Source organism: Variovorax sp. OK605 (assembly GCF_900115445.1).
In the GTDB taxonomy this organism is placed as follows: domain Bacteria; phylum Pseudomonadota; class Gammaproteobacteria; order Burkholderiales; family Burkholderiaceae_C; genus Variovorax.
This window is the reverse complement of record NZ_FOWL01000031.1, coordinates 1-44,231: the sequence shown is the minus strand read 5'-3', so window position 1 is coordinate 44,231 and position 44,231 is coordinate 1. Positions and strand designations below refer to the sequence as shown.

34 protein-coding genes and 1 pseudogene are annotated in these 44,231 nt (G+C 70.7%); 8 read left to right on the top strand and 27 right to left on the bottom strand.

Annotated elements, in window-relative coordinates:
- The 3 genes from BM013_RS39410 to BM013_RS39400 form a co-directional block, all read right to left on the bottom strand.
- The coding region (locus tag BM013_RS39410; RefSeq protein WP_256221892.1) for a DUF1705 domain-containing protein at positions 1-461 on the bottom strand (461 nt) is incomplete at its 3' end.
- 127 nt (positions 462-588) lie between these two features.
- Positions 589-1,206 carry a phosphatase PAP2 family protein gene (locus BM013_RS39405; protein WP_093136042.1) on the bottom strand — a complete coding sequence of 206 codons (618 nt, stop codon included), beginning with the start codon at positions 1,204-1,206 and terminating at the stop codon, positions 589-591.
- A complete protein-coding gene (locus tag BM013_RS39400; RefSeq protein WP_093136033.1) occupies positions 1,193-1,900 on the bottom strand; it encodes a phosphatase PAP2 family protein in 708 nt (235 codons plus the stop codon). The genes BM013_RS39405 and BM013_RS39400 overlap by 14 nt, the downstream gene beginning before the upstream one ends.
- A 142-nt stretch (positions 1,901-2,042) precedes the next feature.
- On the opposite strand from BM013_RS39400, the gene BM013_RS39395 reads away from it, so the two are divergent.
- Positions 2,043-2,717 carry a response regulator transcription factor gene (locus BM013_RS39395; RefSeq protein WP_093136030.1) on the top strand — a complete coding sequence of 225 codons (675 nt, stop codon included), beginning with the start codon at positions 2,043-2,045 and terminating at the stop codon, positions 2,715-2,717.
- Complete coding sequence (locus BM013_RS39390; protein ID WP_093136027.1) at positions 2,714-4,069, top strand: sensor histidine kinase; 1,356 nt, start codon at positions 2,714-2,716, stop codon at positions 4,067-4,069. The genes BM013_RS39395 and BM013_RS39390 overlap by 4 nt, the downstream gene beginning before the upstream one ends.
- Before the next feature lie 3 nt (positions 4,070-4,072).
- Here BM013_RS39390 and BM013_RS39385 read toward each other — a convergent pair whose 3' ends face one another.
- The 4 genes from BM013_RS39385 to BM013_RS39370 are packed head-to-tail and all read right to left on the bottom strand — an operon-like array spanning position 4,073 to position 6,918.
- Entirely contained in the window at positions 4,073-4,792 is a 720-nt protein-coding gene (locus BM013_RS39385) for a M949_RS01915 family surface polysaccharide biosynthesis protein (protein ID WP_093136024.1), read from the bottom strand.
- 10 nt (positions 4,793-4,802) lie between these two features.
- Entirely contained in the window at positions 4,803-5,225 is a 423-nt protein-coding gene (locus BM013_RS39380) for an acyl-CoA thioesterase (protein ID WP_093136021.1), read from the bottom strand.
- Positions 5,222-6,115 carry a DMT family transporter gene (locus tag BM013_RS39375; protein ID WP_093136018.1) on the bottom strand — a complete coding sequence of 298 codons (894 nt, stop codon included), beginning with the start codon at positions 6,113-6,115 and terminating at the stop codon, positions 5,222-5,224. The genes BM013_RS39380 and BM013_RS39375 overlap by 4 nt, the downstream gene beginning before the upstream one ends.
- 20 nt (positions 6,116-6,135) lie before the next feature.
- A complete protein-coding gene (locus BM013_RS39370) occupies positions 6,136-6,918 on the bottom strand; it encodes an SDR family oxidoreductase (protein WP_093136016.1) in 783 nt (260 codons plus the stop codon).
- A gap of 156 nt (positions 6,919-7,074) precedes the next feature.
- Here BM013_RS39370 and BM013_RS39365 point away from each other — a divergent pair, with 156 nt between their 5' ends.
- On the top strand, positions 7,075-8,772 hold the full coding sequence (locus BM013_RS39365) for an electron transfer flavoprotein-ubiquinone oxidoreductase (protein ID WP_093136013.1): 1,698 nt from the start codon (positions 7,075-7,077) through the stop codon (positions 8,770-8,772).
- Between the two features lie 83 nt (positions 8,773-8,855).
- On the opposite strand, the gene BM013_RS39360 is transcribed toward BM013_RS39365, so the two are convergent.
- Positions 8,856-9,941, bottom strand: a complete 1,086-nt coding sequence (locus BM013_RS39360) for a hypothetical protein (RefSeq protein WP_093136010.1) — start codon at positions 9,939-9,941, stop codon at positions 8,856-8,858.
- A 59-nt stretch (positions 9,942-10,000) separates the two neighbouring features.
- On the opposite strand from BM013_RS39360, the gene denD reads away from it, so the two are divergent.
- From denD to BM013_RS39340, 4 genes are all read left to right on the top strand, one after another.
- On the top strand, positions 10,001-11,017 hold the full coding sequence (denD, locus tag BM013_RS39355; RefSeq protein WP_093136007.1) for a D-erythronate dehydrogenase: 1,017 nt from the start codon (positions 10,001-10,003) through the stop codon (positions 11,015-11,017).
- A 51-nt stretch (positions 11,018-11,068) separates the two neighbouring features.
- A complete protein-coding gene (locus BM013_RS39350) occupies positions 11,069-12,037 on the top strand; it encodes a TRAP transporter substrate-binding protein (RefSeq protein ID WP_093136004.1) in 969 nt (322 codons plus the stop codon).
- Between the two features lie 99 nt (positions 12,038-12,136).
- Entirely contained in the window at positions 12,137-12,631 is a 495-nt protein-coding gene (locus BM013_RS39345; protein WP_093136002.1) for a TRAP transporter small permease, read from the top strand.
- Positions 12,628-13,905, top strand: a complete 1,278-nt coding sequence (locus tag BM013_RS39340) for a TRAP transporter large permease (RefSeq protein WP_093136000.1) — start codon at positions 12,628-12,630, stop codon at positions 13,903-13,905. Before BM013_RS39345 ends, BM013_RS39340 begins: the two co-directional genes overlap by 4 nt.
- A gap of 27 nt (positions 13,906-13,932) precedes the next feature.
- Here BM013_RS39340 and BM013_RS39335 read toward each other — a convergent pair whose 3' ends face one another.
- From BM013_RS39335 to BM013_RS39325, 3 genes are read right to left on the bottom strand one after another with little or no spacing between them, the layout of a single operon-like run.
- On the bottom strand, positions 13,933-14,580 hold the full coding sequence (locus tag BM013_RS39335; RefSeq protein WP_093135998.1) for a prepilin-type N-terminal cleavage/methylation domain-containing protein: 648 nt from the start codon (positions 14,578-14,580) through the stop codon (positions 13,933-13,935).
- Positions 14,581-14,988: a type II secretion system minor pseudopilin GspI gene (gspI, locus tag BM013_RS39330; protein WP_093135996.1), complete on the bottom strand. Its 408-nt coding sequence runs from the start codon at positions 14,986-14,988 to the stop codon at positions 14,581-14,583. It lies immediately after the preceding gene.
- A 2-nt stretch (positions 14,989-14,990) separates the two neighbouring features.
- Entirely contained in the window at positions 14,991-15,485 is a 495-nt protein-coding gene (locus BM013_RS39325; RefSeq protein ID WP_093135994.1) for a prepilin-type N-terminal cleavage/methylation domain-containing protein, read from the bottom strand.
- Between the two features lie 120 nt (positions 15,486-15,605).
- Between BM013_RS39325 and BM013_RS39320 the strand changes: the two genes are divergently transcribed.
- Complete coding sequence (locus BM013_RS39320; RefSeq protein WP_093135992.1) at positions 15,606-16,040, top strand: type II secretion system protein N; 435 nt, start codon at positions 15,606-15,608, stop codon at positions 16,038-16,040.
- A 1-nt stretch (position 16,041) separates the two neighbouring features.
- Here BM013_RS39320 and BM013_RS39315 read toward each other — a convergent pair whose 3' ends face one another.
- From BM013_RS39315 to BM013_RS41555, 16 genes and pseudogenes are all read right to left on the bottom strand, one after another.
- Positions 16,042-16,704, bottom strand: coding sequence for a transposase (locus tag BM013_RS39315; RefSeq protein WP_177225705.1), 663 nt, complete (start codon positions 16,702-16,704; stop codon positions 16,042-16,044).
- 79 nt (positions 16,705-16,783) lie between these two features.
- On the bottom strand, positions 16,784-17,452 hold the full coding sequence (locus BM013_RS39310) for an RNA polymerase sigma factor (RefSeq protein WP_177225704.1): 669 nt from the start codon (positions 17,450-17,452) through the stop codon (positions 16,784-16,786).
- Positions 17,453-17,575: 123 nt separating this feature from the next.
- Entirely contained in the window at positions 17,576-30,412 is a 12,837-nt protein-coding gene (locus BM013_RS39305; protein WP_177225703.1) for a filamentous haemagglutinin family protein, read from the bottom strand.
- A gap of 71 nt (positions 30,413-30,483) precedes the next feature.
- The gene (locus tag BM013_RS39300; RefSeq protein ID WP_093136039.1) at positions 30,484-30,849 is read right to left on the bottom strand and encodes a FecR/PupR family sigma factor regulator; all 366 of its coding nucleotides are present in this window, start codon (positions 30,847-30,849) and stop codon (positions 30,484-30,486) included.
- A 59-nt stretch (positions 30,850-30,908) separates the two neighbouring features.
- Positions 30,909-31,916, bottom strand: coding sequence for a FecR family protein (locus tag BM013_RS39295; protein ID WP_177225702.1), 1,008 nt, complete (start codon positions 31,914-31,916; stop codon positions 30,909-30,911).
- An 8-nt stretch (positions 31,917-31,924) separates the two neighbouring features.
- Positions 31,925-32,485: an RNA polymerase sigma factor gene (locus BM013_RS39290; protein WP_093135982.1), complete on the bottom strand. Its 561-nt coding sequence runs from the start codon at positions 32,483-32,485 to the stop codon at positions 31,925-31,927.
- The gene (locus tag BM013_RS39285) at positions 32,482-33,174 is read right to left on the bottom strand and encodes an STN domain-containing protein (RefSeq protein ID WP_093135980.1); all 693 of its coding nucleotides are present in this window, start codon (positions 33,172-33,174) and stop codon (positions 32,482-32,484) included. The genes BM013_RS39290 and BM013_RS39285 overlap by 4 nt, the downstream gene beginning before the upstream one ends.
- Before the next feature lie 342 nt (positions 33,175-33,516).
- Positions 33,517-34,821, bottom strand: a complete 1,305-nt coding sequence (locus BM013_RS39280) for a substrate-binding domain-containing protein (RefSeq protein ID WP_093135978.1) — start codon at positions 34,819-34,821, stop codon at positions 33,517-33,519.
- Between the two features lie 183 nt (positions 34,822-35,004).
- The gene (gspF, locus tag BM013_RS39275; protein ID WP_093135976.1) at positions 35,005-36,210 is read right to left on the bottom strand and encodes a type II secretion system inner membrane protein GspF; all 1,206 of its coding nucleotides are present in this window, start codon (positions 36,208-36,210) and stop codon (positions 35,005-35,007) included.
- A gap of 21 nt (positions 36,211-36,231) precedes the next feature.
- Positions 36,232-37,704, bottom strand: coding sequence for a type II secretion system ATPase GspE (gene gspE / locus BM013_RS39270; RefSeq protein ID WP_218153734.1), 1,473 nt, complete (start codon positions 37,702-37,704; stop codon positions 36,232-36,234).
- Complete coding sequence (gene gspD, locus BM013_RS39265) at positions 37,701-40,310, bottom strand: type II secretion system secretin GspD (RefSeq protein ID WP_093135974.1); 2,610 nt, start codon at positions 40,308-40,310, stop codon at positions 37,701-37,703. The genes gspE and gspD overlap by 4 nt, the downstream gene beginning before the upstream one ends.
- A gap of 23 nt (positions 40,311-40,333) precedes the next feature.
- Entirely contained in the window at positions 40,334-40,930 is a 597-nt protein-coding gene (gene gspM / locus BM013_RS39260) for a type II secretion system protein GspM (RefSeq protein ID WP_177225701.1), read from the bottom strand.
- A complete protein-coding gene (gene gspL, locus BM013_RS39255) occupies positions 40,927-42,135 on the bottom strand; it encodes a type II secretion system protein GspL (protein ID WP_093135970.1) in 1,209 nt (402 codons plus the stop codon). Before gspL ends, gspM begins: the two co-directional genes overlap by 4 nt.
- On the bottom strand, positions 42,132-43,127 hold the full coding sequence (gspK, locus tag BM013_RS39250; protein ID WP_093135968.1) for a type II secretion system minor pseudopilin GspK: 996 nt from the start codon (positions 43,125-43,127) through the stop codon (positions 42,132-42,134). The genes gspL and gspK overlap by 4 nt, the downstream gene beginning before the upstream one ends.
- A gap of 111 nt (positions 43,128-43,238) precedes the next feature.
- Complete coding sequence (gspG, locus tag BM013_RS39245) at positions 43,239-43,688, bottom strand: type II secretion system major pseudopilin GspG (RefSeq protein ID WP_093135966.1); 450 nt, start codon at positions 43,686-43,688, stop codon at positions 43,239-43,241.
- Between the two features lie 171 nt (positions 43,689-43,859).
- Positions 43,860-44,231 (bottom strand): annotated as a pseudogene (locus BM013_RS41555) (hypothetical protein); the annotation flags it as partial.

Here is a 44,231-nt window from a genome sequence, read left to right as displayed (position 1 = left end):
AAGCGCATCGGCTCGATGCGCACCCGCCACAGCGCCCAGCCCGCCGGCAGCGCGACGACCAGCACGTTGAAGGCCATGCGCCAGCTCATCAGGTCGCGCGCCTCGTTGGGGTCGGTCTGCATCGCGTTGGCGATCATGGTCGGGTCCATGACCACGCGGTACTCGAGCATGTAGTGCTGCACCACGGCGGCCAGCACCACCACGGCGAACCACACCGGCTTCATCCAGCGCGACCACGCCGTGAACGACAGGATGGCCACCGTGCCGCACAGCGTGAGCAGGCTCATGACGGCGATGGTGGGCAGGTAGGTGCTGGGGGCGCCTCCGATGCGGGCCAGTTCGTTCCACAGCGGCCAGTTGGTGGTCAGGACCAGGTAGAGGCTCAGCCACAGCACGACCATGGCGGCCGAGCGCGGCTGCGCCAGCCACAGATTGAAGCGCGTCCAGGGCGCACCGGACACCGGTGGCCGGGGGGTTTGAGAGGGGGAGGACTCAGGGGAGCCTACGCGCTGCAGCGGCGCGGAGGCTGTTCGTGAAACAGACATGCATCGAATTTAGAGGGCCAGCCTGAAAGAAGCCTGAACCACCCTACGGCGTTGCTGCCGAGTTGCTGGTCGGTGCCTGCCCGTTTGCCGCTCGGGCCCTGCGCACCCGCGCTCGCCAGCGCGCCACGACAGGCCCGGAAGCGGCCTGGCTCAGCGGCCGGCTCACCCCGCGCTCCACCACCAGCGACACCAGCGCGCCCAGCATGGCCGCGGCGGCGATGTCCGAAGGGAAATGCAGGCCCAGGTACACCCGGCTCCAGGCCACCATGGCCGCCACCAGCAGCGCCGCGATCATCGGCGCGCGAGACGGCAGGCACCAGAGCGAGAAAGCCGCGGCGAAGGCACCGGCCGCGTGCAGGCTGGGGAAACCCGGGCGCACGCCCTGCGGCACCCACTGGATGCCCAGGCCGTAGAAGGCGGGCCGCGGAATCGGCGCCAGCGTGCGGACCAGGTTCACCAGCAGCCACACGGCCAGCAGGCTCACGAGCGCGGTGAACAGCGCGTAGCGCCAGCGCCGGCTGACCAGCGCGCAGGCGCCGACCACGAGCATCAGCAGGGCCGGCAGCAGGTCGGAGGCGAATTCGGCGAAACGCAGGGTCCAGGCCGGCACCGTGGGGCCCGCGTTGACCAGCCGGAACAGGGCGAAATCAAGATCCTGCATGCGCGGCAACGGCGGGCTTCACGGCCGCACGCGGGTGGAAGCGCGTCACCGCCAGGTCGATGGCGAAACCCACCACCCAGCAGACCCAGGCGGTCCAGAAGGTGTGGCTCATGTAGTGGGCGCCCCGCAGCTGCTGCGACACGCCCAGCGCGAGCCCCGCGGCCACCGCCACGCCCAGCCAGATGGCGGCCACGCGGGGCGACACCCGGCGCAGCACGAAATACCCGCCCATGTAGGCGAAGGCGGCCGAGGCATGGCCGGCAGGGAAGCAGCCGCCGGGGCCGCCGTCGTCGACGCCCCAGGACCAATGCGACACGTAGCGCGCCGCGCCGCCGAATTCCTGCAGGTCCCAGGGGCAGCTGGTGTGGCTGGCATGCTTGAGCACGCTGACGGCGACCACCGCGGCCAGCACCGTCAGCGCCAGCTGGACGCGCCCGCCCGTGGACAGGCCGCGCAAAAAGCCCACCGGCCAGCGGATGGCGATGAACAGAGCAGTCACCAGTACCCAGCTGAGGTCGCGCGCGCCTTCATGCATGACGTGGACCATGAAGGGGTTCGAACGCAGGGGAAACCCTAGATAAGAGCCCGCCATGCGCGCCAGCGCGAGGTCCCCGCCGGTCGCGTCCCATGCCATCAATGCAGCCAGTGCAAGCAGGGTCAGCACCCCCAGGCGAAAATTCGGGAAACGTGTCATGAACGGAGGCAGGACTGAAAAACAGCCGCGAGCCTACGTTTGCGGAATGAACCCAGCCTGAAGCAACCTGAACCGAATCTGACTTTTCGGGGTGTTGCAATTCCGTCGCGCTAGACTTCTTTTTTTGTTCCAAGGACATGGCGTGCGCATCTTGCTTGTCGAAGATGACAACTCTCTGGCAGATGCCGTCTGCAGCTACCTGATGGCCAAGGCCTTCGTGGTGGACGTGGCGCCCAGCCTGGCCGACGCGCGCGGCGCGCTGCTCGCGGTGCAGTACGCGGCGGTGCTGCTCGACCTGCACCTGGGCGACGGCGACGGCCTGTCGCTGCTGCCGCAGGTGCGCGCCCTGCCCGAGCGCCCCATCGTCATCGTGCTGACCGCGCGCGACCAGGTCACCGACCGCATTCGAGGCCTGGACGCCGGCGCCGACGACTACCTCATCAAGCCCTACGACCCGGCCGAGCTGCTGGCGCGGCTGCGCGCGGTGGAGCGCCGGCGCAGCGCCAACAACTCGCCCGTGCTGAAGCTCGGCACGCTCGAGATCGACCTGGCCCACGACATGGTGCGCAAGGACGGCTCGCCGATCACGCTGACGCAGAAGGAATGGGCGCTGCTGCGCGTGATGGCCACGCGCCCCGAGCGCATCCACACGCGCGAGAACCTGGCGGACGCCCTCTACGGCTTCGGCGACGAGGCCGACAGCAACACGCTGGAGGTGTTCATCAGCCGGCTGCGGCGCAAGCTGGGCCGCAGCCACATCCAGACCCTGCGCGGGCTGGGCTACCGGCTGTCGTTCTCGGCGGACGACGACGAATGACCACGCGCCGCTTCGTGGCCGGGCGCGACTCGCTCGCCGGCCGGCTGACGCGCACGCTGATCGTGTGGGTCGGCGGGGTGTGGCTGCTGTGCGTGTTCGCCGTGGTCTGGTACGTGGACCGCGAGATCAACCACAACTTCGACAACGAACTGGTCGAGGTCTCGCACCGCATGTTCGCCATGGCCGTGCAGGAACTCGAGAAGCTGCAGCACCCCGGCGAGGACCCGCCGCGCCAGCCGCTGATCGCACCCAAGCAGCTCTTCTCGGAAGATGCGGTGATCTACCAGATCATGGACCTGCACGAGCACGTGCTGCTGCGCTCGGCCGAGGCACCCGCCGACACCTTCGACGTGCCGCTGGCCGCCGGCTTCGCGAACAACCCGAGCTGGCGCATCTACACCGTGCGCCACCCGACGCTGGGCCTGTTCTTCCAGGTGGCGGACCCGCTGGACGAGCGCCGCCACGCCCTCAACCGCACGCTCTTCGGCCTGATCATTCCGCTGGGCGCGGTGCTGCCGCTGCTCGCGCTGGTGCTGCGCAACGTGGCGCGCACCGAGCTGCGCGTGCTGCAGCAGATGGCCGGCGAGATCGAGAAGCGCAGCGGCGCCGACCTGCGGCCCATTGCCCTGGAGGCCGGCCTGCCGCACGAGCTGCGCTCGGTGGGCGACCACGTCAACCGGCTGCTGGAGCGGCTGTCGCAGTCGCTCGACGTCGAGCGCGCACTGGCCGCGAATGCCGCGCACGAGCTGCGCACGCCGCTGGCCGCGGCGCGGCTGCGGCTGCAGACCGCGCTGGAGCACGACCTGCGGCGCAACGACGTGCAGGCCGCGCTCGACGCGCTGCAGATGCTGAGCCACCGCGCCGAGAAGCTGCTGCAGCTGTCGCGCGCGGAGTCGGGCGCGTCGCTCACGCGCGCACAGGTCGACCTGGTGCAACTCGCGGGCACGGTGGCGCAGGAGTTCTGGCAGGACGCACAGATCAACGAGCGGCTCACGCTCAAGGTGCCCGACGTCGACGCGCCGGTGGCGCTCGGCGACGTCGACGCGCTGGCCATCGCGCTGCGCAACCTGGTGGAGAACGCCCTGCGCTACGGCGGCGGGCGCGTGGTGCTCGAGGTGATGTCGCCCTGCACGCTGGCCGTGCGCGACTTCGGCGCCGGCGTGAACCCCGAGCAGCTGCAGACACTGCAGCAGCGCCACGTGCGCCACAGCTCCGACCGCGCCGGCTACGGGCTGGGCCTGTCGATCGTGGGCACCATCGTCGAGAAGCACAACGCCAGGCTGCAGCTGTCGTCGCCGCCGCAGGGCGCGGCGCGCGGCTTCGAGGCGCGCATCGTGCTGCAGCCCGCCTGAGCCTCAGCGCCGGGCGGATTCCTTCTTCGGCACGAAGTCGTCGGAGTTGTCGAAGCCGAATTGCCCGGCCTGGGTCATCGCGATCATCTTCTTCACGAGATGGCGCTGCACCGCCTTCGGCAAGGCGAAGTAGTTGCTGTTGCCGGTGGTCCTGCGCTCGCCGTCGAGATGGCCCGTGATGGCGTGGACCGTCGCCTTGCTGCCCTTGTGGAAGGTGAGGATCTTGATGCGCCCCAGGTAGTCGTCGTTGTCGATGTGCCCGGCGTCTTCCTGGTTGAAGAAGCGGTACACGAGCACGGGGTCGACCAGCCCGTCACCGTCGATGTCCGCGAGCTCGATGAGCTTCGAGCGGAAGTTGACGCCCGCCTCTTCCTTGGCGGCAAAGTCGCGGATCGACCATTGCTTCGCCAGCGCATTGCCGCCCTCGACCTTGTAGAGCGCGGCCTGGATGGTGGACGACAGCAGTTCCTCGGCGAACGGCGCGTCCTGCTTCTCGCCCAGCAGCAGCGCGTAGCTGCCCGAGGTGTCGGTGTAGCAGTAGCGCTTGAACACGGGGAGTTCGAAGCCCGCGGTCTTCACCGCCTCGGCGCTCAGGTACGGCACGTTGGCAGGGCATTCGGTGGCGGCGGGCTTGAGCGCAGCCTGGGTCGGTGCCTTGGTCTGCGCATGGGCCGACACGGCAAGCAAGGCGAAGGAGACCAGCGCGAGGAGCTTCGGCTTCATCGCGCGTGCCTCACTCGCTCACCAGCGTGCGCAGCCAGTCGGGCAGGGCCAGTGCCTTCTGCTTCGGAAAGTCGACCCAGATGGTGGTGGCGCCGCCGGCGGCGCAGATGACGTCGGGCTCTTCGGCGCGGGCCATGGTGCCCCAGGTCTCGAAGGTGGTGCGGCCGGGGTCGCTCACGTACATCTTCAGCAGCACCTTGCCCGGGTACTCGATCTGCCGGTAGAAATTGCAGAAGGCGTTGACGATCACCATGCCCTCGCCGCCCGGCTCGGGCTCGAAGCCGATGGAATGCATCCAGTCGATGCGCGCCGTCTCCAGGTAGCGAAAGTAGGTGCCGTTGTTCAGGTGGCCCATGGCGTCCATGTCGCCCCAGCGGATGGGAATGGACATTTCGTACACGAGCTTCTTCTTTTCGGGAATTTCGATTCTCATCGGTGCGCCTTGATGGATGCGAGGATGCCCAGCACGAACAGCGCCGCCGCCACCCACTCGGTGGCCTGCGGCCAGCGGCCGTCCCAGACGAAGGAATAGAGCAGCGCGAACAGCGTCTCGCTGACGATCAGCTGGCCGCACAGGCTGGCGGACAGGCGTTGGCTCGCGATGTTCCAGAGGATGGTGGCGAGCCACGACGAGCCGAAGCCGCCGGCCAGCGCGATCCACACGAACAGCATGCCGTCGGGGCGCGACTGCAGCGTGGCCACGTCGCTGCCCGCAACCAGCCACAGCAGCAAGGCGCCCAGGCCGGTCGCCACGCCGAGCCAGTTGGCCCAGTCGGCCGCGTGGAGTTCGGTGTGGCGCTGCAGCCAGGCGGCGTTGAGCAGGCCGTACACGGTCCAGCTCACCATGGCGGCCACGGCCAGCGCGATGCCCCAGCCGAAGCGTGCGCCGCTGCCACCGGCATCGGCCCCGTGCTGCGCGGACCAGGCGCCGTAGACCATGAGCGCGATGCCCGCGCCGGTGAGCAGCAGCCCCGGCAGCAGCGCACGCATCTGCAGGCCCACGGGGCGGCCCAGCAGCATCATCCAGACGGGAATCGTGCCGATGATCAGGCTCGGCACCTCGGTGCCGGCCGCCTGGATGCCGAAAGCCAGCAGCAGGTAGTAGCCGCTGAAGCCCAGCACGCTGAGCCCCAGCGCCGCCAGCGCCTGTTGCCGGCTGGGCCAGCGCACGGCGGCCGGCCGCGCGAACACCGCGAGCCCCGAGACGGCACCGAACACCAGGAAGCGCGCGGCGGTGATGTCCACCATGCCGAAGTGGCCCACCATGCGCGGCGCCACGAAAACCAGCCCCCAGAGCGCCCCCGCGCCCAGGCCGGCGGCAATGCCCGCCCAGGCCCTCGGACTCAGAGCGCGAACCCGTCGTCGGCCGCGATGACGGCGCCGTTCACGAAGTGGCTCTGGCCGCTGGCCAGCAGCACGATCAGGCCGTCGAGGTCTTCGGGCTTGCCCACGCGCTTGCGCGGCAGCATGCTGACCAGCTTGGCGCCGCCTTCGGTGCTCCAGTGTTCTTCATTCAGTTCGGTGGTGATGTAGCCCGGGCACAGCGCATTCACGTTGATGCCGAAGCGGCCCCACTCCAGCGCCATGGCCTTGGTCATCTGCACCACGGCCGCCTTGCTCATGCAGTAGGTGCCGATCTGCGGCATGACCTTCAGTGCCGCCGACGAGGCGATGTTGATGATGCGCCCGCCGATGTAGGTGCCCGGCGCCGTGCCCTTGGCGCGCGCCAGCATGCGCTTGGCCACCTCTTGCGCCACGAAGAAGGAGCCTTTGACGTTGGTGTCGAAGATGTAGTCGTAGTCGTCGGGCGTCACGTCCTGCAGGCGCTGCGTGGTGCTCACGCCCGAGTTGTTGACCAGCACGTCGATGGGCCCGACCTCGGTCTCGGCGCGCGCCACGGCGGCCTTGATGCTGCCGACATCGGTCACGTCGAGCTCGACCACGTGGGCGTCGCCGCCCTCGCCTTCGATGCGCGCGCGCAGCTCCTTGAGCTTCTCCACGCGGCGGCTGGCCAGCACCACGGCGGCGCCGGCGCGCGCCAGCGTCTTGGCGAATTGGGCGCCGAGCCCGCTGGAGGCGCCGGTGACGAAGGCCACGCGGCCGGAGAGATCGATGCTGTAGGCCATGAACTTGAATCCCGTGGAGTCGCGAAGGTGACGCGAAGGTGGTGCGCAAGCCGCGCCCATGGATGACAGGGGCTGGCCCTGGACGCCGCATAAAATGCCCCGCAATCCGGGATGCAATGCCCCGCGCCTCGAAAAATCATTATCGACCCAACCCACATGACGCACGACGAAATCCTCGCCCAGTTCGGCCCTCGGGAAGCCATGGAATACGACGTGGTCGTGGTCGGCGGCGGCCCGGCCGGCCTCTCGACCGCGATCAGGCTCAAGCAGCTCGCTGCGCAGCAGGAGAAGGAAATCTCCGTCGTCGTGCTCGAAAAGGGCTCCGAGCCCGGCGCGCACATCCTCTCGGGCGCCATCATGGACCCGCGCGCCCTGAACGAGCTGCTGCCCGACTGGAAAGAACTCGGCGCCCCGCTGAACCAGCCCGTCACCGACGACGCCATGGTGTTCCTGGGCGAGAAGTCGGGCCTGCGCACCCCCAACGCCTTCCTGCCGGCCTGCTTCCAGAACCACGGCAACTACATCATCAGCCTGGGCGCCTTCACCAAGTGGCTGGCCCAGCAGGCCGAGAACCTCGGCGTGGAAATCTTCCCCGGCTTCCCCGCCGCCGAGGTGCTCTACAACGAAGACGGCTCGGTGCGCGGCGTGGCCACCGGCAACATGGGCGTCGGCAAGGACGGCGAGCCCACCGAGAACTTCCAGCTCGGCATGGAACTGCTGGGCAAGTACACGGTGTTCGCCGAAGGCGCGCGCGGCCACCTCGGCCGCCAGCTCATCGCGAAGTACAAGCTCGACGCCGGCAAGGACCCGCAGACCTACGGCCTCGGCGTGAAGGAAGTGTGGGAAATCGACCCCCAGCGCCACCAGCCCGGCTTCGTGCTGCACACGGCCGGCTGGCCCATGAACAGCGACACCTACGGCGGCGCCTTCCTGTACCACATGGAGGACAACAAGGTCACCATGGGCTTCATCACGGGCCTGGACTACAGCAACCCGTACCTGAGCCCGTTCGAGGAAATGCAGCGCTGGAAGCTGCACCCCAACATCCGCTGGTACCTGGAAGGCGACGAGGCCAAGGGCATCAAGCCGGCCAAGCGCATCGGCTACGGCGCGCGCGCCATCACGGCGGGCGGCCTGATGTCGTTGCCCAAGACGGTGTTCCCGGGCGGCGCGCTGGTCGGCTGCGAGGCCGGCTACCTCAACGTGAGCCGCATCAAAGGCAGCCACGCCGCCATCAAGACCGGCATGCTGTGCGCCGAGGCCGCGTTCGACGCGGTGCAGGCCGGCCGCCAGCACGACGAACTCACCGCCTACCCGGCCGCGTTCGAGAAGAGCTGGCTGCACGCCGAGCTGAACAAGGCGCGCAACTTCAAGGCCTGGTTCAAGAAGGGCCTGGGCATCGCGACGTTCATGAACGGCGTGGAGCAGTGGCTGCTCAAGGGCCACATCCCATGGACGCTGCGCCGCAACAAGCCCGACCACCTGTACCTGAAGCCGGCGTCGGAGTGCAAGCCCATCGTGTATCCGAAGCCCGACGGCAAGCTCACCTTCGACCGCCTCTCCAGCGTGTTCATCAGCAACACCAACCATGAAGAGCAGCAACCGGCCCACCTGACGCTGAAAGACGCGACGGTGCCGGTGAACGTGAACCTGGCCAAGTTCGCGGGCCCCGAGAGCCGCTACTGCCCAGCCGGCGTGTACGAGTTCGTGGGCACCGACGACGGCAAGCAGCGCCTGCAGATCAACGCGCAGAACTGCGTGCACTGCAAGACCTGCGACATCAAGGACCCGACGCAGAACATCGTGTGGGTCACGCCGGAAGGCGGCGGCGGACCGAACTACGTCGGCATGTGAGGCGCCTGCGCGCCATTTGAAAAGCCCTCTTCGGAGGGCTTTTTGCTTTACGGCTTTCCTGTTACGGCGCCCGGCGGCGCGTCTCAGGCCAGGTACGCAGCGACCTCGTCGGGCGCGAGGAAGCGCACCAGCGCCACGTGCGGGTCCTGCTCGGAATGCAGCACGTGGTTGAAGCCGTTCCAGCTGCGGTTCGGCTTGTCCTGCGTTTCCAGCGCGACGAGCACCAGCCGCCCCTGCCTGCGGACGTTCTCGCGCAGCGTGCCTTCGCCCCAGCACCAGGCCATGCTGTCGACCAGCTCGCCCTTCGAGAAGGCCGGCGCCTGCAGCCACAGGTAGGCGGCGGCGTCGCTGTCTTCAGCTTCGCGGCGCGTGCGCGGCGGTTGCCGGATGCCGAGCTGCTGCGCGTGCGTTTCCATCAGGTCCTGCAGCAGCGAGAACGCATGGAAGTTGTTGTTGACGCCGTGGGCGCGAACGATCATCCCCGCCCGCGAGGTCGGCAGCAGCACCACCAGCTCGTCTTCATAGGACAGCAAGGCCGCGCCGTGCAGGAAGTGCAAGCCCTCGAACGGCAGCGAATCGTTGGCATGCATGGATTCGAGGTGCGCCACCAGTTCGCCGTCGGCCAGCAACGCGCGGTGGTTGCGCACGTCGCGCACCGTCATGGTCATCATGGGCAGCACCAGCAGATCGGCCGCCGTTCGAAGCGCATCGACCTCGAAGCGCGCCGGCGGTGCCAGCGCCTCGCGTGCGGCATTGGCGGCCTGCCAGGCCGCGAGTTCTTCTTCGTCCTGTTGTTCGGCTTCTTCGGCTTCTTCGCCTTCCTCCACCTCCTCGATCTCTATCGGCTCCGTCGCGCAGTACGGCGCCAGCGCCGCGAGCAAGCGCCCCATCAGCTGCCGTGCCGCATCGAACATCAGGTGCGGGTCGGCCCCGTTCTCCACCAGCGCGCCGCAGAACAAAGCCAGCAATGCGGCCCGGTGCGGATGCAGGTCGGGCAGCAGCGCGGCGCTCGCGCGCAGCACATCGTCGCTGCCCGGCCCCTGCGCCACGTCGGCGTAGAACGCCAGGACCGCCGGGCGCTGGAAGAAGGCCTGCTGCGAGTCCAGGTCGGCTTCTTGCCGCACGGGGAGCCGCAAGGCGGCGAGGAAATCCGGGGGAAGTTCTTTCATGCGCAAATTGTGCTGCACGGGTGGGCGCTATCCTCGCCGGACAAGGAGACAAGACACCCATGCACATCGTCATCACCGGCGGCGCCGGCTTCCTGGGCGCACGCCTCGCCCGCACCTTGCTCGCGCAAGGCCGGCTGTCGCTCGCGGGCGCGGCGCCGCGGCCCATTTCACGCATCACGCTGGTCGACCGCGCGGCCCCGCCGGCCGACCTTGCGGCCGACGCGCGCATCGCCGCCGTCACCGGCGACCTCAACGACCAACTGGCCGCGCCGCATGCGGCCTTCTGGCGCGAAGCCGACGCCATCTTCCACCTGGCCGCCGCCGTCAGCGGCGAATGCGAGGCCGACTTCGACCTCGGCATGCGCAGCAATTTCGCGGCCACGCACGCGCTGCTCGAACGGGTGCGCGCACTGGACACGAAGCCGGTGCTGGTGTTCGCCAGCTCGCTGGCGGTGTTCGGCGACTCGCCCGAGCAGCCGCTGCCCGAAGTGATCGTGGACCAGACGCTGCCCACGCCGCAGACCAGCTACGGCATCCAGAAATTCATCGGCGAGCAGCTGGTGGCCGACTTCACGCGCAAGGGCTTCGTGCGCGGGCGCAGCGTGCGGCTCATGACGGTGAGCGTGCGCCCGGGCAAGCCCAACGGCGCGGCCTCGGGCTTCTTCAGCGGCATGGTCCGCGAGCCGCTGGCCGGCCTGCCGGCCGCCTGCCCGGTGCCCGACAGCACGCCTGTCGCCATTGCGTCACCCGCGCGCACCATCGAGGGGATCGTTCGCGCCGCCGAGGCCACCGACGCCGAATGGGGCCCGCGCACCGCGCTCAACCTGCCCTCGCTGGCCACCACCGTGGGCGACATGGCCGCGGCGCTGGAGCGCGTGGCCGGCAAGGCCGCCACCGCCCTGCTCGACCGCGCGCCCGATGCGGCCATCATGCGCATCGTGAAGACCTGGCCCGGCCGCTTCGAGACGGCGCGCGCCAAGGCGCTGGGGCTCACCGCCGACCCGAGCTTCGAGGCCGTAATTCGTGATTACGTCCGTGAAAATCCCGACGCGGTGAAGCTCCCGGGTGTTGCATAGTCGGTTCAAGCGCGCCTGACGCGTTCCTGACATCAACTCCCCGGAGACACCATGAAATTCGGCCCCATCGCCGCCGCTTGCCTTTCGCTCGCCCTGAGTTCGGTCGCCTTCGCGCAGACGACCATGAAGATCAGCATCTCCACGGCACAGAACTCCCACCAGGGCGTGGCGATCGACACCTTCGCCAAGGAAGTCGAGAAGCGCACCGGCGGCCGCTACAAGGTGCAGACCTTCTACAACGGCGCGCTCGGCGGCGAACGCGAGTCGATCGAGGCGGTGCAGCTGGGCACGCAGGAGCTCGCGTTCTCCTCGACCGGCCCGGTGCCCAACTTCGTGCCCGAGACCAAGATCCTCGACGTGCCCTTCCTGTTCCGCGACAAGGCCCATGCGCGCGCCGTGCTCGACGGCCCGATCGGCCAGGAGATGCTGACCAAGTTCGACGCCAAGGGCTTCAAGGCGCTGGCGTGGGCCGAGAACGGTTTCCGCCACATGACCAACAGCAAGCGCGACGTGAAGGTCCCCGAGGACCTCAAGGGCCTGAAGATGCGCACGATGGAAAACCCGGTGCACATCGCGGCCTACAAGGGCTTCGGCATCATCACCACGCCCATGGCCTTCCCAGAAGTGTTCACCGCGCTGCAGCAAGGCACGGTCGACGGCCAGGAGAACCCGCTGCCGGTCATCATCTCGGCCAAGTTCGACCAGGTGCAAAAGCACCTGTCGCTCACCGGCCACGTCTACTCGCCCTGCATCTTCCTGATGAACAAGGCGAGCTTCGACAAGCTCAGCGCCGCCGACAAGACGGCCTTCCTCGAAGCCGCCAAGGAAGGCACCAAGGCCAACCGCGCGCGTGTCGACGAGGACGACGCCAAGGGCGTGGCCGACCTGCGCGCCAAGGGCGTGACGGTGATCGACAACGTCGACAAGGCCAAGTTCGTCGCTGCGCTCGCCCCGGTCAATGCCCAGTTCGAGAAGGAATTCGGCAAGGCCAACCTCGACAAGATCCGCGACTACAAGTGAGCACCGGCGCGCCATCGGCGCAGCCCTGAAGATTGCGCCCGCCAGGCATGAGGCCCGGCGGGCGTTCCTGTTTTTGAATTTCCGTCAGAGCACTTTCAGATGAAAAGCAAGTTCCTCGGCCTGGAGAGGTGGACCACCCTGGTGTCCATGATCCTGGCCTGCGTGATGCTGGTGATCGCATCCTCCCTCGGCATGTTCCAGATCATCACCCGCTTCGTGCTGGAGCAGCCCGCCGAGTGGAGCGAAATCCTGATCCGCGTGAGCCTGATCTGGATGGTGTTCCTCGGCATCCCCATGGCCTTTCGCCAGGGCGCGATGGTCAGCGTGGACGTGCTGTACCGCTGGAGCTCGCCGCGCATGCGCCGCGTGCTCGACGCGGTGGTGAGCGTGGCCGCGCTCGCGCTGATGCTGGTCGTGCTGTGGTGGGGCTGGGACTACGCGATTCGCGGCAGCGTGCAGAGCATGGCCGGCCTGGAGAGCTTCTCGATGATCTGGGCCTACATGGCCCTGCCCGTGGGCGCGGTGTTCTCGCTCTTCGGCATCGTGGGCAACTACCTCGATCCCAAGCGCCTGGAGCTGGAGACCGCGCAATGACCACCACCATGATCGCAACGATGGTGCTGTGCTTCGCACTGTCGGTTTCCGTGGCCGTGTCGATCGGCCTGGCATCCATCCTGGGCATCCAGGTCACCAATGCCAACATGCTCATCTCCGCCAAGGAGATGTTCAACTCGATCAACAAATTTCCGCTGGCCGCCATTCCGTTCTTCATCCTGGCCGGCAACCTGATGGAAACCGGCGGCATCTCGCGCCGGCTGGTGGAGTTCGCCAAGAGCATCGTGGGCGGCGTGCAGGGCGGCCTGCCGATGACCTGCGTGCTCACCTGCATGATCTTCGCGGCGGTGTCGGGCTCGTCGGTGGCCACCACCTTCGCCATCGGCGCCATCCTGATCCCGGCGCTCATCAAGCACGGCTACCCCACCTCGTACGCGGCGGCGCTGCAGGCCACCAGCGCGGAGCTGGGCGTGATCATTCCGCCGTCGATCCCGATGATTCTCTACGGCGTGAGCGCCGAGGTGTCCATCGGCGAGCTGTTCATCGCGGGCTTCGGCCCCGGCATCCTGATCAGCCTGGCGCTGATGCTGTTCGTGTGGGTCTACTGCAAGTGGAAGGGCTGGGGCAAGACCGACGGCGAAGGCCGCATGCCCTTCGGCCGCGCGCTGCGGCAGGCCGGCTGGGCGCTGCTGATGCCGGTGATCATCCTGGGCGGCATCTACGGCGGCATCTTCACGCCGACCGAAGCCTCCGCGGTGGCCGTGTTCTATGCGCTGGTGGTGGGCATGGTGATCTACCGCGAGATCAAGCTGCAGGACCTGTTCGCGATCCTGCGCAAGTCGGTGCTGTCGTCGGCGGTGATCATGTTCGTCATCGCCAACGCGGGGCTGTTCGCGTTCCTGATCACGCGCGCGGGCGTGCCCGACGCCATCGGCCACTGGCTGCAGGAGGTGCTGAAGTCGCCGGCGATGTTCCTGCTGGGCGTGAACGCGGCGCTGTTCGTGATCGGCATGTTCATCGAGACCAGCGCGGCCATCATCGTGCTCGCGCCGATCCTGGCGCCGGTGGCGGTGCACTTCGGCATCGACCCGGTGCACTTCGGGCTGATCATGGTCGTGAACCTGGCGCTGGGCATGATCACGCCGCCCTTCGGCGTGAACCTGTTCGCGGCCTGCACGGTGGCGCGCATCTCGCTGGACCGCATCGTGAAGCACCTGGTGCCTTTCGTGCTGGTGATCCTGGCGTGCCTGATGGTGATCACCTACGTGCCGTGGGTGTCGCTGGCGCTGCGGGACCTGGTGTACGCCAAGTAGCCGGCCCCGGGGACCGAGCAGCGCGGCTCACTCGAGCACGAAGACCCGCCTGAAGCGCTGCGGGGCGCTGTCCGCGATGCCGCGGACCGAGAGCACCAACTCGAGCCCCGTGGCCTGGCCCTGCGCAGGCGCCACCGCCGGAAGATGGCGCCAGCCCTGCCCCTGGCCTTCGCCTGGTTCCCAGGCCCGCAACTCGAACGCGGTCACGTCCTCCAGCACCACGACGCCCGCGCCGGCCGGCGGCACCGGCAACGGAAAGCTCGCCGAGGCCGCACCGGCCGCGCGGTACAGCGCGCCGCCGCGGTGCCACCATTGCACGCGCTGCCATTGGCCCGGCGCGGCCGGCGCCGCGCGAACGATCTCCAGGAACAGCGGCAGTTCGGTCTGGCGGCGAACCTGCAACGCGGGCGGCAGCAGTTCGGCCGGCCGCGCGGGCATCTCGGTGGGGGCCCGCCGAGCCACGATCTCGGTGGTGGCCCGCAAGGCCACGTCGCGCTCCAGTTGATCGAGCGCGCGCATCAGCCGCGCGATGCGGTCGGTGCGCTCCTCCAGCATGTGGTTGGCGCGGCTCACGCCGTCCAGGCCGCGCCACGCCATGAGGCTCAGCACCGCCATGAGCCCGATCGCGATCATCACCTCGATCAGCGTGAAGCCCGACGATGTTCGCCGCCGCATCTAGCGGCCCTCCTGCACGCGCGTGTGCAGCGACGCCAGGCGCCGCTCGCTCCCCTTGCCCCCCTCGCCCGCCTCGGCCCCCTCGGCCCCATACACGTCGACCGTGACCGTGCGCAGCCCCTGCGCGGCCACGCCGATCTCGGTGCGGCAGACCAGCGGCATGCCGCCTTGCGGGCAGGCGCTGCGCACCACGCCGGGCGTGGCCGGGGGCGGGCCGATCCGCAGTTCCGCAAGCCGGTTCTCGGCCGAGAGCATGGCCAGCGACTGCTGCTGCAGCAGGCCGAGGTTGGTGATGGTCAGGCTCGACGCGCGCACGATCGCCGCCAGCGCGATGCTCACGATGGCGAGCGCCATCAGCACCTCGATCAGCGTGAACCCCCGGGCATCGCGCAAGGAAGGCCGGCGCATGGCTAGCGAAGCTCGTAGCCGCCCGCGGCGTCGCGCAGCACGCTCACGGTGGCGCCGCCGCGCCGCAGCGTGAGCCGCCATTCCGCACCGATCGGCTCGGAGGTCAGCAGCACCGGGCGTGCGGGCGTCACCTCGACCGCGCCGCCCGACCAGCGGCGCGGGCGCAGCTCGTCGTCCCGCTCGAAGGTGTCGAGCACGCCCGCGGTCGACACCACCGCAATCGCGCTGCCCGGCACGTCGCTCCAGGTGCCGCGCGCGAACCGGTAGCCGTCCGCATCGGCCTCCCAGGCGATCACGCGGCCGTCCACGCGCACCTCGTTCTGCGCGACCGCCATGCGCCGCACCAGCTCCTGCGCGTCGCGCCGCAGCTCCTGCGCGGGATCGGGCGCGATGCCCAGGCTGATCGCCGCGGTGGCGATGCCCACGATGACCATCACGACCATCAACTCGATCAGCGAGAAGCCGCCTTCGTTCTTCGGTCGTGTCCGTGATGGCATGCGCGCCCTCCTTCGCGGCGATGCTAGGCACGCCGTGTGATGGCCCGATGAACGCACTGACACGAAACGCCAACGCCCCTGTGATAGACACGAAGCCCGCAGACCGCCAAGGACGCCCGCATGACCGCTCCCGTGAAACCCGCCGCCCGATACATCGTTCATGCACTGGGCCTGGCGCTGTGCATCGCGGGCGTGGTGGCGTGGGCGCGCCTGCTGCAGCCGCCCGCGCCGGCGGTGCCTTCCGCGCAGGCGCGCGAGACGCGCGCCGACCCCGCGGCCGAGGCGCTCGGCGCATGGTTCGGCCCCGGCGAACTGCGGGCGAACGTCGTGGTCAAGGGGCTGATCAAGGGCGAGGCCCAGGGCGTCGCCGTGCTCTCGGTCAACGACGCGGCCGCGCGCGCCTACCGGGTCGGCGACACGTTGGCCCGCTCGGTCACGCTGAAGGCCGTCGAGGCCGACGCGGTGCGCATCGACAAGGCCGGCGTGGTCGAGCGCATCGCCGCGCCGGTGCTGCCGCAGCCCGCGACGCCGGGCATCGCAAGGGCCGTGCGCTGAGCTAGCGCATCGCCGCATGCGGCAACGCGGCATGCGGCGGCACCACGCCGGGCACCACCCCAGGCACGGAACCCGGCGCCGCGCAAGCCCACGCCGACAGCGCATGCAGCAGCCCGCGGTTGACGCGGAAATCGCCCTCGCCCGATTCCGGCAGCAGCGAATGCGACAGGCAGCGCGTGATGACGCGCACCGCGCGCGCGTCGCTGCCCACCAGGTCCAGCTCGCGCGTGAATTCGGCGCGCGCCGGCAGCTCGTCGGCGAACTTCTCGAAGCCCACGAACCAGCGGAACAGCATGTTGTAGGCCAGGCTTTCGTGCACCTTCTCGCCGTCTTCCAGCGAGTAGATGATCTGCAGCATCAGGCACTTGAACAAGGTCGATGCGCGCGTGGTGATGCCGTGCTGGCGCTCCAGGTCGGCCAGCAGTTCGCGTTCGTAGCGCAGCGCGTCTTCCACCACGTCGCGCAGCGGCACCAGCGGGTGGCTCTGCGGCACCAGCGCGCGCAGGTTGTCGGCCTGCACCCAGGCCTGGTGGCTCACGATCCAGACCCAGGGCGAGCCGTAGCGGTTGACCGCCACCGGTTCGTCGCGTGCCCGCTCGACGATCTTCGAGAGCTTCGCATCGAGCTCCTGCATGGTGACCCGCAAGGGTGACATCCACTTCATCATCTGACTCCCTCCACTTCCTGGATGACTATGCAACAGGATGCGTGACAGCCGCGCGCGCGCGGGACCCGGGCTCGCATCAGCGCAGCACGCCCAGCGCCTGCCTGAGCGCGGTGTCCACCTTGCGCAGCGACACGCCGTGGCGCCGGGCCACCTCCTGGCGCGACATCTCGTGCCAGCGCAGCGCGAGCAGCACCGCGCGGTGGCGCCGCGGCAGGCGCTGCATCGCCCGGTCGACCGCGGCCACCTCCGAGCGCGCCTCGGCGATGAGGTCGGGGCCGGGCTGCAGGTCGGCGATGACGTCGACGTCCGCGCGCTCTTCGCTCAGCCCGGACCAGCGCTTGCGCTCGCGCAGGCTGTCCATCGCGAGGTTGCAGGCCACGCGGTAGATGTAGGCCTCGGGGTTGGCCGGCACCTCCCGCGGTTGCCGCTCTCCCAGGCGCAGCCAGGCGTCGTGCAGGCATTCGCTGGCAAGGTCCGCGCAACCGAGCTGGCGTTCGAGCCGCCGGTGCAGCTGCGCGTAGTGCATCGCCAGGTGCGCCTGCAGGTCGGCCTCGGGCGGCGCTGGCTTCGTCGTCGTCGTCTTCTTCTTCGGTGCGCGCCACTCCTGCTGCGGCAGTTCGATGCATTCGTCGAACAGGCGCCACGCCGGGGACAGCGCGGTGAACCGCGGGGCGAACGGTTGCGGTGCGCCGCGAAGGAACTGACGAGCCTGATGGACCTGGAGGACGGGGGTGTCGGGGGTCATGGTTGTTTTCGCTGAAAGTCCGGCAGGCCCGCCTGCCGGCATCGCCGGCGGCGGACAAGGCCGGGCCTTGGGACAGGGGAAGAACGAACGGATGCGCCCTCCGGCCGGGGCGCCGGGCGCGGGTCAGCGTTGCAGGTTGGCGCGCTCCTCGTCCGTCAGTTGCCGGCTCGCCGAAGGCGGCAGGCTGCCGCCACCGCCCAGCACGCGGATCACGCTGCGCGGGTTGTAGCTGGCCGGCGTGGCCGAGGCCTTGCCGTCGTCGGCACCACCGGCACCGCCACCTCCACTGCCACCTCCACTGCCACCGGTTGGCTCGTTGCCGAAGCCCAGCACGCGCACCGTGAACACCGAAGGCAGCGCCTGGCGCTGCGCGGCGCGTTCGCGCTGCACCGCGTCCTGCGCCGCGGTGGCGGCCTGCGCGGCGGCGGCGCTGGCGTTGGTGAGCGCACCCACGTTCACCGACGCGATCACCGGCACCCCCGCCGACTGTCCCTTCACCTGGATGTTGGCCGCGTTCACCACCTGCAGCGCCGCCACGTTCACGTTGCCCGACACGCGGATGCCCGCTTCGCCCGCGTCGATGGTGCCCAGCGGCGCGATCAGGTCCACGTCGCCCGGCGGCACCTCGGCAATGGGCGCCAGCGTGGCAATGCCCGCGCCCGAGCTCGGTGCCTGCGGCGAGATCTCGACGTTGCCGACGTTGTCGTACACCAGCTTGGGCGGCGTGAACAGCACGGTCGTCTTCGAGCCGCGGCCGGCATTGATGTCGCCCTTCACCGACCACGCGAAGATGTCGCCGCCGAAGGTTGTCATGATGCGCGACAGGCCCAGCAGCAGGCTGCCTTCGCTGAACAGGCGGATGTCGCCCTGCCCCTGCGTCATCACGCCCGAGGTGGCCGGCGGCACCGCGCCCTGCACGCCCAGGATGATCTTGCCGCCCGGCGCCAGCATCTCGATGTCGCCGCCGAAATCGGTGCGCACACCGGAGCCGCCGAACATCGTGATGTCGCCGCCGCGCGCCACCGGGTGGCCGGCCGCATCCCTGTCGGGGAACAGCGTGGCGATCATCTCGCGCCCGCGCAGGTACGAACCCGTGCGGCTGCTGTCGGAGTTGGTGTACTCGCGGCCGCCTTCGCGCAGTTCGGCGTAGTACACCTCGCGCAGGAAGATGCGTTGCTGCTCGGGCGCCAGCGCGTCGAAGGTCGCCAGCGCCTGCGCGGTGGTGCCGCTGAAGCCGTAGCGCGCCTTCAGCCACGCGCCGAGTTCCGCCTCGTAGGTCTTCACGGCCTTGCCCGGCTGGCTGGCCAGGGACGCGCCGGCCTCGGCGCGGTTCGCCGGATCGAGGTAGCGCGTGCGGATCGCCGACATGTCCAGGGCCGACGCGCCCACGCCGGCCATCAGCGCAACCGAAGCACCCGGGCGGGTGTCGCCCGCAACGATCGGGCCGATGGAGGTGATGCCGCCGCGGTCTTCCTGCAGCAGGTTGCGGCCCGCCGAGACTTCGAGCGTGCCGGGGCCGGCAATGTCGAAGTTGGCGTAGAGGATGTCGCGGCCGGCGGAGACGACGGAGACATCGGTGGCGTTGCCGTGGACGATCAGGTTGCCGCGCAGCCGGCCCCCGAGTTCCTGGGAGCTCACGGTCGAGCCGCCCGGTGCGACGCCGGTGTTGACGATGTCCCGGCCCGCCATCACGCGGACCGGCGCGGCGGCGTTGTACCAGGTGTTCTCGCCGCGTGCGATGACCTCGCCCGTCTTCAACCCGATGATGTCGCCGCCCGCGGCATAGAAGCGCACGGGCGGTGCATCGCCCGCGCGGTCCAGCGGCACCGCCGCCGTGTTCGGGCCGAACGCGAAGAGCGTGGGGATGAGCGTGGGCTGGTCGACGGGCCCGGAGATCGCCGGGCCGTCGCTCGCGGCATTGGTCACAAGCACCTTGCCGGCGCCATGGGCCTGGCCGGCGAATGCGGGGTTGAACGGCGTGGGCAACGGCGTGCCCATGCCGGACATGCCGACCGAATACTGGCCCGCGTGGATGGACCCGCCCGCAAGCATCTCCAGCTCACCGGTGGCCGACGGCGCGAGCGTCAGGCCGTAGCTGATCATGTCGGGGTTGCCCACGGCGAGCGGCAGCGCCGCGTAGCCGTAGTACAGGCTCCCCGTCAGGGCCGCGGCCCGGAAGATGGAGGGGTAGACGATCCATGCGTCCCTCGAGGTGGTGCGCAACTGGCTGTTGTCGCCGGCCGCCATGGTGGGCGTCAGGTGGCCGCCGGCAGAGGTCAGATTGATGGCGCTGCGGTCGGTCCAGAGGCTGAACCACCCCTGCCCCCCCGAGCCGGGCGCCTGGCCATCGAACGAGAAGGCCGAACTGTTCGGCGTGCCGCTGCGCCCCGGATCGGACGCGCCGCCGAGCACCAGGTCGCCGCGCGTCTGCAGGTAGATCGCCGTGTCGCCCGGCACGAGGTTGATGCCGCCCCTGGCGTTGGCATAGCTCGCCGCGAACGGATCGATGCCCCGTGCGTCGACCGGGTCGGAAAACTTGAAGGTGCCCGACAGGTACTGCAGGCCCAGGCTGCCGATGGATGCGGCGCTGACCTCGGTGGCGCCGCGCAGGTTTGCAACGGCGCCGGTAAGGGCGAGCTTCTCCGAACCTGTGCTCAGGTTGCGGTTGGGGTTGAGCGCGCCGGCAACGCGCATGTCGATGTCGCCGCCACCGGTCAGCGTGAGCGTGCCGTCGGCACCGACGCGGCCGGTGCCGGCCACCGCGACCACCAGGCCTTCGCTGCGGTCCGTCGGGTTTGCCCCGCTGCTCTGGCCGCTGCGCAATCCGATCGTTCCCGCCTCGCCGCCCACGCGAATGCGCACGTCGCCGCCGCCCAGCGTTCCGATGCCCGTGAAGCCGGTGAGGTCCGGCGCCTTCCGGTTGCTTCGCTCTGTCGTGGCCGTGTAGGCACCGAAGTTGATCCACCACGACGTGGGGATCGCCTGGTCGATGGCGGCCGTGCCCGAGCCCTGCCGCCACAGCCAGTTGCCCGGCAACACGCTCGACAGCTCGTTGCCCGCCAGGTCGCCCACCAGGTTGCCGCCGGCCGAGATCAGCACGTTGCCCCCCTGGTCGGGATACCAGGCGCGGTAGGTCGCCAGGGCGGCGCCGTAGTCGAGCAACTCGGACTGCGGGCCGATCGGCGAACCGCTGGCGTCCTTGCCGCGCGGCCGGTTGTACGCCGCGTCGACCGCCGTTGCCGAGCCGGCGGTGTACACGCCGTAGAGCGAATCCATGCGGATGTCGCCGGCGGCGAGCATCTCGAGATCGCCGGTGCCGGTTCGAAGCACGCTGAACGCCGGCGCGGCAAGTTGACTGCCCGTGACGCTGGGCGGGCCGGACGTCTCCACGCAGTAGGACGGATCGAAGACGCAAACCCACATTTCGGACGCCGGCACTTCGTCGCCCTCGACATAGTCGCCCATTTCGTTCGCGGTCGGCCCCCAGGTAATGACCGTGTTCCTGCCAATGATGTAGTCCCTGACCGCGTGCGTGTCCCCCAGCCGGATGGCCGCGGTCGAAGCCGGGTTCAGCGCGCGCCGGTCCGCCGAACCCAGATCGGCGCCCGCCACCAGTTGCACGTCCCACGACGTGGCGCCTTCGCCGAGCATCGGCGCCACCGCCCAGTTGCGCCCCTGCACGCCGTTCACCGAAGGCCGCAGGTCGATGGGCTGGTCGCCCGGAAGTTCGATCGTTGTCGTCGACGGAATCAGCGATCCGCGCGCGAGAACGGTCTGGCCGGTGGTGGTCATGCCCACCGGCAGCGCCACGCCCTTGGGCCAGGTCAGCGCGCCCACGCCCACCGGCGCGCGCAACGCCGTTCCGGCGCCCAGCCGCATGCCGGCACCCAGCGCGGTGGCGGTTCGCAGCACCGTGCCGGCCGCATAGGCCACCGACCCGTCGGCGTTGTAGATGTTGGCGGCGACCACCGTGCCCGCCGAGAGATTCAGCGTGCCGGTGAGCACGGCGTCCACCGGCAGCACAGTGCCCGCGGGCAGCGTCATCGCCGCCACGTTCACGCTGTAGTTGAGGGTCGATCCAGCAGCGAAGACCGTTCCGGTGTCGAGCACCACGTTGTCGATCGGCACCACGATGTCGCCGCCGAATGCGGCCCGTCCCCCCTCCGTCAGCACCCAGCCGTTGTCGTCCAGCGTCGCCGGAGGCGGCGCAAAGCCGTCGTTGATGCTGCCGTGGACGTTGAGCCCGCCGGCCGCGCGGATCACCAGCCGGCCCGGTTCGCCGTAGCCGCGCCGCGCCGGATCGCTGCGGTCGGCGCCGGGTCCGTAGCGATGGCCCGAAAGGTCCAGGTCGCCGTCGATGGTGAGGTCGCCATGGGGGTTGTTCACGCGGTCGCTGACGATCTCCACGCCGGGGCGCAGGTGGTAGCCGCCCAGGCCCGCCAGCCGGCTGCTCAGTGCCGTGTTGCCGAGTGCCGCGTTGATGAAGGCCTGGCTGTCGCCGTCGATGCGGTCGAGCATGCCCTGCGTGATGAGCTGCGGCCGGTAGCCCGACACGTCGGGCAGGGCTGCCAGCGGTGCATCGTCGTAGCTGCGGAAGGCATTCACCGCGACGGTCTTCGCGCCCTGGATCGACGGCGTGCCGTTGACGGTGACCGCCACGTCGTCCGTGCCGATGCGCGGCGCATTCAGGTCGAGCGTGCCGCGCGAGCGGCCATCGTTCTGGCCGCGCCCGGCGCCCACGGCCACGCCGGTGCCGGCGCGCAGGTCGATGCGCGCCCCGCCGCCCAGCGTCAGCATGCCTTCGCTGCTGGTGAGGTCCACGACAGCCCGGTTGGGGCTGTCGATGATCTTGCCGTAGCTGTCCACGCGCAGGCCCGTGGCGTGCGCGTCGAGCGTGCCGTCGATCGTGAGGTCGCCCTTGGCCGCAAGGCGGATCGTGCCGACCTGGAAGCCGCTGGCGTCGATGCGCCCGTCCACGCGCAGGTTGCCGCCATCGACGGCAATGGACACCTCGCGGGCCTTCACGCCATCGCCCACCACCAGGTCGCCCTGCTTGACCTGGAAGCGGCGCGCACCGAACACGCCGCCTTCGTTCAACCGGCGGTTGAGGTCGGCGAAATCGCCCAGCGTCTGCGCGCGCACGGTGAGCTCGCCCGCGTCGTAGGGCACCACCGTGCCGCCCGCGTCGTAGGTGCCGCTGCTGCTGCCTCGAATGGCGCCCAGCAGTTCGACGCGCCCCGCATCCGCGCCCAGTGCCGCGCCCAGTGCCGTGGCCTCGACCGTGCCGCCGCGATTGAAGCGCGCCGACACATCGATCACCGAGCCCGCGGCCTGCGTGATGCTGCCCGCCGCGCTGGTCAGCACGAAGTCGCCGCCCCAGCTGTACTTGTCGACGTCGAACAGCGACACCTTGCGGCCCGACAGGTCGATGCGCGATGCGGCGCCGAGCACGATGCCGTCGGTTGCCGCGAGCACCAGCCGCCCGGAGGGCAGCACGATGCTGCCCTCCAGGCCGACGCTCTTCCCCCTCAGTTCCAGTGTGGCGCCCAGTGCGTCGCCAGCGTCCGTCGAACCGCCTGCCGGCGCGGCCACGGTGATGGCGCCGCCCGCGGTGATCACGTTCTTCGAACCCGCCTGCCCCGTCAGCAGCGGCGACGTGATCACGAGGTTGCCGCCTTCGTACGCATACCCTTCGCCCGGCGTGTACGCGCCCTGGCGTTGATACACCGAGAGCGTGCTGCCGCCGTTGGAAGTCACGCGCTCGGAGGCCGTGAGCTTCACCTCGGCAAAGCCCAGCGCGAGCCGCGCATCGGTCTGCGTGCCGTCGGCCTGCGCGTACGGGCCGTGGCCCAGCACGATCGAGCGCGCCGCGATGTCGAGCGTGCCGCCGCCCGGCAGCCCGGCGACCGCGGCGCCGGGCGCGCCTTCGGCACCGGTCCAGACGAACTCGCCGGCGCGGATCGCCACCACGTCGCCCGCCGCGCCGTAGCCGTAGATCGCGGGCGTGCCCAGCACCAGCCGGTCGAGGCTCGACGCATCGAGCTTCACGGCGCCGTAGGTGTTCACGGCATCCCGCGCATTCAGCGTCAGCGTCTCCAGCGCGGGAGCGCCGGTGGCGGTGTTGCCTGCCAGCAGCTGGTCCAGCTTGGCCTGGTTGAGCACCAGCCCGCTCGGCAGCTGCCCGGCGGCCCTTGCGGCGGCAATGCCGGCGTCCTCGCCCAGGTTGACCGCGGCCAGCGCCAGCGAGAGGTTGCGCGTTCCGTAGGAGACGTTGTCGGCCAGGGTCAGCGCGCCCCCGGTCGCGATCGCCAGCGTGCCCCCCGACACCAGCCGGGTCGCTGCGTTGCAGGCCGCGCTCACGCAACTGCCGATATCGATGGCAACCGTTCCGGACCCTTGCCCCACGGCAGGTTGCGCGAGAAGAAGGTTGAACCAGCCGTTGGACAGCGCGACCACCCCGGTGCCGACGAACACATAGCCGTCGTTCGAACCATAGCTCGCCGCCCCCCTGCCGATGGTGCTGAGCGATGCCCCTTCCTCGACGGTGATGCGGCCATCCGCGATGGGAGAAGGCGCGCCCGCGAGGATGAGCTCGCCCGCCGACAGGCTGGCGCCGCTGCGCACGATCAGGCTGCCGGCGCTCACGATCTCGACAATCCGGCCGCGCTGGCCATAGGTGGGGCCCAGCGTGCCGTTGAGCACCAGGCGCGACCCACCCAGCTTGTTCAATTCGCTGTCGTGGACCGAGGCCCCCGCCAGCGTCTCGTCGGCCGCCCGCCCCGCGGCGAGAACCTCGCCGAGGTTGCGCACGCTCACCGTCCCGCCGAAGCCCGCGCTGGCGGGCTGCGCACCCAGGCGCAGTTCGCCGTCGAACTTCAGCGCGGTCCGGTCCGCGTCCTCCGCGGACGGCCTGGACAGCATGATGTCCAGCGTCTTCGCGTCCGACGTGAGCGCCGCGCGCAGGAAGCCGCGCCGCGCCGCGTCCGCCAGCACGAAGGCGTTGTAGCCGGTCTCGTTGTAGCTCGAATAGCTGCGCACCTTGTCGCCCGGCGTGATGACGACCTGGTTGGGCAGCGCCTCGCGGATCGACGTGTTGGCAACGCCCAGGTAGCCACCCGCAACATAGGAGCCGTTGCCCACGCTCGTGACACCCGCCAGGCCGATGCGGTCGGCCGCGCCGATCTCCACCCGGAAGGCGCCCGGCAGCAGGCTGTAGCTCGAGGGCATCAGCGTGTAGGTGCCGGCAGGCAGGCCGGGCACGCCCGCGGGCACGGTGATCTGCTGGCCGATGCCCGGCGTGCCGAAGCCCGCGTCGGGCGCCACCGGCGCGTGGCTGGCCGCGCTGCCGGGCACGATGGCATAGACGGCATTGCCGGCGCGGCTGAAGCCGTTGGCGGGATTCACGTTGGCCAGGGCCGTGGCGAGCACGTCGACCGAGCCGCCGCGCCCGCTCACGAAGCCCGCGCCCGCCAGCGTGCCGCCGCCCGACAGGTCGAGCACCGAGCCCGATTGCGCGTCCAGGTGGCGCGTGTTCACCTTGACGCCACTGTCCAGGTCGCCCACGCCCTTGAGCACCACCGGCTGGCCGTTGTACAGGTAGCTCAGGCCGTCGACCGTGCCGCCGTAGGGCATGAGCAAGCCTTCGCCGCTCACCGAGGTGATGCTGCCGGGCAGCAGCGTCACGCGGTTCGTCGCAGCCGTGACGGGATCGACTTCCGTACCAAGGGTCAGCCGTCCCAGGGGCGCCCGCACGATGCCGCCCTGCTCGATGGTCTCGGCGCCGAGGTTGATGCTGCCGAAGGCCGAATAGGGCAACGCGACATCGCCTTCGCCGTAGCGGTGGATCGACAGAACGCTGCCTGGAACGTAGCCGCTGCCGCGCTTGTAGCCGGCCGTGATGGTGTTGGCCGTTCCGGTCCCCGGGTAGATCTGCGCGGCGGTCAGGCGGATGTTGCCGGCTGTCAGCACGCCGCCCTTGAGCAGGCGCATGTCGCCCCGGCTCGTCAGATCGACGGTTTCGAACCCGCGCCGGTCCACCGTGTAACCCTCGATGCCCAGGTTGACCTCGGCGTGGGTGCCGAAGCCGGCGGCGTCGCGGACATCGACCAGGTCCGCCAGCACCGAGAACGTCCCGTCGCCCGGCTGGTTGGACGGGCCGTTGTCCCAATGGGCCATCGCCATGACCTGTGCGTCGCCCGCGGCCCTGCGCGTCGCGCCGGCCAGGCGCACATAGGGCGCGGACAGCGACACCGTCGAGCCGGCCGCCGTGTTCTCGCCGTGCGCGTAGGTGCCTGAATACAGCCGCAGGCTCTGGCCCATGTCGAGCGCGACGTTGCCGTCGAAGCCGAGCGCCCCGTCCACCAGCAGCGAAAGATTGCCGAAGCCGCCGGCCTCGATGCGGTCGACGCCGACGCGCGCGGTGCCCGTGAGCATCCCGCGCCTGGCGTGCGCCACGGTCTGCGCCGCCGCCACCGGGCTGTCGCCCTGCGTCTGCGCCAGCACCAGTTCGCGGTGGCGCAGCACGTCGCCGCGGGTGGTCGCCTTCTCATAGATCGGCGATGCGAGCGCGAGCGCGAGCGTGCCGCCCGCGGCGCCTTCGCCGCCGGCCGCCGCACGCAGCGTGCCGTCCAGGTACAGGCCGTGGTTGGACTTGAGCACGATCGAGCCACCGTTGCTGGCCACCGTGAGGGGAGCCGGCGAGCGGCCCGCCGCGTTGCCTGAGGGGTCCAGCGTGGCGCGCGTGCCCGAGGCATCGAGCAGCGCCCCCGGACGGATGACGATGAACGCGTCGGCGGCTTTTGCCTCGCCCGTCGTGTCCCAGTCGAGCGCGCCGCCGATGCTGATCGTGCCGCCGTCGGCCACCTGGCCGTAGGTCCGCCCGAAGATGTCCCGCGCGGTGGCCGCGCGTGCGGCGACATCCAGCACGGCGTGGTCGCCGATCCAGACGAGGCCCGGCGTTGCAAGCGCCGTGGTCTGGGGCCGGTCGATCGCGATCGTGCCGCCCGGTGCGCTGAGCTTGCCCTCGACCGTGACGTCGCGGCCCAGCAAGGTGATCGCCTGGCCGGGGTCGACATCGATCGCAGTGCCTGGCCGGATGTCGATGGGGCCGGTGGACGTCGACGCGGTGCCCGAGCCCGCCGTCGATTGCAAGGTCAGGCTGGCACCGCCGCGCTGGGTGAGCACGCCCTTGACCGGGTCTTCCGTCCAGACGGGCGGCATCCAGAGCGCCAGGCCGGCCGCGGGGTCGCGGCCGGTCGCGACCGTGTTCGATCCGTCGGTGAACCGGTACACGGGCATCCGGACATCGAGCCGCGCGCCGTCGGCCACGATCACGCCGAGGTGGCCGTTCAGGTCGTAGCGCGCAAAGCCCGACTGCAGCACGGCCGCGTCGATAGCGGTGTTGGGCCGGGTGGCCATGTCCTGCCGGAAGACGGAGCCGGCGGCCACCTGGGTGCCGCTTGCGAGCGTGAAGTCCACCGGTGCGGCCTGGCCGGCGGCGACCGTCAGGACTTGAGGGGTGACGGGAATCCCGTTCGGGAACACGTTCGCCGGCACGCTGTAGCCCAGCGGGAACGCAAAGGTGTTGGTGATTCCGATCAACGTGGAGCCTGCCGGCAAGGTCGGGATGATTGCCCCGGCCGCCGCCCGGCCGATGTCGAAGAACCGAGTCGCGCCGTTGACGATGGCTTGCAAGGTGTAAGCGCCGGTACCGGCCAATGCTTCGGGCGGTTTCCAGTCGGCCGCCAGGACCACGGCGTTTGCCGGAGCGTTGCCGAAGACCGGCGCCGCCCCCACGGCCTCGCCCGGCCGCGCCTGCGTGCGTTCGTACGTGTAGTCCACCGCCAGGAGATCCCCGGCCCGGACCTGGTAGTCCTGCAGCAGGATCAGGTCGAAGGGCGCGCGCTCGCCCGCATTCAGCAAGCCGCCCGTGCCGCGCACCTGGCCGCCGACCACGAGGCCCCCGCCCGATATCAGCTTGAGCGTGCCGCCGCCGTTGACGCCGTCGCCGCGGATGTCGCCGTCGACCGTGAGCAGGCCGTGCGTGGTCGATTGCCCGAGCGTCATGTCCGCGCCCAGCGTCACGTCGCCGCCGCGCCCGCCGCGCGTCTTGCCGTTGACCAGCACCGCGCCGCCCGAAGAAACATCGACCGATGTGCCGGCCGAGAGCGTCACCGCACCCGCGCTGCGGACGTCGATACGGCCGCCGTCAAGGTACGGCAGGCCCAGGCCGTTGCCCGGATCGAGCTGCAGGTTGGTCCACAGCCCCCGCGCATCGAGCGTCGCGTCCTTGGCGATGACGACTTCGCCGGGCTTCTCGGCGCTCGGCGCCGGAAAGAGCACGGGCGTGAGGCCCGCGCGCATCAGCGGCGCCGCGGCATTGCCCACAACGATGGCGCCGCCGCGCGCGGTGAGGTCCGCGTTCACGGCGACCTGGGTCGCGAACAGTTCGATGCTGCCGCCCGGCGACACCGCAAGGCCGCTGTCGACCGTCACGCTCTCGTTCGCCAGGGCCGTGATCGCGCCGAGGCCGAAGCCGCTCAGGCGCTTGCTGTTGATGTACAGGATGTCCTTGCGCGCTTGCGGCAGCACGCCGTCCGGCGTCAGCCCCGCGCCAAGATCCGGTTGCGTGTCGTCGAACACGATGCGCTCGAATGTGGGTGCGAGCATGCGAAAGGCGCCCACCGGCAGTGGCCCGGCCTGCGGGTTGTAGCCGGTCGTGTAGCTGCCGAGCACCAGTTGCGCGGCCTGGGCCGCCGCGTTGTGCGACTGGGCATAGCCGTCGAGCGCGGCGTCGCCCTTCACTGCCTGGCGCGGCCCCTGGTACGCGGTGGCGGTGATGTCGCCTTCCAGCACCGCGGCGCCGGTCGACACCACCAGCCGGCCCGCGTCGCGGCCCACGGTGTAGCCGTTTTCGAGCCGGCTCTGCGCTCCGATCAGCGGGTTGTAGAAGTAGCCCGTGGTCTTGTCGCCCCAGCGCTTGTGCGCGTCCTCGAAGCCTTTGTAGAGGCCGGTGTATTCGACGTTGGCCGGTGCGTTCGACACCTCGTAGAGCCGCCCGTCCTTGCCCTTGAGCCAGCTCTGGCGGATGGCGCCGGTCTGCACGTCGAGCGTGCCGCCCGAGAGATTGATGTTCGAGCCCGCCTGCGTCACCAGCTCGCCGCCGCCGAAGACGACGCTGCCGCCCTGCGCGGCCCACTCCCCGATGCCGTGGCCCTGCAGCCCCAGGTAGCCGCCGACTTCGAGCAGGCCGCCTGGCGTATACCAGCGCTCCTTGTCGTAGCCGCCCACGCCGGCGGCCACGCGCACCAGCTTGCGCCGGTCGATCCATACGTTGGCGTTGTTCAGCACCGAGGTGTCGCGGTTCAGCGGTGCGTCGCGCTGCTCGTTGCCCTGGATGTTGATCTGCACGTTGTTCGAGGCCATCGCGATCCGAACGCCCACCGCGCCCGACACGTCGAGCCGCGCGCCGTCGGCCACGGTGCTGCGCCCGGCGAGCTTGCCCGCGCTCACGGCCAGTTGCCCGCCGGTCGCCAGCGTGGTGGAGCCGCCTTCGAACAGCACGTTGCCGCCCGAGACGATCTCGATGCGCGAAAGATCCTGCCGGTCGTTCAGCAGCGAGAGGTTGTCGAACACACCGGCCGCCGCGCGCAGGCTGTTCTGCCTGCCCGATTCGGCGATGGCGGCGTCGCGCTGGCTGTCCAGCGCGGTGCGCCCGCCTCTGTCGTCGAGCAGCACCGCGTTCAACGCGCGCTGCGTGACCGTGACGCTGCCGAGCTTGTCGCTCGCCGAGTTCAGCAGGTGGATGGTGCCGCGCGTGTCCACCGTGGTGGTGGCCAGCGCCACGCCGTCCTGCACCACCTTGCGCCCGGCCAGCGTGATGTCGCCCTCGGGTGCCTGAAGCAGGCCGGTGTTGAGCACGTGCCCCGCCGTGCTGTCGGGGACGAACTGGGGGGACACCTCGTTGCCGCGCGTGGTCGAGGCCTGGTTGGCTGCCGTGCCCTGGCCGGGGCGCACGATGAAGAAGTCGCCCGCGGCCATCTGCACCTGCCCGCGCGGCGCCGTGACGGTGCCCGCGTTGCTCACCTCCTGGCCCATCAGCAGCACGTAGCCGCCGCCCTGCTTGACGGAGGCGGGCGTGCGGGTCGTGAGCTGCGCGCCCGCCTCCACCCGCACGGCGCCGGCCGCGTCGGTGAAGCTCGGCGCATGGCTGTCGCCGGTCTTCGCGCTGTGGATGCCGCGCGCCTTGAACTGCTCGTCGCCGATGCGCGCGGCGGCCGCCACCAGGTTGCGCGTGTCGGTCTGGCTGCTGCCGCTGAAGACGATGCCGTTGCGGTTGGCGATGAGCACCGTGCCGTCGGCCTTGATCTGTCCCTGGATCTGCGAAGGCCGCGCCTGCGGATCGTTCACGCGGTTGAGCGCCGCCCAGTCGGCCTGCTGCCTGAATTCGACCGTGGTGTTGCGACCGACGTTGAAGGTCTCCCAGTTCAGGATGGCCTTGTCACCGGTCTGCTGGATCGCCACGTTCGTGCGCCCGTCGGCCTGCTGCGACTGCACCGGTGCGTTGGCATTGGCCCAGCCGGCCGTGAGGCTGTGGGTGTCGATCCGCAGGCCGCCTTCGGCCAGGCCGTCGGGCACGGAAGACGGGTTCTTCAGCGCGGCCTCGCGCGCCGCCGCCTGTGCGGCCTGCTGCGCGGCAATGGCCTGCGCGGCCAGGGCCAGGTTGCCGATCGAACGCTGCAGCTGCTCGTTCGCCTGCTGTTGCTGCTGCGCCGGGTTCGTGAGGCTCGACGCCGGCATGCCGTTCGGCAGCCGGCCGGTTTGCACGGCACCAGCCTGCGCAGCCCCTTTGCTGGCGAACCATGCGGGGCTGAAGGCTTGCGCCGCCTGGGCCGTGTGCGCGGGCGCCAGGGCGCCGAGCGCGGCGAGCGCCACGGCCACCGCGCGCGAAAGCGGCGTCATTCGGAGATCGCCGCCGGCAGCGGACTCGCGGGGTTCCAGCGTGGAACGGCGCGAACGGGTGGTGTACGGGTTCAAGACCATGAGTGCCTGCGGCGGAGTTGCGAGGAGGACGAGATGTCCGGTGCGGCACCTGTTGCGGCGCTGCGATCGAAGAACCGGATGTCGCCGGCGGCGCTGGCGATCGATGGGCGGCTGGCCGCGCCGCGGCGTCGCCTGCGCTGCAACGGCGCGCGTGCGGCCGGCAACAGCAGCCCCCACAACGCCAGGGCCTCGCGCCAGGCCCGCGCATGCGATGCGCTGCGCGCGCACCAGCCCTGGAGCGCGAGAACATCGGTCTCGCTCGCGCGAAGGCGGTTCAGGCGCACGATCCAGTCCAGCGCCTCGCCCAGGCAGGCGTCGTCGCTGCGCGCGGTGCGCGGCCGGTCGTCATGAGGCATCGGTTCCATACCTCCATGACGAGCCTGCGCGGCCCAACCCGTAAATTATTCGAGCGGCGTCAGCTCAGCACCACGATGCCGCCCGGCAGGCTGCGCAGCCGTGCGCCGTACAGCTCGCGAATCATCACGGGCGCGTTGTCGATGCTGCGCAGGTTCAGCCGCATCCGCACCAGCGTGCGGCCCAGCGTGTCGTTGCGCAGGAAGACCTTGCCGGGCCGGTAGCGGTTGATCTCGTCGATCACCTCCGACAGCGGCATGCGGTCGAACGACAGCACGCCCGTTCGCCACGTGCTCACGCTGGCCTCGTCCGCCCGCACCACCTCGCGCAGGCCTTGCTGGTCATAGGTCACCTGCCGCCCTGCTTCGAGCGAACGCTGTTCGCCGTTCGCCGACACCGTCACACGGCCGTCCAGGCAGGTCACGCAGACCTGCGCGCCGGTGTGGCGGATGTTGAAGCGCGCGGCACGGGCCAGCAGGCGGCCGCCGCCGGACTCGACGAGGAAGTCGCTCGCACCGTTCGCCGCGACCTCGGCCTCGCCCGTCACCAGCGCAATGCCGTGCGGGTTCGCGCCCGCGCCGATGCGGTTGATGAGCGTCTGCGTGTTCATGCGCACGCTGACGCCCTGCGCGAGCGCCAGCTGCCGCTGCTCCCCGGTGGCGGTGCGGTAGTCCGCCGTCAGCTCGCCGACCGAAGGCCACAGCCCCAATGGCGGATCGACGGCGACCACGCCCGCAACCACCGAGGCCGCGACCGCACCGCCAAGAAAGGCCCGGCGCCCCGGGGAGTGCAAGGCCGCCGAGAGGCCCGACCAGGTACCGGACAAGGCGCGGAACCAGGGGAATGCGCGGGCGCGCGATGCCTGGCGCACGGCTTCCTCGGCGAGCAGCGGATCGAGGGCGGACCACGTCCGCATGACCTCGCGCCAGGCCTGCGCATGCGCCGTGCTGTGGGTCGCCCATTGGCGAAACGCATCCGCGTCGGCGCGGGTGGCCTGGCCCGAGTGCAGGCGCACCCACCAGGCTTGGGCCTGGCGTTGAAGCACGGACTCGGGTTTGGAGGAAGACATGACGCTCATCAGTATTTTCTGGCACCGGCGAAGTGGCCGCGCTGCGCGGCCTCCACGTCGGGCAAATGCTTCTTGCAGTATTCGAGCGCGGCGCGCAGCTCTTTCTCGACCGTGCTCAGCGACACCCCGAGCCGTTGCGCGATCTCGTCGTTGAGCTGGCCCTCGACGCGCGCGGCCACCAGGATCGCCCGGCGCCGCTCGGGCATGCGCCCGAGCACGAGGCTCAGCGCCTGCACATCGCTGCGCGCGCTGGCAATGCGCTCGGGGTCGCTCGCTTCGTCCACGATGTGCAGCAGGTCGTCGATCTCGCCGCGCACCAGCAGCACGTTGTCCTGCCGGTAGCGGTCGGTGGCGATGTTCGCGGCCATGCGCAGCAGGTAGGCGTCGGCGTTGTTCACCGTGCCGCCGTCGTTCGCCGTGGAACTCATCGCGGAAAGCCGCAGCCAGGTTTCCTGCATGGCATCGGCCGCGTCGTCGCGCGAGCCGACGATGCGCTCGAGCTTGCCGCGCAACTCGACATAGCGCGCGACCATGCGCGCGCGCAACGTGGACGACATGCCTTCGCTCATGGCATGCGTCCGTTCGCGTCGGCGCCCGCCTGCGCACAGTCGGACCATGCACCCGGCCCTTCCGGCAGCAGCAGGACGACCATCGGCTGCGGCAGCGACGGCGGCGGCGGGCTGCCGACGGACAGGCCCCGCAACCGGATCTGTATGGCCGCGTCGCGGTCGGACACGCCGGTCGTGCTCAACAGGCGAAGGCGGTCCACCACGCCGCGCGTGTCCACGTGCAGCTGCATTGCCAGGCGGTAGCTGCCCGGACGCGTCTGCGTCGAGGCGCACAGGGTGCCGTTCAAGGCCCGCTGGACCAGGGCGGCATAGGACTGATGCAAGACTTCCCCTTCTTTGAACCCCGACTCCTCCATGCCCTCGGCGTCGGGCGGCAGCGGCAACGAGGCCGTGCCGCCGGCCGTGCGCGATGCGCGGATCACCACCGACGTCGCGCTCGCATGGCGCGCCTCCAACCCCGTGCCGGCCAGCATGGCCTCCAGTGCCTCCATGGCACTGAACGTGCCGCGCACCGCTGCCGACAGCCGTTGTGCGTGAGCGCCGTCGATCAGGATGTCCAGCCCCGTCGCCTTGCTGTAGGCGGCGATGGCATCGCCCAGGCGCTGCGCGGCAATGTCGAATTCGATGCCCGCCGCGGACGTCGCCACCGCGACCGGCGCCGGCCGTTGCGCCAGCGCGGCGAACGGCATGGCACCGCCGCCAAGGCACCATGCCAGTGCCAGGACACCGACCGATGCCGTCTTCGCTCTCATACCGGGTGGGCGCACATGCTCCTGGGTTGCGGCGTTCGCCGCCCGGCAGGCGGGGTACATCGGCAAATCCGGCCCACGTTAGCTCTGGGCGGTGACGCTTGCATGACATCGGAAAACCGGCTGCTGCCGTCGCATTCCGGCCGTCGATCGCGTGCGCATGGGAAAGCCCCGAGGTCCGGAATGCGCCGGGGCGCAGCCAGTGGTCTCGGGGCTTTTCCACGACCGCCAGCACCTTGCTGTCGCGGTCGCGGTCGCGCAAGGACATGCGCCAGGACGCGATCAGTTGCTCACCGGACGGCCGATGCCGTTGCAGACGTTGGTGTTGCCGATGCCCAGGGCGGCGGTCGTGCTCAGGAACGTGGTCTGGATGGCGGACTTCCAGTTGGCGTTGGAGCCAGCGACGCCGGTGCCGTCAGGCAGCGCAACGAAGCCGTGCGAGGCGACGAGCGGGCTCGGCACATAAAGGCGGGCCAGGAAGTTGCGGACCTTGGTGGTGATCGCCGGGTCCTTGTAGCACTGGTTCACCAGCAGGTTGGTGGTGCCGAAGATCGGGTAGCTGGCACCGGTGCCGGAGACCGGCGGCTTCACATAGGCCGGAACCCAGGCGAGCGGGTCGGTCGACGCACCGCCCAGGGGCAGCGTCTGGCTGGCAAGCGCCGTCTTGATCGAGGAGGCAACCGGCGCGAAGCCGTTCACCGTCGCGACGAGCGTGGCGTTGGTCGGGTTGAACGCCACATCCGGGCTCAGGTAGCCGATGCGGCCGGCCGTGGTGAACGAGGTCGCCATGACGCCATTGCCGTCGACGAACGTCCAGATGGCGTCGGCGGCAGGGTCAGCCGGAGCGGTCGACAGGCGGGGCTGCGGCGTGCCGGCCGGCAGGGCGCCGGCAACCACGGTGCGGAAGTTGTTGGAGAAGACAAAGCCGCTGGTCGGGCAAGCGGCCATGAGGTAGCGGGCCAGCAGCTCGGTGGTGCCGCTGGTTTCGTTGCGGTAGACCACCTGGATCGGCGTGGTGTCGGTGGTGCCGAGCAGTTCACCCCAGGTGCGGCCGCCGCTGGTCTTCGAGAAGACCGCGCACATCTTGGCGTCCGGCAGGTTCAGGCTGGAGATGGCGCTGGTGGTGGAGCTCTTGTAGGGGATCAGCACAGCGGCGCCCACGGCCGGGATCTGGATCAGCGGGCCCCAGGCGGCGGCACCCGTCACCGGAACGCCGGGCGACGATTCGATGTGAGCGAGCTTGTAGGCGTCGCGTTCGGCGGCGGTCAGCACGGAATCGCTGCCGGCGAAATGCACCGACTGGGTCGTCGCCCAGATCGGACGGGCTGCCAGGCTTTCATTGCGGAACTCGCTGCCCACGGTGGCTTGCGCGTTGTTCTGCAGGAAGGCCTTCTTGCCGGCGCCGCTGCCGGTGCCGGTGTAGGTGTAGTTCGTGGAGCCCACGCCGCTGGGCAGCAGGTCCTTGTACAGCGGTTCGGGCAGCGTCGCGCCACCGCCGACAGCGATCTGGGCGGAGGCGGCACCGGCGGCCATCAGGCACGCCATCATCATGGTCGACAGGGCGACCGTCTTGAAATTTGAACGCATGAAAACTCCTTGGAATGGACCAAAAGAAATCAGCTGCCAAGGACCGGCGCGGTGTGTGTTTTCGCCGGTCCCTTCGCTTCCCGTGTCGCCCCTCTGGCGACGCCTTTGATCTTCTTTTCCACAGGTGACAACAGGCGGAAACGAACTCGGGAACACGGTGAGAAATGCTCCCGAACAAAACGCTCAGCGCACCATCTGGTTGATCTCCATGATGGGCATCAGCACGGCCAGCACGATGGCCATCACCACACCGCCCATCGCAAGGATCATCAAGGGTTCCAGCAGCGTGGTGAGGCGCATCGCGCGGCGCTCGAGGTCACGCGAAAGGTTCAGTGCGGCACGCTCGAACATGGCCGCGAGCGCACCCGTCTTCTCGCCGCTGGCCACCAGGTGCACGAGGTTCGACGGAAAGATTCTTTGCGCCTTCAGCGCCGCCGCGAGCGGCGTGCCCTCCTTCACGCGGCCGGTGGCCTCGAGCACGCAGCGCTTGATCCATTCGTTCACCAGCGTCTGGCGCGCGGCCTCCAGCGCGCGCAGCAGCGGCACGCCCGCATCCATGAGGATCGACAGCGTGGACGCGAAGCGCGCGGTGTCCACGCCGAGCGCGAAGCGCCCCGCCAGCGGCAGGCGCAGCACCAGCGCATGCCAGCGCAGCTTGCGGCCCGCGTCGCGCAGCGATGCGCGCGCCAGCGTCCCCGCGCCGGCGACCAGGCCCACGGTGAGCCAGCCCCACTCGCGCACGAAGGCGCTCGCGGCCAGCATCGCGCGCGTGATGGCCGGCAGCTCCTGGCGCGCCTGCGCGAAGGCACCGACCACCTGCGGCACCACGTAGCCCAGCAGGAACACCACGATGCACAGCGACACGAAGCCCACGATGGCCGGATAGATGAAGGCGGTGAGCACCTTGCCGCGCAGGTTGTCGCGGTTCTCCAGGTAGTCGGCCAGCCGCTCCATCACGCGGGCGAGATCGCCCGAGTCTTCACCCGCGCTCACCAGCGCGCGGTAGATCTGCGGAAAGTCGCGCGGGCGTTCGCCCAATGCATCGGCCAGCCGCATGCCCGCGCGCACGCTGTCGCACACCGCGCTCAGCGCATCGGCCACGTGCTTGCGCTCGGCCTGCTCGATGGTGGCGACCAGCGCGGCCTCCAGCGTGAGCCGCGCGCCCAGCAGGCTCGCGAGTTCGCGCGTGGCCCAGCACAGGTCGGCCGCGCCCAGGCGCGGGTTCAGCCAGGCCAGCGCGCCGCCGTCGCCGGCCTGTTCGCGCACCTCCAGCGGCACCAGGCCGCGCTCGCGCAACTGCGCGCGCACCGAACGCGCGGACTCGCCTTCGGCGGTGCCGCGTTGCAGTTCGCCGCCGGCCGTCGCGGCCTCGTATGCGAAGCGTGGCATCTGGAAGCGCTCCGGTCGGGCTCAGGCGTCGCGCGTCACGCGCAGGATTTCTTCGGCCGTGGTCACGCCTTCGCGCACCCAGCGCTGGCCGTCCTCGCGCATGGAGCGCATGCCGCGCCTGGCGGCCGCGGCGCGCATGGCCTGCTCGTCGCCGCCCTCGTGGATGAGCCGGCGCACATCGTCGTGCACCACGAACAGCTCGTGGATGCCGGTGCGCCCCTTGAAGCCCGAATGGCCGCAGGCCGCGCAGCCCACGGCCACGTAAGTCACACCGCCCTCGGGCGTCTCGCGCGGCGCCTTGCAGGCCGGGCACAGGCAGCGCACCAGCCGCTGCGCCAGCACGCCCAGCAGCGACGACGACAGCAGGAAGGGCTCGATGCCCATGTCGGTCATGCGTGTGACGGCCGACACCGCGTCGTTGGTGTGCAGCGAGGCCAGCACGCCGTGGCCGGTGAGCGAGGACTGCACCGCGATCTGCGCGGTCTCCAGGTCGCGGATCTCGCCGATCATGATGTTGTCGGGGTCCTGCCGCAGCGCCGCGCGCAGGGCCGCGCCGAAGGTCATGCCGATCTTGCCGTGCACCGGGATCTGGCCGATGCCGGGCAGGTCGTACTCCACCGGGTCTTCCACCGTGAGGATGTTGCTGGTGCTCATGTCGAGCTGGCTCAATGCGGCGTACAGCGTGGTGGTCTTGCCGCTGCCCGTGGGGCCGGTGACCAGCACGATGCCGTGCGGCTGGCGCACCAGGCGCGTGAGTTCGGCCAGCGTGTCGCTGGCCATGCCCAGGCGCTCGAGCCGCAGGCGGCCCGCGTCTTTCTCCAGCAGGCGCAGCACCGCGCGCTCGCCGTGCGCGGTCGGCACGGTGGACACGCGCACGTCGATCGGCCGGCCGCCCACGCGCAAGGTGATGCGCCCGTCCTGCGGCAGGCGCTTTTCCGCGATGTCGAGCTGCGACATGATCTTGATGCGCGAGATCAGCGCCGCATGCAGCGCGCGGCGCGGCGCCACCACGTCGCGCAGCGTGCCGTCCACGCGGTAGCGCACCACCGAATGCGTCTCGAAGGACTCGAGGTGGATGTCGCTCGCGCCGTCGCGCGCGGCCTGCGCCAGCAGCGCGTTGATCATGCGGATGACGGGCGCGTCGTCCTGCGCGTCGAGCAGGTCGGTGACGGCGGGCATGTCCTGCATCAGGCGGTCGAGGTCGACCTGCTGCTCCACCGCGCCGACCACCGAGGCCGCGTCGCCCGTCTCGGCATAGCTGGCGCCGAGCAGCGCGTCCATCTCCTGCGACGAGACCTGCTTCAGCGGCAGCGCGCCCAGCCGCAGGCGCGCCTCGGCGATGGCCCAGCCCGGCGTGCGTTCGCACACGACGAGGCACGGCACTTCACCCTTGTTGCCCTCATTGCCTTCATTGCCTTCGCTGCGCAGCACAACGCGGTGGGTGCGCGCCCAGGCGTGCGGCAGCGCGGCGGCGTCCGGTGCCACGCCGTTCACGGCGTGACCACCAGCTCGGGCCGGTAGCCGAGTTCGCGCAGCACCGCGATGGCGTTGTCCACCGCCTGCGGGTCGCGCGGAATGTCCGCGCGCACCAGGTTGCCCTCGCCGCCCGGCCCGCCGACGATGTACGCGCCGATGCCGCTGATGCGCACCCGCTTCACGATGCGCACCGCGTCCTGCTCGGCCTGCACGTCGGCGATCTGCACCACCGAAACCTTGTCGTTCATGCCGCCATACAGCGCGGCGGGGTCGGAGTCGACCGTCACGCCCTTGGGCAGCTGCGAGCGCAGCACCGGCGGCGGCGGCGCGGCCGGCATCGGCGCTTGCCGCACTTCGCTGGCCGACGCGGTGGGCGGCGGCGCCTGCTCGCGCGTGCGCTCCCAGTTCTGCGCTCGCAGGTCCACTTCCGCCGCGCCGCCCTGCCGGCCGGCAACGGAGGCGGTCGGCACATCGGCTGGCGGCAACGCAGGCGCGCCCGTGTCGGGCAGCAGGCCATGCGGCACCGGCCGCGCGCGGCCCTGCTGCATGCGCATGAAGTTGTAGCGGTCCAGCGTGAGGCCGCGCCCCGCGTTGGCGTCGCGGATCACGTAGGGCCGCAGGAACACCATCAGGTTGGTCTTCACGCGCTGGCGCTTGTCGTAGCGAAACAGGTTGCCTACCACCGGCAGCGACCCCAGGCCCGGCACGGCCTCGGTGCCGTTGGCCACGCTGTCTTCCATCAGGCCGCCGAGCACCATGATCTGCCCGTCGTCCACCAGGATGCTGGTGTCCAGCGCGCGCTTGTTGGTCACGATGCCGGCCGCGCCCGAGGTCTGCTCGTCGATGCTCGACACCTCCTGGTAGATGTCGAGCTTGACCGTGCCGCCCTCGGAGATCTGCGGGCGGATGTTGAGCTTCAGCCCGATGTCCTCGCGCTGGATGGTCTGGAACGGGTTGGTGCTGCTGTTGCCGTTGGTGACGTACTGGCCGCTCACGAAGGGCACGGTCTTTCCCACCATGATCGAGGCGGCCTCGTTGTCCAGCGTGAGGATGTTGGGCGTCGACAGGATGTTGGCGCCGTCTTTCGCCTGCAGCGCGCGCGCCAGCAGCTTGAGGTTGAGGATCTCGCCCACGCCCGGCAGGTTGACCGTGCCGTCGACGATGCCGATGTTCAGCCCGCGCGGCATCGCCTCGATGGTGTTGCGCGCGTTCGCATTGAGCGAGGCGGCGCCGAAGTTGGTGCCGCCGCGCACGCCGCGCCCGTTGCCGCCGCCGGCCATCCACTGGATGCCCAGCTCCGATGCGTCGCGCTCGGTCACCTCGACGATCAGGCTCTCCACCAGCACCTGCGCGCGCCGCTGGTCGAGCGTGTCGATCACGCGGCGCAGGCTGCGGTACATGGGCTCGGGCGCCGCGATGATCAGCGTGTTGGTGGTGGCGTCGGCCTGCACCGTCACGCCGCCGGCCGAGAAGGCCGCGGCGTTGCCCGTGCCGCCCGCCGATGCGCCGTTGCCGCCCGCGCGCAACGCACCGCCGCGCAGGCTGCTGCCCGAGCTGGCGCCGCCGCCGGTGCTGGTCGTCGCGCCGGTGCTGCCGGCGGCGCCGTTCGCGCCACCGCCTGCGTTCGTGCCCCCTGCACCGCCTGCACCGCCTGCGCCGCCGAGCATCCCGCCCGCACCCAGCGCCGCGCGCACCGAGCTGCCGCCCGCGCCCGAAGCGTCCGGCGACTCGCCCGTCAGCAGCCCGCGCAACACGCCCGCCAGATGCACCGCCTGCGCATTGCGCAGGTACACCACGTGCAGGTTGCCGGGGTCGCTCTGCGCGTTCTCCAGCTTGGCCACCAGCTCGCGCGCGAGCGCGGTGCGCCCCGGGCTGCTGGAGCGGATCACGATGCTGTTGGAGCGCGGATCGGCCAGCACCACGATGTCGCGGCGGCCCTTGTCGCCCGTGCCTTCGAGCAGCTCGTTGGCCAGCCCGGCGATGTCCACGGCCACGCCGTTGCGCAGCTTGACGACTTCCGCGTCGAGCGAGGTCGGCGTGTCGATGCTCTCGACGATGCGCGCCAGCCGCTCGAGGTTGTCGACGTAGTCGGTCACCACCAGCGTGTTGTTGGCCGGGTAGGCGGCGATGCTGTTCTCGGCCGCGATCAGCGGCTTGAGCACCGGCACCATCGCCTCGGCGTTCTCGTAGTTCAGGCGGAAGGTGCGCGTGGCCAGGCCCCCGCCGGCGCTGCGCGCGTTGACCGCGCCGCCCTGCTGCCGCGCGTCGGCCACGGGCACCACGCGGCTCACCTCGCCCACGTCGACGATCGCGAAGCCGCGCATGCGCAGCGCCGTCGCGAGCATGCCGTAGGCCGTGGCGGCGGACACCTCGCCTTCGGAGACCAGCGTGACCTGGCCCTTCACGCGCGGGTCGAACAGGAAGTTGCGGCCCAGGAAGCGGGCCAGCGCGGAGACCACCGAGGTGATGTCGGCATCGACGAAATTGAGCACCACCCGCTCGTCCCTGCCGCTGCGGGCGGCTTGTGCCGGCGTGGCGGGCGTTGCAGGTGCAGCGGCCGCCAGGCTTGCCAGCCCCGTCAGCCCCGTCAGCGCGACGCTGCACGCCAGGGTCCATCGGCGCATCGCTGCGCCCTGTCGATCTCGTCTCACGGGCCATCCTTGTAGAGAGGGGTGGACTGCAGGTCCACGACGCCGCGCACGCGGCCTGGCGCTTGCGCGCCGCTTGTTTCGGGGGCGTCCGCGCGGTCGATCGCGATGCCCGTCACCTCGAGGTCGGCGCGCGCGGCAACGTCCAGCAGCCACGGAAAGACCCGCGTGGCCGGCACCGGCTCGCTGAACTCGATGCGCCACGCCTTCGCGGGCGGCGGCTTGCCCGCGCCCGGCGGCGCGTCGGCCACCAGCGTGTCGATACGGTAGAGGCCTTGCAGCCCCGCGCGGTCCAGGCCCGCCTGCGGCGCTTCGCTGGCACTGGCAGTCGCGGGCGCCTGCGCGGCGGGCACGTCCGACAGCAGCCGGTCGAGTTCGGCCGACTGCGCGCGCAACCGGGGCAGCTCGCGCTGCCAGCGCGTCACGCTGTCCAGTGCCGGCCTCGCGAACACCAGCCACGACAGCAGCAAGGCCATGGCGACGACGGCGGCGCCCACGGCCAGCCGGTCGCGCGCGGGCAGCGCCTGCCAACGCGCGGTGGCGTCGTGCAGACCCTTCCACCGCTTGCGCGCGAAGTGAAGGCGGCCGGCGCTCACGGCGTGCCTTTCACGTCGTCGGCCTTGCGGACCTTCGCGGCGTCCACGGCATCCACGGCCGCGATGCTCACGCGCAGGCCCTGCGCATCGGCCTGCACGGCAAGTCCTTGCTCGGCCGCCCGTGCCTGCAGCGCGCGCCGCTCGTCGGCCGCCGGTGCGCCGCCGTCGCGCCAGCGAATGTGCAGTTCACCGGCCGTGTAGCGCAGCCCCTGCACCTGGCCAGCCGGCACCTGCACCTGCACCTGCACCTGCACCTGCACCTGCGCCTGCGCCTGCGCGAGCAGGTTCGCGCCGGCCCGCAGCAGCCCCGCCGCGTCGCCCGCGGCGGCGGGCACGGCGCCGGCCGCGAGCGCTTCTTTCTGCTGCTTCGCCTGCCGCACCGGATCGACGACCACCGGCACCTCGGGAAAGGCCGCCTTCACGCGCGCCGCCATCTGCCGCTTCAACGCCTGGCCCTGCGTGGCGAGTTGCTTCGCATGGAGGTTCAGTCCGGCGAGCCCCACGGCCATGGCCAGCGCGCCCCAGCCGAGCAGCGCGCCGACCGGCACGGCGCGGTGTGCACCGGAGAGCACACCTCCCGCTTCGCTCGCGGGCAGCGACCAGCCCCAGCCTTCGCCGCACCAGCGCTCGGCGGCACCGTCTTCGATCCACCGCAGCGCCGCGGGCGGCGCTGCGCCCTCGGGCAGCCATTGAACGAAGCCATGGTCCTTGCCGGTACGGACCACGAGCCATTGGTCGATGCGGCACGCCGCCGCGCCTTCGGGCACACACGGCAGGAAGGCGGCGGGCAGGTGCAGCGCGCGCACCGGCAGGCCGTGCGCGCGCAGCAGCGCCTGCCAGCCGCTCACCGCGTCGCGCGCGGCCCACGCGGCGGGCACGGTGCCGTCTTCGGCACGCGGCCCGAAGGCGGTCACGAGCCGGTCCAGCGGCTGCAGCGCGCACGGCTCGATGGCGCCCTGCACGGCCGCGCGCAGGCGCCGCCCCGCCAGCGGCGGCAGCGTGAACGCGGCCATGGGCACGTCGCCCGGATGCAGGCAGGCCTCCAGCCGCTTCGCGCGAAACTTGCGCGCCACGTCGCCCAGCGCCAGCATGCCGCCGTCGCCCCATGTGCCGTCGGGCAGGCGCCAGCCGCAGCGCAGCGCGACGTGCGCGTCCGCACGGCCGGGCCAGGGCGGCAGCTGCAGCCGCAGCAGGCCGGCCTTCAAACCCCCTCCCGCAGCCACACCACGCGCGGCAGCGAGCCCTTGTCGTCATGCAGCAAGGCGCGTTGCACGAAGCGCGTGCGCGCGGTGTCCAGCACGCTCGACACGCGAAACCAGTTGCTGGTGACGCCCATGCGCACTTCGGCGGTGTCCAGGCCCGGCATGCGCAGGCGGTTGGCGAAGTCGCCGCGGTTGACGAACCACTGGCCGCGGTCGCGCGCCGCGAGCAAGGCGCGGGCGTTGTCCAGCGACAGCCCTGCCACGCCAGAGGCGACGACCTCGGCGCTCGCCGTGTTCGCATTGATCCAGGTGCGCTCGGGCAGCACGGTCACGAAGGGGGCGAGCCGCGCGAGCTGTGCGGCATCGACACCGGGCACGGCCAGCAGGTCTTCGAGCGCGCGCAGCCGCGGCGCCTGCGCGGTGCGCGGCAGTTCGGCGGGCAGGCCCATGCTTTCGGCGAGCCTGGCGGCGCGTTCGCGCACCGTGCCGGGCAGCGCGTCGGTGGCCACGACGGGCGCGGCGGGCGCGGTGGGTGCGCTGGCCTCGCTTTGCGCATCGCCCAGGCTCAGCACAACGCGCCGCACGACCGCGCGTGCCGCCGGCTGCGGCACGCCGGCCAGCGCGCACAGCCGCATGAACACCTCGACCTCGGCCGGGTCGAGGTAGCCGCGGTCCGCCAGGTTGCGCAGGTTGAACCTGGCCTGCTCGTCCGCGATCTCGCTGACCAGCCGCCCGCCCTCCACCGCGACCTGCCCGCTGGCCGCGCGCGTGAACGGCTGGTGCCAGGCGCCGTCCAGCCGCGTGGTGGGCTCGCGCACGGCCTCCGCGCGCAGCGTGCGCTGCGCCTGGCCGAGTTCGCCGCGCAGCAGCCAGCGCGCCTGCGCGCGCGCCTGGTCGCCCTGCGTGGTGCGGATGAAGGCCGACTGCCGGCCCAGCAGGCTGGCCGCGAGGATGGCGATCACCGCGACGATGAGCAGCGCGCTCACCACCGCCATGCCCTGCTGGCGCGCGCACGCAGGCCCGTGCCCGTGCGCATGCGCGTGCCCGTGCACATGCCCGTGCACAAGCGCTGGCCCCCCCCTGGCCGGTGTGGTGTGCACGCTCCGCTACCAGGATCCGACGTCGGCATTGGCCTGCTCGCCGCCGGGCTCGCCGTCGGCGCCCAGCGAGAACACGTCGATCTCGCCGTGCGTGCCGGGGTTCAGGTACTGGTAGGCGTTGCCCCAGGGGTCCGAAGGCAGGCGCTCCAGGTAGGTGCGCCAGTTGGCGGGAACCTTGCCCGCCGTGGGCTTGGCCACCAGCGACTGCAGGCCTTGCGTCGAGCTCGGGTAGGCGCCGTTGTCCAGCCGGTAGAGCTTCAGCGCCTGCATGATCGCGGCCACGTCCTGGCGCGCCGCGGTGGCGCGCGCCTGGTCGGGCCGGTCCATCAGGCTGGGCACGATGAGCGCCGCCAGCACGCCGATGATGACCAGCACCACCATCAGCTCGATGAGGGTGAAGCCGCGCGGGCGCACGGGGTGCCGGCGGGCGCGGCAACGGGCTGAACGTGCGGCCATTTCTCCACTCCCCAGAACAGAAGACACAAAGGACATCGAAGGCGGGTCAGTCCGGCGATCGTGGCAGCGGCGCGTGTCAGTCCGATTGAAAATCCTCGGGAGTTCTCGCGCTGCGTCACGAACCGGCGGGCGTCATGCAAGCGTCATGCGCCGCGCCGGTTCGTCCTTCGTTCACTCGGCGAGCAGGCGCTGCTCCTGTGCCGTGAGCCTGGCCTTCTGCGCGCTGGCGAGCTGCCCGCGCCCGAGCACCTGCACCGGGCTGTTCGCGTCGTAGCCGCCGCGCATCTCCGGGCTGCGCGGCCCGGGGGCGCTGCCGCCGTTGTCGCCACCGCCCGCGCCTTCGTTGCCGAAGCCCAGCACACGCACGCTGAACACCGAGGGCAGCGCCTGGCGCTGCGCCGCGCGGTCGCGCTGCAGCACATCCTGCGCGGCCGCCGCCGCCTGCGAGGCCGCCGCGCTCGCGTTGGTCAGCGCCCCCACGTTCACCGCCGCGATCACCGGGATGCCCACCGACTGCCCCTTCACCTGGATGTTCTCCGCGTT

What these genes read in the sequence shown, in the direction of transcription:
- gspI (WP_093135996.1), bottom strand. Translation starts at nt 14,988, where the DNA reads ATGCGCCGGCCTTCCTTGCGCGATGCCCGGGGGTTCACGCTGATCGAG.
- BM013_RS39300 (WP_093136039.1), bottom strand. Translation starts at nt 30,849, where the DNA reads ATGCCTCATGACGACCGGCCGCGCACCGCGCGCAGCGACGACGCCTGC.
- gspK (WP_093135968.1), bottom strand. Translation starts at nt 43,127, where the DNA reads ATGGCGGTGGTGAGCGCGCTGCTCATCGTCGCGGTGATCGCCATCCTC.
- BM013_RS39370 (WP_093136016.1), bottom strand. Translation starts at nt 6,918, where the DNA reads ATGGCCTACAGCATCGATCTCTCCGGCCGCGTGGCCTTCGTCACCGGC.
- gspF (WP_093135976.1), bottom strand. Translation starts at nt 36,210, where the DNA reads ATGCCACGCTTCGCATACGAGGCCGCGACGGCCGGCGGCGAACTGCAA.
- BM013_RS39290 (WP_093135982.1), bottom strand. Translation starts at nt 32,485, where the DNA reads ATGAGCGAAGGCATGTCGTCCACGTTGCGCGCGCGCATGGTCGCGCGC.
- BM013_RS39315 (WP_177225705.1), bottom strand. Translation starts at nt 16,704, where the DNA reads ATGAAGTGGATGTCACCCTTGCGGGTCACCATGCAGGAGCTCGATGCG.
- gspD (WP_093135974.1), bottom strand. Translation starts at nt 40,310, where the DNA reads ATGCGCCGATGGACCCTGGCGTGCAGCGTCGCGCTGACGGGGCTGACG.
- BM013_RS39320 (WP_093135992.1), top strand. Translation starts at nt 15,606, where the DNA reads ATGACCGCTCCCGTGAAACCCGCCGCCCGATACATCGTTCATGCACTG.
- denD (WP_093136007.1), top strand. Translation starts at nt 10,001, where the DNA reads ATGCACATCGTCATCACCGGCGGCGCCGGCTTCCTGGGCGCACGCCTC.
- BM013_RS39285 (WP_093135980.1), bottom strand. Translation starts at nt 33,174, where the DNA reads ATGCCGTTCGCCGCGCTGGCGCAACGGCCGGCGCCGGTCGCGGTGGCG.
- BM013_RS39390 (WP_093136027.1), top strand. Translation starts at nt 2,714, where the DNA reads ATGACCACGCGCCGCTTCGTGGCCGGGCGCGACTCGCTCGCCGGCCGG.
- BM013_RS39405 (WP_093136042.1), bottom strand. Translation starts at nt 1,206, where the DNA reads ATGCAGGATCTTGATTTCGCCCTGTTCCGGCTGGTCAACGCGGGCCCC.
- BM013_RS39360 (WP_093136010.1), bottom strand. Translation starts at nt 9,941, where the DNA reads ATGAAAGAACTTCCCCCGGATTTCCTCGCCGCCTTGCGGCTCCCCGTG.
- gspG (WP_093135966.1), bottom strand. Translation starts at nt 43,688, where the DNA reads ATGGCCGCACGTTCAGCCCGTTGCCGCGCCCGCCGGCACCCCGTGCGC.
- BM013_RS39385 (WP_093136024.1), bottom strand. Translation starts at nt 4,792, where the DNA reads ATGAAGCCGAAGCTCCTCGCGCTGGTCTCCTTCGCCTTGCTTGCCGTG.
- BM013_RS39365 (WP_093136013.1), top strand. Translation starts at nt 7,075, where the DNA reads ATGACGCACGACGAAATCCTCGCCCAGTTCGGCCCTCGGGAAGCCATG.
- BM013_RS39400 (WP_093136033.1), bottom strand. Translation starts at nt 1,900, where the DNA reads ATGACACGTTTCCCGAATTTTCGCCTGGGGGTGCTGACCCTGCTTGCA.
- BM013_RS39345 (WP_093136002.1), top strand. Translation starts at nt 12,137, where the DNA reads ATGAAAAGCAAGTTCCTCGGCCTGGAGAGGTGGACCACCCTGGTGTCC.
- BM013_RS39350 (WP_093136004.1), top strand. Translation starts at nt 11,069, where the DNA reads ATGAAATTCGGCCCCATCGCCGCCGCTTGCCTTTCGCTCGCCCTGAGT.
- BM013_RS39295 (WP_177225702.1), bottom strand. Translation starts at nt 31,916, where the DNA reads ATGTCTTCCTCCAAACCCGAGTCCGTGCTTCAACGCCAGGCCCAAGCC.
- BM013_RS39325 (WP_093135994.1), bottom strand. Translation starts at nt 15,485, where the DNA reads ATGCCATCACGGACACGACCGAAGAACGAAGGCGGCTTCTCGCTGATC.
- BM013_RS39380 (WP_093136021.1), bottom strand. Translation starts at nt 5,225, where the DNA reads ATGAGAATCGAAATTCCCGAAAAGAAGAAGCTCGTGTACGAAATGTCC.
- BM013_RS39305 (WP_177225703.1), bottom strand. Translation starts at nt 30,412, where the DNA reads ATGACGCCGCTTTCGCGCGCGGTGGCCGTGGCGCTCGCCGCGCTCGGC.
- BM013_RS39335 (WP_093135998.1), bottom strand. Translation starts at nt 14,580, where the DNA reads ATGCGGCGGCGAACATCGTCGGGCTTCACGCTGATCGAGGTGATGATC.
- BM013_RS39280 (WP_093135978.1), bottom strand. Translation starts at nt 34,821, where the DNA reads ATGCGTTCAAATTTCAAGACGGTCGCCCTGTCGACCATGATGATGGCG.
- BM013_RS39340 (WP_093136000.1), top strand. Translation starts at nt 12,628, where the DNA reads ATGACCACCACCATGATCGCAACGATGGTGCTGTGCTTCGCACTGTCG.
- BM013_RS39310 (WP_177225704.1), bottom strand. Translation starts at nt 17,452, where the DNA reads ATGACCCCCGACACCCCCGTCCTCCAGGTCCATCAGGCTCGTCAGTTC.